A 57508-nucleotide genomic window follows, 5' to 3' on the forward strand; every position below is an offset into this window, starting at 1 on the left:
TCGGGGATCCGCTCGTGATCGAAGTGGGTGATCTTTTCCCGTAAGTGGTGGTCCTGGAGCAGAGTTGGGCCGCGTTCTCCGGCTTTGAGAGAGTGGTCTGTGTCGTAAAGGCGGGCGCCCTGTGCGGTGGTCAGATATTCGCCCTGCTGCGAGCGCGCCGACGGTGGTCCTTCGACAGCTGCGGCTGTTGCAGTGCGAAGTTGTGGGGCGCGTTGATCGTCTTTCGGGGGCAACGGAGCGCTGGGCTCGGCCGGTTCCTCCAGCGGCGGTGTTACTGGGCCTGGTACCCCGGGGATCTGGGGGTTCTTTGTGGGCTTCTTCTTGGGCACTGTGCCTCCTCGATTTCTTTTCCGAAAGTTGACTTCGAGTCAGAAGGTGGTGGGAAGTGTGGGCTGAACTTCGATGTGGCGCAAAGGTGTTATGTCATTGGACGGGTAAGTGGTGCCGATCGGGCCAGGCCTATCGCCAATCCGCCATGTGATGCGCGTGCAGTCGTCCATCCTCGGAGGATTCGGTTCGTACATGTGAGTCCGAATCGAAGGCCACTGGCGGGGGACTGTAGTTTGTCGGCGACGGTATTTCCGTGCTGGTGGGCCCCATCTCTGCCTGTGCTCGGCGGGCCAGGGTGCGGTCACCGAGAATGGTCCCCGCTGTACCGTCGATCGATTCGAGCATCTGTTGGTACGTGAGCCGACATGGCGCATCGGTGTCGAATGCGCGTACGACCAGGCGCCCCAGAAGTGTCAGCGGAAACCGAATTACCGTGTATTGCAAGCGCAATACGTCCCATGGCAGGGAAACCCACTTGCCCATTGGTTATCCTCACTCGCCGGCGTAGAACTGGATAAAGAGATTCAGGTGTGGCTGCCCCGGGAGCTCAACGAGGCCTTCCTGAGCTTCGTTGAGTGAGTTCGGCGGCGCGCAGTCGAGCTGCCAGCGCGTGTCGTGCCGCTCTCAGCGGGTGTAATGCCGATCATCGTCATTGTCCAGCTCCCGAGGTGTTGGGGTGCCAGGAGAATTTTCCCGACGTCATGCTCCGCGCCGGGCAGCACCTGATCTGATTTTTGCCCATCGGTATGTGCATCTCTTGCTACCTCAAATCTATACCATCTGATATAGATAATCGGCAACAGTGAGAATGGGTTGCTGTGCAATAAGGACATCGCAGTTAGCTGTCCCTCCCGTAGGGGTAGCTAGCGGAGTGAAGGGAGCAACGATGCAGGATTCGAGTGAGAACCTTCAGTCGCCGGACAGCGGTGCCTTCGAGCGGATCGTGGGGGCACTGAATTATCCGATGTTCGTCGTGACCACTCAGGTGGGAGACCAGCGGGCGGGGTGCCTCGTCGGTTTCGCCTCGCAGATCAGTATTTCGCCTCCGCGTTTCCTCATCGGTCTGTCGAACAAGAACCACACCTACCGACTCGCTGCCGCCGCCGAGCATCTGGCCGTACACCTCATCCCCCGCAGAAACGACACGATAGCGAAGCTGTTCGGGGAGTCGACGGGCGACGATATCGACAAGTTCACACGCTGCGAGTGGAGTCATGGGCCTTTCGGGCTTCCAATTCTCGAAGAAGCCGAGGCCTGGTTCGCTGGGCGCATCCTCGAACAGGTGGACACGGGCGACCATGTTGCTTTCCTACTCGAACCCGAAACCGGTTACGCACCTGAAGAACTCGACGAGTACATCACGTTCGCGGACGTTCGAGCGCTCGAACCCGGACACGACGCATGACAGTGCATCGGTGGCGATCGTTATTTCCCATAGACGCCCAAGGCCGCACCCTTCACGACTTCTACGCCGACGCCCCCGAAGGGGTTCGAGTGAACATGGTTTCGAGCCTCGACGGGGCCGCTGCATTCGACGGTCGAGTACGCCCAATCTCCAACACTGCTGATCATCAGTTGCTGAGGTCCCTGCGCGCCTACTGCGATGTGCTCCTAGTCGGCGCCGGAACGATACGCGCGGAACGGTACGGACCTGTAACGCTCGATGCGGAACTCCGTCGATACCGCCGCGACGCGTGCGGGCAAGTGTCGTTGCCGCCCGTTGCGGTTGTCACGCACAGCGGTGACCTTCCCTGGAAATCCGCGCTGTTCACCGCAGAAGGGCCACGCCCAATCGTCGTCACCAGTGCACAGGTGGCCGCCACATTCGGTCCCGATGTGCGGTCCCGTGTCGAGATCATGGTGGCTGGGGACGACTATGTTGATCCGGTCGCGATGATCGCGGGCCTACGGGATCGCGGGTTGATGCGTGTGCTCTGCGAAGGAGGCCCAGCCCTTCTGTCTACCCTCGTGGCCCACGATCTCGTTGACGACATGTGCTTTACTCTCTCCCCGAAACTGGCGGGACCCCAACCAGTCTCCGGGCCGATCGCTGCCCCGCCACTCGAGGTTCCCCAGGCGTTGCAGCTCCGGCACGTATTGCTCGAAGCCGAATACTTGTACATGCGCTACCAGCGCCCTCGCTCTGCGTGTTGATCACTTTGAGGTTCCTCGGGCGGCCTTTTGGCGCGCGTACGCCGGGTGACGGTGCCTGCGACGTCGTGCCCGAGAGTCTGCGGCAGCGTGTAGGGCAGGATCTGTTTGAACTCACCGTCGGCGACATCGCGAAGTTCGAGTGGACCATGATTTGACGGTTACGCAGGTTTCAGGGAACGAAGAAGGTGCCGAAGCCAGGTGTTCCGATCGCCTGGGGGTCGACGTATGCGACGACCTGACCCGAGCCCGGACGGATGGTGACGGGTTGAGCATCCAGCGTCGGAAACGATGCGGATCCATATGCTCCGGTTCCGAGACTTAGCCAGTGGACGACTGCGGCGTGCGGGTTTCCGTCCCCGGGTGCGCGGCGCACGTGCAACACGGCGGCGCCCGGTTCTTCGCCGACGCTCGCGGCAAGGCGGGGCGTGGGTAGATCGACGAGCGGGATGAAGGGGTCGACCTGGAACGGAACCGTGCTCGGCGCCGCTGCCGCGGTCCCCGACATCAGGAAGCCGGAGATCGCGAGCGTCGCAAGGGCAGTGGCGCCGATACGTCCGATAGCGTTGAGTGCAGTCATACGGGTCGACTCTAGTCATGTGACCGGCGACGCGGTGTCGGTTCGCGTTTCAGGCCTTCACCGAGACGGGTCTGCAGATGCCGTACCAACGTGGCGACCTCGTGTGGGAGGAGTCCTCTTTCCGAAGTCGGTATCGAGAGTCTCTTGGCCGATCTGAAGAACAACCGGATGGCGATGCACCGCGGCTTTTTTCGTGAGTTGGGAATCCGCCGCTACACACTCCCGATCGGATTAACGAGCGCCAAGGACGATCAACGGCCACAGCCCCCGACCGATAGCTACCCTGCATCGGCAGCGAAATCCACGGATTCCGCCTTCGTCTCTGCCGAGGTTAAGAGAACCCGCAGCACTCGTCGAAGATCCGTCGAAACCGGCCTCACGACGCTTGGCCAAGCAGAATTCGTAAATGGGAAGGATCTGCGGATCGAAGCGGCACCGAGGCTCCGCTCCGGCCGTGGCGCGTTATCGATAGCATCCCGCCGATATCGTATCCGGGATTGCATTGCCTGATCTCGGCCGCGCATCGTCATCGATGTCCAGGGCACCGGCGTCAGCCAGAATGTGGGATCGGGATCCCATCCACCCAGAAGCGTCGCACATTTGTTGCCGGACAGAGAGATTGCTATTCCGGCGTGGTGAGGTATCCGTGAAGGCTCAGGTGTGCTGCGTCGTAGTCCTCGGCGACCGCAGCCCAATCGGGGATCAACCAGTTGCAGTGCGTTCCGGTGGTGTCGAACCAGACGGAACGCCTCGACTCGGGCACGGGAGACCCTCGAGACAGGATTCTTCGCGCGGGAGATCACCCGGTCACCCTGCCTGACGGCACCGTTGTTTCCACCGACGACTACCCTGCCGGTGTTCCGTCCGGAAGGCACTGTCACCGCCGGCAACGCGTGCCCCCTTTAATGACGGCGCCGCCGCTCTGGTCATCATGTCCGATAGCGAGTGTAAACGGGAGTTCCATCTCGCGTTTGTGATGCGATGTATCGCAGGGCCAGCCGGCCGCGCCGACCCGTCGGAAACGGACCCTCCTGCGGCTCCTACTCCTGTCCCGAGTCCTTTGCTAGGCAGATGAGTTCAATCGTCGTCTCGGGTAATTCGTTGTGGCAGCGCGCGAATCGGAACGCCATTGTGCCTTCGTTGTGCCCGAGCGTCTCTATCCAGGTCGCGCCAGGAATCTTGGGATCATCATGCGCCAGAACTAATTCGATCTGCCCGGTTTCGTCAGGTTCGGTATCGAAACTGGTGGCGAAGACGCGGTTGCCGAAGCGCCATTCGAGGGACTCCATCCAGTAGTTCATCGGGACGAAGCTCCAGTAGGCTCCCGTAGGTGGTGTGAAGGAGATACGTAGCGCATACCCCTGCGGCACCGCCCAGTAGCCGTTCATGTATTTGTGTCCGGCCGGGGTAAAGATGTCGCCCGAATCGTGCATGGGGCTGAGGGCGTTGAACTTCTCGGTCTTAGTTGTCCCCACCCACTGTGCCCAAGTTCGGGTGTTGAACCACGCGAACTGCGCGGCGCGCTCGAGTCCGGTGGCCAAGGCATCGGCGGTGAGGGGAGGTGGATTTACGGGCCCGCCGATTCTTCGAATGAACAATGGCCGCGGCCTGTCGACGCGAGGATCACGGAGATATCGCCTAACCGAAAGGACACTGGCGTCTGTATCGAGTTTTACCCCGTTGCGTCCTTCATGCCCGGCGGCAACTGTGAGCGTGAAGCTGCCGTCCGTCGTGGTGTCGATCTCGGCTTCTGTGATCGCATCGATGAGACGTCGCGGTGTTTTGTTGGCGCCACTCAAATCGCCTGAGTAGACGGTGAGTTCGATGAGTTCCGTCTCGGCCATGCTTCCCGTGACGATGTACTGGTACTTCGACGACACGGGGCTCGAGTCGTATAGCTGAGCAGGGCTGTCTCCCGCGAACTTTCGCACTCCTGCTCGGGTTTTCTGCTGGAAGTCCGGGTAGGCGGGGTCGGTGTACTCGATGAATTGCTCGATCCCGATCGTCAGGTATCGCAGAAACAGTCGGTTGCCCTCTGCGGCGTCGATCGCATTGTCGGGCATCGGCAGTTGTGCGAATTTTTCGGGGAAGTCCCTGATCATGTCGGCGAGGTAGGTGAATGCTGCTGCAGGAACGCTAGCCCGCCCAGGCAGCGTCATGACGCAGTCCGGTATGGGGCGCGCGGCGAGGCGCAATTACCGAACATTGAAGCCGGCATTGTGCTGTTGGCCTCCAACCGGATCACTCCTTCCATGCTTCGTCGAAGAACATGATTCCGTCGATGCTCTGCTGGAGGCCGTGCACGTTCTTGTTCCACACGTCCAGCGTGGGGACATTGCCCCAAATCTGCCAGGGGACAGTGTCTGTGGCGCGTTGCTGGATCTCGGCGAGGACGGTTTTCTTGTCCTCGTCGGTGGTAGCGACTCCGAGTTGATCGAGTAGGACATCCATTTGGGGATCCGAGTAACCGGTGGAGTTGTTGCGGCCACCTGTCTTGAGATTGGCATACAGGCGTTCAAAAGGATCAGCCTCGGACAGGCTGAGCGCGCCGGTTCCCATGTCGTAGTCGTGATCCACCAAGACGCGTTTAGTGACGTCGCTTGCGCTGGTGACGTATTCGATTTGTACATCGAATCCGACTGCGTTGAGCATTGCCTGCACAGCAAGGGCTGTTGCCTGTGAGGACGGCTCCTGGATGGAGAGGAAGGTGACCTTGCCGTCGTAGCCGTCTGCCTTGGCCTGATCGAGCAGTTCCTTGGCCTTGGCCGGATCCACACCGGTCGGGGCGACGTCGTTGTGCCAGCGGGAGGTGTCCTGGAAGATTTCCTGGCCGGGCAGGCCGTTGCCGTTGTTGACGCGGGTGTTGAGCGTTTCGGGGTCGATGGCCAGTGCCATTGCCTGGCGCACACGAAGGTCCGAGCCGGGGCGACCTTCGGCCATGTTGACGTTTGCGATGTAGCCGAGCGACGGGATGTCGATGAATCCCGGGTAGCCGGACTCGATCAGATCGAGGATCGGGGTGAGTGTGCGCATGTATGCCGCGTCGATGCCACCGGTCTTGAGGGCCTCGGCGGTGGGCTGAGCTCCGACGATGCTGATGAGCTTGAGCTTGTCGATATTCGGTGCGCCGCCGTGGTAGTCAGGACGCGCTGCGAGCAGCAGTTCCTCGTTGGGAGTGAACTTTTCGAGGGTGAATGCGCCGGCGCCGATCGGGGTGAACTGATCACCCTGTTGCGCGGTCGGGGCGACGATCATTCCGGGGCCGGTGGAGAGCAACGACTGAATGCCGGTCCACGGATCGACGAGGTTGAAGATGACCGTCGTTGCGTCGGGGGTGTCCATGGAGGCGACCTTGGCTGCCCAGAGGCTGGACTGCGGTCCCTTGTTGTTGACGTAACGGTTGATGCTGTCGACAACTGCCTTGGAATCGAGTGTCGTTCCGTCGCTGAACTTGACGCCGTCACGAAGCGTCAGCGTCCAGGTCTTGCTGTCGCTGCTGGGCTCGAGGGACTGTGCCAACTGCGGAACGAATGTCTTCTCGATAGGGTCATAGCGCATCAGCGAGTCGTAGATCGCTCCGAGTTCACTGCCACCGACGGCTCCGGCAACCTGAGACTTCGCCGGATCAAGTGTCGTCACCGAGGAGAAGCCGCTGAACGTCAAGGTTCCACCCTTGTTGGGCGTGCCGGGCTCTGTTTGTTCGTTGACCATGCCGATCTCGAGCGCGGAACCTGAATCTGCGGATTCCCCTGCACCGCCGTTTGATTCGCTGTTTGCGCACGAAGCGAGCAACATGCTTGCGGTGATCGCCAGGGTAGCCGCCGTCAATCTGCGCGGACGACGAAGGGAGCTACGAGTCATTGGGACGCCTCCAAGTGGAAGGATGAGTGAAATCTTCAGCGAAGATTCCCTATTGTGTGATGTGCACCATGGTGGCGGTTGAGTTGTCCCGCTGACCGGAACCTGGCGGACAGCCGGGTTCTGTTGCGAGCACGCAAATTTCGGGCTGCACTCGTGTATCGCCTGTGAGACAAGTTCTGTTGCCCGCTGCAGTTGTCGATCGTGAGATCTATGTGACGATCAAGGAATGTGTTTGTGGAAGTGATCGGCCAATCATACGCAGTTCCCAAGGCGGGGAACGACAATAGCTCAACGGTCCACTTCGACCGACACATCGATGTCGGACGTGCCGCTCATAGTGAGGAACGTTCCATCGAAATCGATATCGCTCGATCTTGGGCTATTTTCCTTAGCCTGCAAGTGCGTTAGTCGGTGTATCGACGCAAGAAGTTGCTGGCTCTGAAGGTCTGCTGGTGTTCACGCTGCTGCGCGGTGATGAAGGAAGTACCTGCCGGTAGACGCTCTCTGAGTTGATCCAGTTTGACAACTTCGGAGCGCCGGATGGCCAACTCGACGGGGGCGTTGACTGGCAGGGATTGCCAGCGGACTGCAACCATTCCCGAGTTGTGCCCTTCGGGGTCGAGCCAATTGTAGGCGCCGGGATCCTCACGGGAAATGACAAACGAGTACGTACCATTCGGATTGGGCTCTGCCTGAACGGTATTCAAGCTACTTGTTCGATCGATGTACTCGTACGCCACTCCCCACGGGTCGGAGAGTTGAATGCCGAGGGACGCAGCACCCAGTGGATCGACGGTGACGACCAACGCTTCTCCATCGTTCACGTCGAACCATCCCCCCGTCGAGAGTCCGCGACCTGCGGGACGCTGACGCGCCGGGCGCACGTAATTTGTTGCCTCGCTATAGAAATACTTGTTGAAGTAGTCGAGCCAGAACGGCGCCATCTGCGTCAGCAACTCTACCGAACGTGTAGTGAGTTGTTCCAAGCTTCGCGGTTCGCGAGCCGCAGGACCTGCAGTCCGAACCAGATCGAGGCGGACAACATTCTCCCTTGACCAGTCGTCGAGGAGGTCCCGAATAATCAAGAACGAATCTTGCTTTGCAGGGATCCGGACGTGGTTGGTCCGCCCGTTGGCGGGCTGGGCGTCCAGAGTGATGACAAAAGACCCGTCCGCTTCGACCGCGATGTCGTCGCTGTGCAACCCTGCGAGTTGTGTGCCGCCTTCGGCGGTGAGGGAGGTGGTCCCAGGAATGGCGTCGCGCAGCTCGAAGTGTTGCTCGGTGGGTCTCGGGTAGTTGATCTTCCCGCGGATCTCATATGTCGAGGACCCTGATACCGCTGTGTGCCGGTAAACGTTGTCCGGGTTCTCGATTCCGAAACCGGACCTTGGGGAACTCAGTCCTTGAAACTCGTGTGGAGCGGTTACGCCCCACATGAGCATCGGAATTTCCGGGTCCGAGCAGATGGCATATTGGGTCGCTGCGGTGGCCAGGGAATGGGCAGCTCTGCCGATCGTCGCTTGTCCTGCCGGTGTCGAGCCCTGGGGGTCGGCCGCGTAGAGCATTTCGACGCTTCTTATCGCTGTGCGGAAGGTGTCTGTTTCCAAAATTCTTCGGGTCAGTTCTTCGCCGTCGCGTTGTACTGGTGTAGCGAGGGCGCCTACATAGTTGACGTCAATTGATGTTTCCATTCGTTCCATCTGGAATTCACCTCTTTCCGGCTGTTGTCTGGCAGCACATTTGGCTTAAATCTGTTGCAGCTCAAGGACGTCGACCTGTTCCCGACAGGCTCGTGACCGGTGGTTTACAAGTTCGGACGATATCTCGGGGCAAGGTGTACCGTGCATCTCGGCACGGTCCGACCTCGCGCCCGCAATTGAGACATTGTGCGGTGTCCGCCTGAAAGGGTGAATCGTTGTCAGGCGAAGGTTCCTTCAAACAAGGGTTCCGACGCTCCGTCAGGGCGGTAGAAGGGCCGCCCTCCTTCGACCGTGCAGCGGCGCATCAGCCGGTACTGAGGGTAGTGATCCGAAAGCGCGCGGTGATTCGTGCAGCGCTCATCCCAAATCGCGACGTCGCCCGCTCGCCAACGCCACCGAACCGCATAATTCGGATTATTGACGAGATTGCTCAGGTAACCGAGAAGTGCATCGCTCTCCGGCCTGTGCATGCCCACAAGGTGATCGATGAAGGAGCTCAGGAACAAGGCTTGACGCCCAGTCTCTTCGTGGGTACGGACGAACGGAAGAATCGCGCCCTGAAGATTCTGCCGGATCACCTGCTCGGATTCAGCTCCGTACATGGCCACATTTGCCTGAATAAAGTGGTCGGAGGGCTTATGCAATGCGCGCAAGTCCTGGCACACTCGCTTCATTTCGTCAGACAGACTGTCGTAGACGGCGTACAGACTGGCCCAGAGGGTATCGCCCCCCACTGTGGGGATATCGAGCGCGTAGAGGATGGCCAGGTTAGGTGGCTCCGGCCAGTAGGTGAGATCGGTATGGAATCCGTCTGCAAGCGGCGGCTTTTTCGCGTTGTTTTCGACGGAATGTAGGACTGTTTCGTCGCCGTGGAGTTTCGCTACCGGGTTGGCCATCGGAGTGCCCCACCGATTTGCGAGGCCGATGTGATCCGCTTCCGACAAGTCTTGATCGCGGAGAAAGATCACGTGATGCTTCAGTAAGGTCTGGTGCAGTTCGTCGAACTCGTCTTCGCTGAGGGCGTTGAGGCTGACCCCTTCTACTAGTGCTCCGATGTTGGCACTTAGCGGTGTGATGCGCATGTGTCGGCTCTCGTGTACATCGGGGGCTTGAGAATCGACGGCAAGATTAGATGAACCCATTTCTTTACCTCTCTTGGGGATCGGCCGAATTCAGGTGCTGAGTTACAGCGTCCGCGTCTGGTGATACATGCGGTTGATCAGAGATTGGATCACTCTGGCGCGCATTCCTTTTCGTGGCGATGCGCATCGGTACATAGGTCATTGCCGGCGCTCACTCTGCGGCAAGCCAGGCAGTGACCAAGTCTGTAGTGTCGGCGCCCTTCAGGCACGTTGTGTCGTGTAGTCCTGTAGTGGTGGAGGCCTCGACTACGTGAAAATCATAAGTCAACTACCAAATGTTAGTCAACTACCACTTTTTTATTCACTCTCAAACCGCGCCACTGGTCCGCGAAATTGGCTGATGCTGTCTGTGACGCCGCGTGTGTGGCAGGTCCGGGGCAGTCCACCGTACGCTGAGGTCACTATGGGTTTACGAGAACGCAAGAAGCTTGCTACGCGGCATCGCCTTGTTGATGTCGCCTTAGAGCGGTTCGCTGAAAATGGTTACGACGTAACCACGGTCGAGGAAATCGCCAACGACGCCGAGGTGTCGGTAACCACCTTCTTTCGCTACTTTCGGTCGAAGGAGGAAGTCCTCTTCATCGACGCCGAATGGACGGTCCCTGACTTCTGTGCCGCGCTCGAGGCGCGCCCGACGCACGAGCCGGACCTCGAGGCGATCCACCAGGTGTTACGCATGTTTCGTGTGCGCGAGGTGCGCGGGGATGAGCGTCAGCGCCGCCTGCGTCAGCACCGCGTGGTTGCTGACACTCCCGTGTTGCGTGGGCGTGCCCACTTGGTCGCTCAACGATGGCAGCGCGAGGTCGCAGCTGTCCTGGCGAAACGACCAGGTACCTTCCCTGACAACCGGAACGTTCGACTCACTGCCGCAATTGCTTTCACCATCGTGAGCTTTGCCGACGACGAGTGGTGCGCGCACGAGGGAGCTGTCAACTGGCTCACCATCCTCGACGAAGCCTTCGACTCCCACGCGGCACTCACTCCGAGCGGCCTCGACCCTTGATCGCGCACATACTTCGACTCGCGCGGCGGCATACACCATCATCAGCCGCTGTGGCGTGCGGCGATCATCGCACATTGCCGCTGGCGTGGCGCCGCGTCGCAATGCGCATCGCCCGCGAAACGGGCCGTTGGCCTTTGCACACCGTCACCGATCCGTGGTTTTCACAGTTGGGCCAGTGCGCCAGCGTTATTGCGCGTTCTGCGCGTCGTTTGGCGAGATGGTTTCGCGGGCAGAGTGATTCAATCGAGCACGTGGCTATGTCGGCTACAGCAGCATAGGAATCGGTGCCCACACCTTCGAGGGTGACTCCTGAATTCAGTGGTGCGTCTGAAATACTGGCAGCGAAGCGGCGGGGTGGGTGCCACCGCCGTTACGGCACTGACTACGAGGGGGCCGCGAGAGTATGTCGGGGATTGACAGGAATTTGCATTTGATGCGGCGCAAAGAAACGTTCTCACGGCGCAGTCGATTCGTGACTCTTGCCGTCGGCGTCACCGCGGTGATCTCCGTCGGAGTCGCACCCACCGCCGCCGCGGAGCCGGCACCGAGTGGAGATCTTCGTTGGGAGTCCTGCCCAGCCGAATATCAGCTCGATCCGGCATCCGATCAGTGTGCTTCGGTCACCGTTCCCCGCAACTACGCAGAACCTGACGCCGGCACGATCGACGTGCTCGTCACCCGGCACCGCGCCGAAGATCCGGGCTCGCGCAAAGGCGTGCTGTTCACCAATCCCGGAGGACCTGGTGGAGACGCGATCGGCTCGAACAGAATGTTCGTCGACGTCCTGCCCGACGCGATTCGCGCACAGTGGGACGTGATCGGAGTTCAACCGCGCGGACTCCCGTACGCCGGCGCGCTTTCGTGCGCAGTGGGCCCTGAGCTGGCGACGGTGGCAGGCTTCGGTTTCGGTGGGGCTGCGGCACGAAATGCATGCGAGGCAGGTGCGCCGGGCGCCACTGCGCACCTGACTACCGAGAACACGGCGAGGGACTGGGAGCAGGTCCGCGTTGCGCTCGGCGAGGATGTCATCGACATTTACGGTCTGTCCTACGGCACAATTCTCGGATCTACGTACGCGACGCTTTTCCCGCAGCACACCGGTCGCATGGTTCTCGATTCCGCGGTCGACCAAAATTGGTTGTGGAACGACGTGTTGTGGCAGCAGAACGACGGCTACAAAGCTCGCTTCTACGACCTCATGGATTGGATCGCCGCCAACAACGACACCTACGGACTTGGCGAGACGCCGTTGAAGGTCTACCAGCGATGGTCAGACCGGATTGTCGCGGAGGCCGGTGGTAACCCGACGCTTGCGCCGCCGCCTTCGCAAATCGGTGACGTACCGCCCGGCCTCGAAGCACTCGCGAATGCCTACCGCAGCGGGGTCGATCTGACTGGGCCGGCGCGCGTTCAGTTCGAGGCATTCATTCGGGGACTCGCCGATCCGTCGCACACGCAAATGTCGTCGAGTATCTACGTGATGACGCGGCAGGTGCTTCCAGCTCGGAACAGTTGGCCGCTCATGGCCCGGGTAGTCCGCGACGGTGTCGACGCGATTCCCAGTGGTGCTGGGATGAACGACATATCGGAGCTGGAGTTGGAGCGAATTGCTCAGTCCCAGATGATGCAATCACTGATGTTGTGTAACGAGAACAGTGTCGCGGATCGGCCGGATCGTATCCCGGGTTGGCTCTTCTCGACCTTCATCACCGGAGATCTCTTCGAGCTCATCGGGTATGGCTACAGTGCCGGGACCTTCTGCGCCGGTGCGCCGCCCGTAACCGCGTTGCCCGAGCTGAGCAACCGGGGGCTGGCGACGGCGCCGCTCGTTCTGCAGGGGCTGCGCGACCCGCAGACGCCGTATCAGGGTGGGGTGCAGCTAGCCCGCGACATGGGGGCGAACCTGGTCACCGTGGAAGGCGGCGATCACGGCGCCGGCATCCAGGGCGGTAACGCCGTGATCGATCAGGCCGTCACCGAATACCTCGAGACCGGGCGTACCTCCGTCACGCATGCGCCTGAGGCCCCGATCACTGCACCGCTGTAGGTAGGTAGCCGGAAGAAGTGGCGCCTCCGACCGGCACCGAACATGTCCTCAGGTCAGGCCCTCGCTGGAAGGCGAGGGCCTGACCTGTCCAACGAGAAAATGACATGTCGACTGTTCCGGGTTCGTTGGACCTTGGGCCGCAACGCAACATCGCGAAGATCGGTGTCCGGAACGGACGCGGGGGGCATGTCGCCCCCGGAGACTGCCGTCGACTTGTTTGTTGCGTTCAGGACTCAGCTGTTGTTGCTGTTGCTACTGGTGCTGTTCGATGGCATTCGGGTGCGGAGCCAGTCGACGAGGTCTGTTGCGCTGCGGGTTTGCATCCAAATTCGGCCTGGCCCGGTGAATTCGGTGACGATGCCCTCGCCGCCGAGGATCATCGATTTCCAGCCGCCGGCTTTGCGGATGCGGTACTGGACGGATTCGTCGAATGCGACGACATGGCCGGAGTCGAGTGTCATGGTTTCCCCCGTAGTGAGGGTAATCGGGCGGATGGCGCCGTAGCTGGAGAGCAGGATCTCGCCTGTTCCGCTGCATCGCAGCAGGACAAGTCCGGCTCCGCTGAAGAATCCCTTGCTGCCGCCCCATTTGGAGTCGACGTCGACGGTTGGGTCTGATGCAAGCCAGCAGCCGGATTGGACGAGCAGCGGTGTCTCTTCGTTGATGGTGGTTTCGACTATGTCGCCTGGTAGTGCGCCGGCGACGCCGACGACACCTCCTTGGTCGCTGCCGAAATCGTTGACGAAGAAGCTCGACCCACCCAGAGATCGGCGGAGTCCCTTCATGAAGCCGCCTCGGGTCGAGGTGGTGATCGAGATGTCGCCCCGCATCATCGCCATTGCTCCTGCTTCGACACGGACGGATCCGCCGGCGGGGACGCTGATTTCGGCCAGCGCGAATGCGGGCCCGCAACTGATTTCTGTCTTCATGGGTTCCTTTCGATGACAATCTTTTTCGTGGTCGATGATGAGCATCATGTTTGGCTGAAATCACTGTCCGGTACTGGTCCTCGAAACGAATTATTGCTTGTGGTGACGATTTGGTTCGGATCCTCGGGGGTTCGCTATCTGATCGTTGTAGTGCCTTGGATGGATGCCGGTGATGCGCTCGGCGCGTGAGGCGCCGTAAATGGGGTGCCGGATGGTCGGGCCCGCGGAATGCTCGAGTTCGGTGGGGAGGGGATTGGCGCACGCCAAGTCCAGGGCGATATTCAGGTCCGGAAGCAGAGGCCTCTGCGGGCGCTAGTTCCAGAATTATTCCCACATCCTTTGTCTAACAAGGACTTCGGATTAAGTGTCACCCATCGATCTGAGAACGCACTGAGCACCTGAGCTCGTGAGGGCGCTGGGTAGGTCATCATTGTGCCCTCGACCGGACGGAGCTGACCAGACTCGACCGAGGCTGTGACAGTTGCTGCGTCAAGCCTGGGTTGGGGTGCTCTACCGCCGGAGGATACCCAGCATTTCCAGGCTTCGGCCACCTCTTGTGATCGACGCCAGATCGGTACCGAGTTCGGTCGTGTTCCGAAAACCCGGAACCGCGCCACATGTTGTGCGCAGTCCGTTGCGCCCCGTCCGACTAGGGCGACATCAGGGCCCGCCACTGCGTTTTTGCAGCGGCCCAGTCCGTGGATCGCGTATTCGTGCACGGTTGGATAAGAGCTGTTGTTTTCCAACATGTTTGGGTATGTGTTGCTCGCGGTGTTATAAACGAAAGACCTTTCGACGCACGGTAGATGCAAGTTTTGAAAGTGCGCACGTGTGTGTTGCGCCGCATCTGCTGTCGTCGCGGTTCGAGCAACGAGTAGGAGAATTCACACTGATGGTTGTCACTGTTGATCGTTACGCCACACGGATCTCGACCGTCCCGACCGAGTTGGACCGTGTCGACCCGATTGTGTGGAGCGAGCAGATGCGAGTGAAGCATCGCGATGTCGAGGAGAACGGGTTCACGGTTCGTCGTGGTGTCCTTGATGCGAGCTCAGTGCAACGGTGCCTGAGTGAAGTCCAACGTTTGGGAACCGCACCCGAACTTGTCGGCGACGAGCGGATCGTGCGGGAAAAAACTTCCTCGGCGGTCAGATCGATCTTCGATATCGTGAATTTGAGTCCGGTGGTGCGCGCGGCAGTAGACGAGTCCGGGGCAGCAGCCCTCGCACGCGAGATCCTCGGTTCGGAGGTCTACGTTCATCAGAGCAGGTTGAATTACAAGCCCGGTTTCCGCGGCGGAGCGTTCTACTGGCATGCCGATTTCGAGACGTGGCACGCAGAGGACGGGATGCCGGCTCCCCGGGCGGTGAGCGCGTCAATTGCGTTGACCGATAATCATTTTTTCAATGGGCCTTTGATGGTGATGCCCGGATCGCATCGAACTTTCCTGCAGTGCGCGGGGGCGACGCCGGACCGCTACTTCGAGGAGTCCTTGGTCGAGGAAGTGCCTCGGGTCGGTGTTCCTTCCGAGCAGATGATCACCACGCTCTACGCCCGCCACGGAATAGAGGTGTTGACGGGGGATGCGGGTTCGATGACTGTGTTCGACAGCAACCTTCTACATGCATCGTCAGGAAACATCTCCCCGGTGCCGAGAGCGAACATCTTCGTGGTTTTCAACAGTGTCGAGAATTCGCTCGGGAAGCCGTTCTCGGGAACGGCGCCGCGGCCGGAGTTCCTAGCATTTCGGCCGTGACGGTTAAAGCGGACGAATGTGCTTTCGCTGTCGAATTATTTGGGGAAGACAAAGGCCTCCCATGCTCGGCAGGTCTTGGAGATGATGGAATATCGGGCTCCACCCCCCCGCGACGTCGTGACACCAACTGAGGTAGTCGTTTCTAACGGAGGAACAGCGTGCGGCCGTGCGATATTTCGCATTCCCGGGTTTTCCGCCCGATCGTCAACGGCATTTGATCAGGGACACCTTCGCTTCCTCTCTCACGCGTTCGGTGTTCGCCGATGCCGACGATATCGACGAGTCCGACGACGAATTGCTCGTTCGATATCCGAATTCTTCAACGGGGACCCGGACGAGGAGTCGGCGGACTCAGCGCGTGTGGATCTAGATTGGCTGGCCCGTGGCGGCCCGGAGTCGGAAGGCTTACAGTCGACACAAAGTCTTTCCGGTATTACGGCCGTTGAGCATTCCGACGAGTGCGGCGGGGGCTTGTTCGAGTCCCTCGAATACCGTCTCCTGGTACGTCATCATACCCGCGGTGAGGTACCCGCCGACTTCTGAACGAAAGTCCGCGTAAAGCCCGTCATACGCTCCTGCGCGAAAACCTCTCATTTGCAAGCTCTTTGCGGTGATTTGAAAGAGATTGGTAGGCCCGGGGGCGGGGGAGTCCGTGTCGTAGGTCGAGACGGCTCCACACATCGCGACGCGCCCGCCGGGCCGGAGATGATTCAGGGCCGCCCCCAGGTGATCTCCGCCGACGTTGTCGAAGTAGGCGTCGATACCGTCGGGGACAGCTTCGGCCAGTTGCTTTTTCAGGTCGCCGGCCCGATAGTCGATCGCGTGCGAGGCGCCGAGCGCATTCCTGAGGTACTCGACTTTCTCCGGGCCTCCTGCAGAAGCGACAACCGTGTTGCCCCGCAATGTCGCCAATTGCACCGCAATACTCCCGACGGCGCCGGCTGCTGCCGAAACCCACAGCACGTCTTTGGGTTTGAGCTCGAGAATCTCGAAAAGACCTACGTAGGCGGTCAGCCCCGCACTGCCCAACGGACCGAGGTACCATTCCGGGGCAAACTCGCCTGGGTCGATCCTCGTCAACCCCCCGGCACCACCGAGAGTTTCACCGCCCGCGGCGACCACCGCGTAGGTGCGGTAACCGAACATGTGCGAGACCAGCTCACCGGCAGCGAATTCCGGACTCCGAGATTCGACGACGGTACCGAGCGCCAGACCGACCAAAGGATCTCCGGGAACCAGCGGCGGTAAGTATCCCGAAGGCGTTGCCGCATTGAGCCGCAGTCGAATCGACGGGTCTATCGACAGCCACGTGTTTCGGATCAAAACCTCGCCTGGTGCCAACGGGGGCACTTCGGCATCGACGATCGCGAGATTATCCGGCACCAGACGACCAGCCGGACGCGAGGCGAGGCACACAACTCGATTGTGAATGGTGATGACTGAGGCCTTTCGAACAGATGGGAACTACCGCGCACCGCACGTAAAACCAGTGCGACGTGATCATGCCGAAACTAGCACGAATTCAACCCTAACTGAATTAAGTTTAGGTTATTGTTCGTTGATCGAGAGGGACATCATGGATAGCGATCGGACAGTGAGCATCTTTGCGCCACTGCGCATCAGGCGACTACGTATGATGCTGGGATTTCAACTGTGCGCAAGTGTCGGAGTATGGATTTTGGTACTTGCAGTGCAGTGGACGTTCACCGAAACCGGCGAGTCTGCGACGACGGTATCGATGGTGCAGTTCGCCGCCAGCTTGCCGTTCTTCCTGTTGGCGTTGCCGATCGGCGCGATGGCCGAGTTCGTCAGCCATCGACTACTGTTCGTCGGAACCGCAATGGCGTTGACTGCGTCGACGATCCTGCTGGCGGTACTGCAGCAGTTGGGCTTGGCGAAAACTCCGATTTTGATGCTCGCGGTCTTCGTCGCCGGCGCAGGTCTGGCGTCCGTCGCTATCGTCTGGCAGGCGTTGCTGCCCAACATAGTCAGCCGCGAGATGATGGCGGTGGTTCCTGCGATCGACGGCGCCGTCTTCAATGGCGCTCGCGCGGTCGGGCCGGTTATCGGCGGTGCCGTTCTCGCCGGCTGGGGATCGACTTCGGCTTTCGCCTTGACTGCCGCTCTGTTCGCCGTCTGCGTCTTCGTCGCGGCGCGGACGGTACCCGCATCGACCGGGCGGGTCGAAGCACACAATTCGATAGGCCAGGCGGTGGCAGGAAGCGTGCGCTTCATTCGCCATTCCCGCTGGACCAGGCGATTGCTGCTGCGACTGACCATGTTCGGGATCCCGGCGAGTTGTCTGTGGGGGCTTCTGCCGCTGGTCGCGCATGATCGGTTGCAGGTGAGCACGTTCGGGTTCGGAATCCTCTCCGGCGCAATCGGAATCGGCGCCGTGCTCGGTACGATCCTGCTGATGCCGCTGCGCGCGCGGATGAGTTGGAATCACTTCGTGGCGCTAGGCTCGGGTGCATATGCGCTCGTTCTGGTCGGTTTGGTCGTGATCCCGTGGGTCAGCGCGATGTTTGCCGTTCTTGTAGTGGTTGGCGCCGCGTGGGTTGGGGTTCAGAGCACCTGGATGATCGCCGCTCATGCCGTGGTTCCCCGATGGATCAAGGCGCGTGTTATCGCCTTCGTCATGTTGATGTTTCAGGGGAGCCAGGCGATCGGCGCCCTGTTGTGGGGCGTCCTTGCCGACTCGCTCGGCCTCGTTCCCGCCGTGCTACTGGCCGCACTGTTGATGTTCGTCTCGGTGTTCGAGACACTTCGCCGCGGGATCATGCCGAGTGAGGCGATTGCCCCCGAACTGACCGGGGCACCGGATCCCTTGGCCGCTAATGCCGAATACTCCGGTCTGCGCGTGATCGTCGAGACCACCTATCACGTGCTCCCTGGCCGTACGGAAGAATTTCTCGACAACGTGCACGAACTCAAACTCTCCCGGCGACGTCTTGGTGCACTGCGCTGGAGCGTGTCGCGATCGGCAAACGAGCCCGACATCTACGTTGAACACTGTACGTTCCGTGATTGGTCTGAGTACCTCGCTCAGGAGACCGAGCGACTGACCGTTCCCGAGAACCGGGTGCGGACGAAATTGGCCGAATATCTTGTCTTAGCGCCGCAAACCCGAGTACTTGTCGAGCCGAAGCTATTCTGACAAAGCACGATGCCCGGTTTTGCACGTCTTCGGAAGACGTGCAAAACCGGGCATTTCTACGGAACTGACCCCGATCAGACGGTGAATCTACCACCGTTGCTCAGTAGTACGGCCCCGACGACGTTGGCGGCACCCGGCGACGCCAGGTACAGGATGTTATCTGCCAATTCCTCGGCGGTTGCGTAACCGCGGAATCCGTCCTGTGTCATCGCAGCGCGAAGGTTGGCCGGAGTGCGACTGGCCATTCCCGTGTCGACCGGTCCCGGAGCGATCGTGTTAACCCGGATGCCAAAGGGCGCAACCTCTTTAGCTACAGCCTGGCTTACCGCATGAACTCCGGCCTTCGAAGCTGAGTAGTGTGGGTAGCCGACAAGCGTGTCGAACGCCGAGGACGAGCCGACCGTCACGATGGCGCCGCTGCGGGCTGGTTTCATCGCCCGGACTGCTTCGCGGAGTATGAAGAACGTACCGTCGAGGTTGATCGACATGACGCGTCGCCAATCTTCGTCCTCGAGGTGAGTGAGAACGTCAACCGGTTCATTACGCTCAGCTGCCTCGTAGATGCGCTGTTTACTCTTCGGGTCGTCGACGCCGGCGGCATGGACGACGACGTCAACCCGACCCTGCTCGGCGATCACTCTCGTGAAAGCCTGGGTCACCTGCGCCGAATTGCCGACATCCAAACCGATGGCCTGGCCACCGACCACAGACGCTGCTACCTCGGTTACCGCAGCTTCGTTGACGTCGCACAGATACACCGCCACGGCGCCCCGGTCAGCGAGCAGACGCGCTGTGGCAGCGCCGATTCCGGAACCTGCGCCGGTTACCACTGCGACCTGGCCCTCGAACTGCCGATCAGACATCGAATACACCTTTCAGTCCCGTCGATCCGCTTGGCGGCCGCGGGTATTACGAGTAGAACACGTGCACATGGAACGGTTGTCAAGCAGTTCAGTTGAACAGGGCTTCGAGCTCGTCGCGGTAACGCGCGGCGCCGTCACCCGTGGTCACCTCAGTGTTCTGATCGGGAACCTCTTGAGCATTCGCGATCGAACCTTCGATGTCGGGCAACACCGAGCTGTAACCGACCGACGTGGCCTCCTGGCCGGGCCGGGTGACCATGAAGTCGGCCAATACCTGCGCGGCATTCGGATGCGGCGACGAGCCGAGAGTCAGACCGTACCAACGCGCTCCCCAGATATGTTCTCCGGCAGACCATTCAACCGGTGCCCCGGACTCCTTGGATGCCAACATCGGATCGGCCATTAAACCGGCGGCGATCTCACCGGAAGCGAGTGCCTGAGCGAGCGGCTGATTGCTCGGATAGATGCGCGGGTTCTGGTCGGCTAGCTTCTCCAGATACTCCCTGCCGCCGTAGTACTTCTCGATGTGGGAGTAGAAGTCCAGGTATGTCGGTGACGTTGACGGACTGACGATTCCGACCTTGCCCTTAAGCTCAGGAGCGAGAAGATCTGCCGGGGAAGAGACACCGCCGGGCAGCAGGTCGGTGTTCCAGCCGAATCCCAGGATCACTGCCCCTTCGAGGAAGTACTTGTCCGAGACGATGCTTGTATCCCGGCGATAGTCCGGGGTGTCGAAACTCGGCCCGATCGGCTTGGTCGCCTTGTCTGTATCCTTAACAGTATTCATCCACGACACGTCGGTGATCACCGCGAGGTCTCCGATTCCCTTGCCGGACTTGCTTTCGGCATCGATCTTGGAAAGCAGATCCGAATCGACTCCGCGGACGACCTCGAGATCGATTGCGGGGTAGGCCTTTTCGAAGGCAGTTTCCAGGGCCGCGAGTCGGGGCGCCGCCTGGGTCGAGTAAATCGTGACCTTTCCCTCGTTGTTGGCCGCAGCAACGACGTCGTCCCACGAACCTGAAACCGGCTCTGACGGGGCAGCGGGAGCGTTGCTACACGCCGTCAACGCGAGCGCCACCGCGGCGAGTGCCACGGTTGTTCTGAAAACCTGAGGGATCATGCGAGCTGCTCCGTTTCTGGTACTTGCCGACACAAAATCAAACCTAATTCAGTTCACATTAGAGTGACTCAGCCCACAACGCAAGCGTCATGTCGGCAGTGACACCGATTGACTCACTCCTCGCTACGCTTCTACTGTAATCAAATTGAGGTCAGTTCAATTAGAACGGAAGGCGCTCACCGGCGCCGGACAATTGGAGTCAAGTTGAGTAGCAATGAATACGATCTGCTGGTAATCGGTGCGGGAATGGCCGGATTGACCGCTGGGGCAAAAGCTTCCGCAGCAGGCAGGCGAGTGTGCTTGATCGAGATCAGCGCCGACGTCGGAGGTTCGGCGCGATTCGCTGGATACGCCTGGAGTGCACCGAATCACGACGTCATGGCCGAACAGAACCCGAGGGGCGACGAAGCTCTCAAGCGCCACCTCGTCGACAGCTTTGATGTCGGTGTCGAGTGGATCCGCTCGATTGGCATTGACGTCGACCCGGCGCAGCCCATTCTGAGCTTCGGCCGCGGGCACAGATTCGACACCAACCACTACGTCGACACCTGCAAGCGAATCGTCCTCGACGCCGGCGGATCGGTAGTGTTCGATACCGCGACCGAAGCGCTCCTGTTCGAGGACGGTGCCGTCCGCGGCGCCGTGGTACGTACGGGTACCGAACCCGCGCGCGAGATTCGGGCCGGCCAGATCCTCCTGGCAACCGGCGGATTCCAAGGCAACAAGGAATTGCTCGCTCAGCACGTCCACCCGGACGCAGGCCGGATGGCCTTGCGCTCGAACCCACACAGTTGCGGCGAAGGTTACCGCCTCGCGATCGAGGTCGGCGCGTCGACCGGCGTCGAGAATGCCGGCTTCTACGGGCATTTGATTCCGAGCGGTGTGGAACTTGCCGATCCCGCAGACTTCGTCGACATGTCGCTGTACTACAGCGAGCATGCTCTTCTCTTCAGTCTTGACAACGAACGATTCGTCGACGAAACGCTCGGCGATCACCTCACCACGATGGCTCTTCTCGAACAGCCGCAGGGCCGAGGCCTGCTGATTGCCGACGCGCGCGTGCACCGTGACTGGATGGTCGCGTCGTATGTCGAAGGTGCTGTGGCCGTTGACAAATTCGAACTTGCCAGCAAGCGTGGCGGCAGGGTCGGCCTGGCTGAGGACCTCGAGGAACTCGAGTATTTGCCGGAGGAATGGGGATACGACGGAGCGGCGATCGCTGCGGCGATCACGAAGTTCAACGAGGCGGCCTCCCAGGGTGCAGAACTGGTTCCGGGCCGTAAACTCGATCGCGCTCCCTTACTCGAGGGGCCCTACTACGTGATCGAAACGGTTCCCGCGGTCACCTTCCCGTTTCATGGGATTCGGATCGACACGCAAGCCCGCGTTCTGGACGCTGCCGGACTGCCCATCCCTGGACTGTTTGCGGCTGGCTCCGACACCGGCGGATTGTGGAACCGGGCGTACGCCGGTGGCCTCGCCTCAGCCCTGGTATTCGGTCTGTCTGCCGCCACCGCCGTCGTCTGAACCGTTCAGCTTGACGGTGTCGGGCAATTACCAGCTTTGTTCGAAACATTTTCCTGCTCTGACATGTTCGTGATTGACATCACAAGCGCCGGGCACTACGTTCGAACTGACATCAGTTCAGTTTGTAGGCGGGGCGGCTCCCGATTCGGCAGCCGTCCCGCCCGGGACCAAGACGCGATGACATACCGCGCGCAGGGTCAGCTTCAGAACTGTCGACGCGAGAACATCTCTCACTGGAGTGCCAACGACATGTCGATCCGTCGACGCCCGACGGCATGCCCGAAAGGAAGCCATGAAGTCATTCGTCCGCACCCTGGTGGCGCTGAGCGCCGCCGCAGCCATGGTCGGCATCTCGGGATGTAGCGGTAGCGAACCCGCGTCCGCTGCCGTCGACGGCAGTTGGGAAGATGTGGTCGCTGCGGCGAACGAAGAGGGCAAGGTGATGCTCTACTCGAGCCAGAAGCCGGCCAACCTCGACGCGCTCAAGGCCGCATTCCACGCGGAGTATCCGCAAATCGAACTGGAATACGTCCGCGGCACCGATCCGGACATCAATCCCCGGGTCGAGACCGAACACAAGATCGGCAAGGGCACCGCCGACGTCCACATGCTCACCGACTCGGCATGGATTCAGAATGCCGCCAAGTCCGGTACCTATTCCGCCGAACTGGTCGGGCCCGCACTCGACGCCCCCGAATTCGATCCAGCGGCAAGCGTGCTCGACAACCGGTTCTTCCTCACCAGCGCGGCGGTCTTCTCGCTCGGCTGGAATACCGATGCGGTACCGAACGGCTTGACGACACCGCAGGACATCCTCAATCCGGCGTACCGGGGCAAGATCGGCATCGTCAACCCGGTGGGCATCGCCTCGTACGTCGACATGTACCGGCACTTCGCGAACACGTACGGCGAGGATTACTGGAACAAGCTTGCCGAGCTGCAGCCCCGCATCTACCCAAGCGCGCTCGGTGTGGCCCAGGCCCTGACGTCCGGCGAGATCGTCGTCAGCCCCTCGGTGCAGCCGTTGGTGACCGAAGTGAACTCCGGCGCGCCCGTCGACTGGGCGCTGCCGCAGCAGCCGTGGGGAACTCCGTGGTACGCCCACGTATTGAATACCGCGCCGCATCCGAATGCCGCTCAGGTGCTGGCCAACTTCCTGGTAACCGTCGGAGGTCAGACCGCCCTCAACGACGGATACGCTGCCGCACTGCCGAATATCCCCGGGGCTGTCGCCCGGGCACAGGACATCGCGCTGCCCAATCCCGAAAATTTGACGCCGGACAAGGTCGAGCAGTACTCCCAGCAGTGGCAGAAGCTCTTCCAGTAACACCGAAACATGGCTCCGCGGAACATAAGTGCCAATCAAAAAGTGGAAGGGCTGAACTTGAATTACCTCACAGATTCGATGCGGGGAACGAACGTTCTCGTCACGGGAGCATCCGGAGGCATTGGCGGAGCCTGCGCCGAACTGTTCGCCGCGCACGGCGCGACCGTGTACCTCACCGATGTCAACGACGACGCCGGTCGCGCATTCACTGCGACGTTGGGCGCAAACGCGTACTACCGTCATCTCGACGTGACGAGCGAAACTGACTGGGCCGAAGCAACAGCCGCGATGGCGGCGGCCGGCCACGACATCACGGTACTGGTCAACAGCGCCGGAGCTGCGATGAAGGCGACTCTGGCAGATACGACGCTCGACCAGTTTCGCCGGATGATCGACCTGAATCTCGTCGGTACTTTCCTCGGGCTGAAGGCCGCGGCCGCATCGATGGCGGATGGCGGGTCCGTCATCAATCTCGCGTCATTGCGTGGCGTGCTGGCAACCGCCGAGTTGGGTGCATACGGCGCAGCGAAATTCGGTGTCCGTGCCCTGACCAAGGTGGCAGCACTCGAGCTTGCCGACCGCGGTATCCGAGTCAACTCCGTCTGCCCCGGCAGCATCGAAACCGAAATCACGTCGGTATCGGACTTCGCCAACGACGACGTCGAGGCGTACGTACGGAGTATCCCGATGCAACGCCGTGGCGCGCCGGAAGAGGTTGCCAAGGTCATTCGCTTCCTCGCGGCCGACGACAGCAGCTACGTAACCGGAACGGATCTCCTCGTGGACGGCGGCCAGGCAGCCGGCGTCCGCACCCCCAAAATTTCGAACGAGAAAGTATAGAGATGGCATCACAATTCGCAGTTACAGGTCTCACGAAGACCTACGGATCGAACGTGGTGGTCGATCAACTCGATCTCGAAATCGAGCATGGCGAGTTCCTTGTCCTGCTCGGTCCGAGTGGTTGCGGCAAGACCACAACGCTGCGGTGCCTGGCAGGATTGGAAACCCCTCAGGGCGGCTCGATCTCGTTCGGCGGAAGGCAGGTATTCGACGCCTCCACCAAAGCCGATGTCCCCGCACACAAGCGGAACATCGGCATGGTGTTCCAGTCGTATGCGCTCTGGCCGCACATGACGGTCCGGGACAACATCCGATACCCGCTCAAGGTCCGCAAGCTCAAACAGGCCATCGCCGACGGTGCGGTGGAGAAGGCTGCCGAGATGGTCGATTGCGGCGCGCTGCTCGATCGGTACCCGTCGCAGCTCAGTGGTGGGCAGCAACAGCGAGTTGCTGTGGCCCGTGGCCTCGTTGCGCAACCGGATCTGGTCTTGTTCGACGAACCCCTGAGCAACTTGGACGCACGCCTTCGTGACCAGGTGCGCTCCCAGATCCATCAGCTGCATCAACGCCTCGGTTTCACCGCCGTTTTCGTCACGCACGATCAGACCGAGGCCTTCGCTCTTGCCGATCGGATCGCAATCATGAAGTCCGGCAAGATCGAACAGTACGACGCGCCGGAACACGTGTTCGAGAATCCGGTGTCCGAGTACGTCGCCGCTTTCATCGGCATGGGCAATCGACTGGAGCTCCGCCGCGGCCATGACGGCTGGATCACCAGCGCCCACGACATCATCGATCTCAGCAACGCCGTCATACGCGATCGGGCAGACGAAGGCAACGCCGCAGTGGCGCGCTTCCGCCCGGACGACGTGCAGATGCATGCCTCGATGGACGATGTTCCGACCGGAAACGTTGCATTGCATGCCGAACTGGTGACGTACGAGTACGCCGGCCGCTACTTCGACGTGTTGGTCAAGACCGGAACGGAAGAGCTGGCATTGCGTGCCAGTGCCGCCGAACACAGTGCCACACTGCGTGCCAGTGATCCGGGTACCCCCATGGTGATCAGCTTCTCTCCGTCCAGTCTTCGGGTATACGCCCATCCGGACGCCACCGCGGTGACTGTTCCCGAGCTGGTTGCACCAGGTGTAGGAGACCGATCCTGATGGCCACCGCAACCGCAACCGCAACCGCAACCGCCGGCGGATCCGTCAAGTCGTTCTCCATTTCACGGCAGTGGCAGGCACGCATCGGCTACGCGATTCTGATCGCCGTTCTTGCGTATCTCGTAGTGCTGCCGATGATTCGACTGCAGATGCTGGCATTCGAGGACGGCGGCGCGGGTTACCGTACGCAGTACGGACGCTACGATGTGGCCGAGGCCATTTGGACGACGATAGCGCTGGCATTCGGTTCGCTCGTGATTGCGATGGTCCTGGGTACCGTACTCGCCTTCGCGGCCAGTCGACTCCCGGAGAAGCTGGGTTGGCTTCGTATCGTCCCCATTCTCCCGATCGTCATGCCTGCTGTCGCGAACATCGTCGGCTGGGCTTTCCTGCTGTCGCCCGGTCCCGGTTACTTCAACGTGATTTTGCGAAAGCTTCCGTGGTGGAGTGGATCCGACACCGGACCCATCGACGTGTACACCGTTCCGTGGATCGTAATTCTCACAGGATTCGGCCTCACGTCGTTCGTCTACCTGTTCGTCAGCTCCGGCATGCAGAACATCAGTTCGGAACATCTCGAAGCCGCTCAGGTGAGCGGATCGTCGACGGTCGGAATCTTCTTCAAGATTGTTCTGCCGTTGCTGCGGCCTTCGCTGATCTACGGCGGCGGAATTGCGCTGCTGCTCGGTTTGGGGCAGTTCACGGGTCCGCTGCTGCTCGGACAGAATTCGGGGGTCAAGGTCCTGACCACGGAAATGTACCGCCGGGTGTCCGAGTCTCCTTCGGATTTCGCAGCCGCAGCAGCGGCCGGTTCACCACTGGTGATCTTCGGTTTGGTGCTCGTCCTGGTTCAGAAGGTCCTGTTGGGCAACCAAACTCGGTTTGTCACGCACGGAGGGAAGGCTTTTGCCTCGTCCACAGGTCGGGCCACCTGGGCGACGGCCACCGTGGTGATCTTCTCGATGTTCGCACTGGTCATTCCGCTGATCGGGCTGATCATCGTCTCGTTGACCCCGTACTGGTCCGGATCTCTGTCCTGGGGCCTACTGACCCTGGACAACTTCCGGGAACTGTGGTCGACCAATGCGATCACCGAATCGGTTGTCACCAGCGTACTTACATCGTTGGGTGCGGTTATCATCTGCATTCCGATCGGGTATGCGCTGGCCAACCTTCTGGTGCGAGGGCGACGCTTCAAGTTTCTGGCGCTGCTGGCCGATCTGATGACCGCCCTGCCCCTCGGCATCCCCGCAGTGATCTTCGGCGTCGGCTTCCTGCTGACGTACACCGAACCGCCGTTCATCCTGTACGGCACCCGCACGGTCATCATCCTGGTCTACATCGTTCTGATGTTGCCGTTCGCCACACGGATGCAGATGACAGCTATGCTCGCGCTCGGAAACACATACAACGAGGCTTCGGCCACCAGTGGCGCGTCCCCCTTCGTCACTACGCTGCGAATCATGTTGCCGCTCATGCGCCCGACGATTCTCAGTGCCGTCGCGTTGATGTTCATTCTCCTGACGCACGAGTTCGCTGCTTCGCTGCTGGTGCGCGCTTCCACCACTCAGGTTATGGGAACACTGCTGTTCGACATGTGGCAGAACGGTTCGTATCCGATGGTGGCGGCTATGGCGTTGCTGATGACCGCGGTGACCACGATCGGCGTTGCCATCGCCATGCTTGTCGGCGGTCGTAACGTCTTGAGCAAGCTGTGACAGAAAGAGAAGCTGAAACGATGTCGGTAGGCAATACGCGTTTGCACGAGAAGGTAGTACTGGTAACCGGAGCCACAGGCGGTATCGGCGTCGATATCGTCGGTCGACTCGCGGCCGAAGGTGCTTCGGTGATCGTCACCGACATCAGTGGTGACGCGTGCGCCGAACTGGTCGCGAAGCAGGATCAGCCCGATGGACATCAGGCGCTCGCTCTCGACATCGCTCGAGAAGAGCAATGGCAGAGCGTCATCGAGGCCGTCGCCGAGCGGTATTCGCGACTCGACGCCGTGGTGAACAACGGTGCAATCGGTAGTCTGGCTTCCGTTGTCGACGAAGACCTCGATCGGTACAACAAAGTCATCGAGGTCAGTCAGACCGGAACCTGGCTCGGCATGAAATATGCCGGGGCCTACATCGAAAGCACCGGTGGCGGTTCGGTCGTCAACATCTGCTCGATCCTCGGCACGGTCGGCGGGCTGGGTAACAGCTTCGCCTACGCGGCCGCCAAGGGGGCGGTCCGCACGATGACAAAGAACGCCGCATTGCATTGGGCTACAAAAGGTGTGCGCGTGAATTCGGTGCATCCTGGATTTATCGAGACCCAGCAACTGCTGCAGCGCTACGAGGGTAGTGAGCGGCATCAGGCAATGATTGCGAATACGCCGATGGGCCGACTCGGCACGGCCTCAGAAGTTGCTGCCGCCGTTGCTTTCCTGGCGGGCGACGACTCGACGTTCATCACCGGCACCGAGCTTTATGTCGACGGCGGTTGGACCTGCGCCTGAGACCCGCGACAAAGGGGGTGGATCTCTTCAGTTCGAACTGAAGAGATCCACCCCGTTCTTGTTCTGCACGGACAACTGCCCACGGTCGACGAGCACGTCGAGGTGGGCAAGCGTCTCGCACGTGGCTACCATCTGGTTGAACGTGTCGAGAGAATCGAAGCCGCGTTCGCGCCGGGTCCAGGTCAGCACCTGCGCCACTTGCAGACCTGAGGCCTCACCTAATTCGACTACCGCAGAAGCGGTCTGACCTAGCCGATGATCGTGGTGCGCCAACAACTCCCGGCACCGCGCGTGCAGACTGGCACCTGTGTCGCCGTGCGCCGGCATCATGATCCGGTCCCGGTCGTCGAGCATCATCTCCAGCGAGCGGAGGTACGCTCCGAGTGGCAGTTCCCAATCGCCGAGCTCGAATCCGATCGACGGCGTGATCGTCGGCAATACGTGGTCTCCGGTGAAAGAGACGTCGCGTTCGAGGTCATGAAAAACCATGTGCCCCTTGGTATGTCCGGGAGTGTGTACCGCGAAGAAACGATGGCCCGGAATATCGAGGGCGCCGGGGGAGAGCCAGTGATCGGGAGCCTCCCAGTCCGAGGGCTCGAACGGTTCGTCGACCGAGTCCCGGTAGACCTGCTCGGCGATTGTCACCGCGCCGGATCGGTGCAGCTGAAGAATTGAGCTCTCCGGAACATTGTTGCCCAGCTTGGTGATTGCGGCAATCCCGGGAGATTCGGCTGCGCCGAGGTGGATTCGCGAACCATGCCGTCGACGCAGCTCAACGGCAAACGTGTAGTGGTCACGGTGGACATGCGTGACATAGATATCGTGAATCTCCGCCGGGCTACGACCGATCAGCGCCAGGGCGTCGGACAGCTCGGCGTGCGTGCTGTTCCGATGCCAACCGCCGTCGACCAGCGCCAGTCCGTGCGTGGTCTCGAGCGCGTAGACGTTGATTGCACGCAGGCCGTCCTGCGGCATCTGCAATGGGATCCGGAAAACGCCGTCGGCGACGCGATAGCAACCGGGCCGGTCCCAAGAATCGGTCATTCTCCGCTGTCGACGAGCGGCACCATGGTCTTTTCGTCGCCGTACCACATCATCCGGCGGCCACCCATGGTGCCGACGTGATCAACGGCGGCCTGCCATTGTGGACTCGCCAGCGCGGCTTCGAGTGCCTCCCGCGATTCGAAACTCAAGACGGACAAGCCATCCCACCCCTCCGACTTGCTGCCGAAGGCTTCGAGCAATTCGGTGTGCTGCCATCGCAGCAGACCGGGAAGGGGATAGGTGACGTCCGCGTGTTCGCCGCGCCACCATGTGATGAACTGCTCATGGGTCCAGTCGGCGGGCCGGGATGCGACGAGAACGAGATTGTACATGTCAACTCCTAATTGAATTCACTTTGGTTTCGATGGGCAGGCCGAACGGCTACTCACCGCGCTCGGAGCGACCTACGCGCGCACCATCCGCAGAGCCGCATCGGTGACTCGCTCGGCGATCTCGGTCAGGCTGAGTTTGCCGTCCGGCCGGTACCAACGCCAAACACTGATCACGAGGGCCAAGACGAGTCGGCCCATCAAGCGAGGATCGGAATCGGCGAAGACGCCTTCCTTGATTCCGCTCGCGATCAGATCCGTCCACTGCTGCTCAATTTCTTGGACGAGTTCGCGTGACTTGAGACGCTCGGCTTCTTCGTTCGCGGACTGGCGCTCAGTGGCCAGGAGATCCATATGATTTTGCAGGATCCGACGCTGCAGCGCGTCGCGCGGCGAGGCTGCGAGCGAGGCCATCACGGCGGTACGCAACGCTTCCTCCGGCGGAGATACACCCTCGGTAGCGTCGACGAACCGCTCGAGCGAGTCGGCAAGCTCCAGCCGCATGATAGTGAGCAAGCAGTGTGCCTTGGACTCGAAATAGTGATAGAGCGCAGTCTGGCCGATACCGACCTCGTCTGCTATCGACGCCCATTTGGTGTGCTCGTATCCAACCTTGCCGAATTGATCGACGGCGACAGAAAGGATGAGCGTCCGCTTCGACCGCGGGCCTTCGCGGCGCGCCTGGGCATCTGTAGTCATAAAGGTCCTCTATGGTACGAAAACTGTTAGTTCGTCAAACCTTACCCGGCTTGAGGTGAATTCGGATCAGTTTGCGTGGCCAAACCGGACGCGATCCGCACCGCATCGAGCCGCGACAACTTTCCTACACGATTTTGTGGAAGGTCGTCGACGGAGAAGAGATACTCGGGCCACTTGAACTTCGGGAAGCCTTTTTCGCCGAGTTGAGCAGTCGCCTCCGCCAGCGTCAGCGGCGCACCACCCGTGACGACGAGGGCTGCCGCCCGCTCGCCCAGAAGGTCGTCCGGCACCGGCACCACGCAAACCTGAACCACTGCGGGCAACGACGCGATCGCAGATTCCATTTCGTTGATGTCGATATTGCGGCCGCCGCGGATGATGATTTGCTTCTGGCGTCCCATGACGCAGATCGATCCGTCTTCACCGACTTCGACCAGATCGCCCGTCGGCAGGAAGCCGTCCGCGGTGAGCTCGGGCAGTACCGGAGCACCGCCGCGCGCATAACCGACGAACAGTGACGGTCCCTTCACCTGGGCGTCACCGATCTGGCCTGGGGTGAGCAGCGCCCCGGCGGTGTCGACCGCCCGAACGACGGTGCCGGGGAACGGACGTCCGTCCCGCCCCAGTCGGACGTCCGGCGGATCGTCCAGACGTGGGGTCGTGTGGCCCAGGCATTCGGACATGCCGAATACTCGAAGGAAGGTGGTGCCCAGGACGGTTTCGGCGTTCCCGAGTGTGCGCTCGTTCATCGGACCGCCACCAACCGTCAGGGCGCGCATCGCCGAGAGCTTACCGTCAGCCCTTTCGGTAACCGAGAGCTGCAGGGCCATGGTCGGTACCAGCATCGTCCAGGCGACCCGGTGCTGCGCCATTGCCTCCAGTGCTACCGCAGGCGACCACTTGGCGATCGAAACCATCTGTCCACCAAGGAAAGCAGGCAGATACATCCCGAAACAGAAAGCTGCGACGGACGACAGCGGCACAAAAGCGCCGACCGCCTCACCCTGTTGCAATCCGACAGTATCGATGGTGCTCCGGCACGCGTAGCGGATTGCCTCCTCGGACTGGACGACACACTTCGGGCGACCGGTCGAACCGGAGGTCATCGCGATCGCGGTGCCGCCGCGCCAGCGCTCGACCGAGGCGAAAGCCTCCTGCCGAGACCGGAGCACTCGCGTTCCGAAAGCGGCTACCGAACCGGCAAACTGGTCGTCCTTGATGCCCCAGCGGGTCAGCGCGTCGGCATCGGCCACCACGAGATCCGGGTCGATGTCGTCGATCGCCATCTCGAACTCGGATTCGGTGGCGTGTGGACTGAAGACCGCCACTACGCCGCCGCGAAGTCCGATCGCGAGGGCGGTAGCCACCGTCTGCCACGTATTGTCGGCCTGAATGAGCGCAGTCGGCGCCCCGCCGTCGAGCGAAGCGATGGTATCGGCCAGCGAGCGAGCCGCCTCCACGATCGAACCGATTGTGTGAGAACCTAACTCGTCGATCACCGCAATCTCGGCCGGATTGCCTTCCGCCCGGGCGAGCATCTCCTGTGCCAGCAACTTCACTGCGGCGTCCCTCTTCCGTCTTCGAGTTCGATTGTGTGTTGGATGTTTACAGCGATGAAGGGGCTGTGGGAACCAGTACGGCGCGGCCGGACAGATCGCCTGAACGCAGGCGATCGTATGCCTCCAGTGCGCTGTCGAACGTGAACGTGGTCACCTCGGCATGCAGCTTTCCTGCACTGGCGAGTTCGACCACCTGACGCAGGTCCTCGATGGTGCCCCAGAACGGCGCCCGAACTTGCCAGCCGTTGACCAAACCAAGACTTTTGCCGACGGTCAGTTGCCCGCCTGCACTTCCCACGACGACGACCCGGCCGCCGGGAGCGAGAAGCGCCGGAGCGGGTTCGACCGTCGCCTGAGCCCCGACAAAGTCGAAGACCACGTCGGCACCGCCGAGGCTCGCCACAGCCTCTGTCGCTTCCGCGAGCGTCGCAAAACACGCGCGTGCTCCCGATTCGAGCGCGAGAGCGTGTGTCTGGGTTCTTGTCTCGACGGCGATGATGTCTGTGACGCCGAGAGAGCGCAGGATCTGCACCGCCAGATGGCCGAGACCACCGATTCCTATCACCAAAGCCACAGTGTCCGAGTCGATGAGGTCGCTGTTGGTCCGGATCGCATGATATGCGGTCAGGCCGGCGTCGGCGAGCGGAGCGGCCTGCTCGGGGCTCAGTGAACCGACGCGAACGAGAACCGCTTCCGAGGGCACCAGCAGGTATTCCGCCAGCCCGCCCGGATGGCCCAACCCGTTTCCGATCGGGCTGAGTCGGCCGTCCCCACGCGGGACTTTCTCCAAGCAGTAGTTCTCGCGCTCGCGCCGGCAATTGCGGCACCGGCCACATGGCCAAACACCATGAATGACAACATTTTCACCGATCCACGCGTGATCGGCCAGCGGTCCCGCACCGACGACGGTACCGGCAACCTCATGGCCGAGTGTGAGCGGCAACGGGTAATCGAAACGTCCGGCGGGCGAATCCATGACGTGCAGATCCGAGCGGCACAGACCAGCGGCGCCGACTTTGATCAACAGTTGCCCCTCAGCGGGCTCGGGTACGGGGATCTCACGCACCTGCGGAGGCTGACCCCACGCCGTCAGCTGGACTGCCAACATCAGCGCGCCGTCCAACCACCGTCGACAACCAGCGCCTGGCCGGTCATGTACGAGGAGGCATCCGAGGCCAGGAACAGCACTGCGCCGTTTATCTCACCTTCGACCCCGCCGCGGCCGAGCATGGTGTTCTTACGCACCCACCCCGCCGATTTGTCATTGCTGAACAGTCCGTCGGTCATCTCCGTATCGAACCACCCAGGCACGACGGAGTTCACGCGGATCCCCCTGCGTCCCCACTGACCGGCCAATTCCCGGGTCAAGCCGAGTGCTCCGGCCTTGGAGGCCGCATAGCTCGCGCCACCGATCGGGGCCGTGGACACCAGCCCGATCACCGAGGAGATGTTGATGTACGACGCGCGTTCGTTCTCCGGAAGTCGGGTCGAGGCGTAGGTCGCCAGGTGAAATCCGGATACCAGATTGAGCTCGAGTACCGAATTGAATCCCGCGATGGTTTCGTCCTCGGCGTTCGGCGGTCCCGGCATGCCGGCATTGTTGACGAGTACGTCCAGCCGTCCGGACTGTTCGTAACACCCGTCGATCAGGGCGCGCCGATCAGCGTCGTCAGTGATGTCGCAACGAACCGGAACAATTCCCGGTACCTCGGCTGCCAAGTCCTGCAGGCGGTCGAGCCGGCGGGCCGCGGCGTACACCGTGGCCCCGGCACTGGCCAGTGTGCGCGCAAACCCCATTCCGAGACCAGACGACGCACCCGTCACGATCGCTACCCGTCCGGCCAGTCCGAACATCTCGGTCAGCATCTGTCCACCTTCGAATCCATTGTCTGTCATGGCTTTACTGCGATATCAGGACATCGCAGCGTCAGTACACGGCGGTTCGGCCGCCGTCGACCGGGATGAGCGCGCCGGTCGTGTAGCCGGCGGCATCCGAGGCCAGGTGCGTCACCAGACCGGCGATCTCCTCCGGCCGGCCCAGTCGCCCGGCAGGCAGACGGTCCACGATCTTTCCGATGAACTCGTCGTCCCAGTTCTCGGCCATGTCGGTGGCGAAACCACCTGGCATCACACAGTTGACCCGCACCGTCGGTGCATACTCCTGAGCAAACGCCCGGGTGAGCGCATTGAGGCCGTTCTTGGCCGCAGCGTACATCGCTTCCGGCGGGCTCGGGCGCTCCGCACCGATACTGGAGATGTTGATGATCGAGCCGCCGCCGGCCGCCCGCATCCGGTCTCCCGCCACGGCCATCAGCCGGAAAGGTCCCTTGACGTTGACCTCGATAGTCTTGTCCCACAGTCCTTCCGAGACGGAGAGTAAGTTGTCGGCCAGCGGTGCGATGCCGGCATTGTTGACCACGATGTCGAGGCTGCCGAATTCGGCAATGATCTGGTCGACCGCGGGCTCGATACTGTCCCAGTGCCCGACGTGCAGAGCGAACGGGTGAGCGGTTCCCGGGCCGGTGTCACCGAGCGACGCCACCGCTTCGCGGCAGGACTCGAGCTTTCGGCTGGACACGATCACGGTCGCGCCCGCGTCCCGGAGTCCGCGCGCGATGGCCAGTCCCAAACCGCGACTCGCGCCGGTCACGAGCGCGACCTTACCGGTCAATTCTGGTGTACTCATTTGTGCTTCTTCACCTCGAGGCGGGCAATGGTGCGCAGATGAACCTCGCTGGGTCCGTCTGCAATCTGCAGGGCGCGGGTAATCGCATACAGCCGAGCCAGGATCGTGTCGTTGCTGACTCCGGCGGCGCCGTAGGTCTGCACCGCGCGGTCGACAACCTTGTGCGCAACTTCCATTGCTGCCACCTTGATGGCGGCCACTTCCGAGCGCGCAGACGCGTTGCCCTGGGTATCCATCAACCAAGCCGACTTGAGTACGAGCAACCTGATTTGGTCGATCTCGATGCGGCTGCGGGCAATCCATTCACGCACTACGCCGCGGTCGGCAAGGGGGCCTCCGAACGCTTCCCTTTCGAGCGCGCGCTTACACATCATGTCCAGTGCCCGTTCTGCCATACCGACTGCGCGCATCGCGTAGTGCATCCGGCCGGGGCCCAGGCGTCCCTGTGCGATGGCGAATCCGTCGCCCTCGGCGCCGAGTATGTTTGCAGCCGGTACCCGAACATCGGTGAATTGAACTTCGCCGTGGCCGAGTCGGTCTTGGAAGCCGAACATCGGCAGGTCCCGAATGACCTCAACGCCGGGCGCGTCGGCCGGTACCAGGATCATGCTCTGCTGTCGGTAGGTCGGGCCTTCGGGATCCGACTTGCCCATGAAGATCATGAGCTTGCAGTCAGGATCGAGGATGCCGGAGGTGTACCACTTACGGCCGTTGAGCACGTATTCGTCACCGTCACGTTGGATAGTCGATCGAATGTTTGTCGCATCCGAACTTGCCACGGCCGGTTCGGTCATCGCAAAAGCCGAACGAATACTGCAGTCCAGCAACGGCTTCAACCACTGCGCCTTCTGTTCGTCGGTGCCGAACATGGCGAGGATCTCCATGTTTCCGGTATCGGGAGCCGAGCAGTTGATCGTCTCGTTACCGATGATGGAGCGGCCGACGATCTCAGCCAGCGGAGCGTATTCGAGATTGGTGAGCCCGGCACCGAGTCCGTCGTGCGTCATGAACAGATTCCACAGACCCAATTCGCGTGCCTTCGCCTGCAGATCGCGCATGATCTGGGGCTGTTCGTGCGGGTTGTCGTTGGCAGCGACCTGGGCGTCGTACACCGATTCCGCCGGATAGACGTAATCGGCCATGAAAGATTCGAGCTTGCCGAGCAGTTCCTCGGTCCGCGGGGAATAGGCGAAATCCACGGTAGGTCTCCTTAGGTGATTATCAGCGACGCAAAAGACCAGCGGCCTAGAAGATCTAGGGACGCAGGAGAGCGGTACCGGTCTCGATCAACCGGTTGATGGTGTCGGGCAGCTTCTCCTGGTCCGGATCATGATGGCGACCCTCGCGGTGCCGACGCAGGTTGTGGCCCATGATCGCCGCCATCTTCAACCGGCCGAGTGCGTCGAACCAGTTGAGTTCGGGGAGGGCGGGACCCGCTCCGGTGTACAGCGCGACCAACTCTTCGGCGCTCGGCAGTCCGGTGACTTCCCGACCGACACCGGGGAAGTTCGAACCGTCGGCGAATACCAGGAACCAGCCCAATTCGACTCGTGGATCTCCGGCAGACCAGATTTCCCAGTCGATGAGTGCAACTGGCTCCAGTCCGTCGGAGATGATGTTGCCGAGACGGTAATCACCGTGCACCAGTGTGGGTTCGATAGGTTCGGGAATGTCGGAGCGCAACAGTTCCAACAGACGATCGGCGCCGACAACCAATTCCGGTGGCACTGCGCCCAGCGTCTTGGCCCAGCGCTCGAGCTCGTCTGCCGGTGTCAGGGGATCTGCGAGCCCTGCAATGGTGGCCAGGTCCACCTCATGCAGTCGCGGTAGGACTGCAGCGGCACGACGCATTCGATTGGCAGCGAGCACCGGATCGACGGCCGGGTCGTCGAGCACGGGCTCGAGTGACTCGCCTGCAACAAATTCCATGGCAAACCACGCTGGCTCGATCTCGTCGACGACAACTACGCGCGGCACCGGAACTTCGGTGCCGGCCAGCGCCTGCAGAATATGCGCCTGTCGCAGCATGTCGTGCCTGCCGATGGATCGCTGGCCTTCCGGCACCGCCTTGATCACCACGTCACCGGTCGAGGTGGTGGCGCGGTACGTCAGTCCGGAGTGTCCACCGAGTAGCGGCTGGAAGTCGGTTAACGTCGCGCCGCAGTCCGCCAGTAGTTTGGCGGCGACCCGTTCTTGCAGAGACGAACTGGTCACGGTCGCGGCTCCCTTGGTAGACCGAGCACGCGCTCGGAGATGATGTTGTGCTGAATCTCGTCGGTGCCGCCCGCAATTCGGTATCCGGGGGCGCCGAGTGCGTGTTCGGACCACGCGAACGTTCCCCATCGACCGGAATCGGCGGTAAGTTCACGGCCGAGCAGCAAACGGGCAACTTCAGACGTTCTGGCCATGGTGTCGGTAGCCAACAACTTTCCGAGTGAGGCTTCAGGACCCGGTTCGTTGCCGGCAAGCATCGCCCCGGCCACCCGCATATTGCTCACGCGCTGTAGATAGCTCCTGGCGACCAGGTCGGCCACCTTGTCCTTCTCGATTTCGGTCAGCTCGCGTTCGAGGTTCTGTGCGAGTGCAATTGCCTGATCTGCGTTGGCCAGACCCAGATTTCCGCCGTCCAGACGTTCGGCCGCCAGCACGGTAAGAGCAACCTGCCAACCCTTGCCGACCGGACCGAGTCGATACGTGTCTTCGAGTTCGACGCCGTCGAGGTACACCTCGTTGAACGAGCTGCCGCCGGTCATCTGCCGGATCGGGCGTATGGTCACGCCAGGTGCGTTCATCGGGACCAGGAACATGGTGAGCCCGGCATGTTTCGCGACGGTGGCGTCGGTACGGCACACCGCAACTCCGTAGTCCGCCACCAGCGCGCCGGAGGTCCATACCTTGTGCCCGTCGAGAGTCCACGTGCCGGCTTCGCTGCGCACCGCCTTGGTGCGGACGGCAGCCAGGTCCGATCCGGCCTCGGTCTCGGAGAACAGTTGGCAGGCAATGATGTCCGTGCGAAGCATCGCGCGCACGTAGCGTTCCTTCTGCTCGTCGGTGCCCCACTGCTCGATGGTCGGCGCGATCAATTGCTGTGTAACCGAGAACATCTCGGTCCGCCGCGGCACGTCGAACGATTCCTCAGCCCGGCGGAAAGCTAACACGTATGACAGCGGCAGGCTGCGACCGCCGCGTTCGGGCGGCCAACTCAGTGCTCCCCAGCCGGCATCGAACTTCGCCTGTTCGTAGCGCGAGATTTCGTCGGTGTGCTCGCGCTCTTGCTCGGCGGTCCAATTCTCGAATACCGCCACCGAATCCGAACCAACGCCCCACACCGATTCGGTGCGAGGTGCGGCGACGCCACGCAACCAGGCGATGGCTTCCTCGGTGAACGCGTCGAGACCTGGAATCGTTTGTGGTGTCACTGATCTGCCCTCAGTCGTCTTCGCAAACTCATACGGACAATACGGTGCAGGCACTGATGCCCGGTGCGCCGTATACGTGGGTGAACCCGATCCGGGGAGTACCGGGAACCTGACGGGCACCCGCCTCACCACGAAGTTGGGTGACTATCTCGTGCACCTGCCGCAGGCCCGACGCACCGATCGGCTCACCGTTGGCGATGCATCCACCGTCGGTGTTGATCGGAATGCGGCCGCCAATCTCTGTCTCGCCGGCCGCAATCATCGATTCCTGTTCGCCGGGTTCACAGAAGCCGCACTCGGCCATGTGCATAATTTCGGCACCGCTCTCGGTGTCCTGCAGCTGAGCCACGTCGACTTCGCCGGGGGAGATGCCTGCCTGCTCGAAGGCTGCTCGCGCGGCGTCCGCACTGACACTGGTCGGTTCACCGTTACCTTGCACGGCCGGGCTGAAAACCTCGAAGGAGCCGAACCTTCGGGTGCGATGGGTGATTGCCCGAAGTGTGACCGCTCGCGCGGCAAGCGCTTTGGTTGCGCTCTCGCTGGCAACCACGATCGCGGCGGCGCCTTCTCCGGGTGAGCAGAACATGTAACGGGTGAGCGGGTCGTTGACCATGTCGGCTGTCGCGATGGTCTCGGCGGACATCGCCTCCCGGCGCCAGGCGTTCGGATTGAGAACGCCGTTTCGATAAGCCTTCTCGGCCACGCGGGCCAGGGTGTCGGCCGAGATGTTGTGCTGGCGCATATAGCGCGAGATCTTGGCTCCGAAGAATTGTGTGGTGACCATCAGACCGGCCTCGCCGTATCCGTCCGGCAGGCCCCATTCTTCCGGTCGAGGATCGAATGCCCCCCGTGGGTGCTTGTCGAAGCCGACCGCCAGTGCGATCTCGGCTGCACCCGAGCGAACTGCATTGACCGCCGAGAAGAGTGCGCTACCGCCGGTTGCGCAACCGTTCTTGACGTTGGTGAAAGGTATTCCGGTGAAACCGAGTTCGGCCACCAAGGTGTCGGCCAGCCCGGACCCGTCACTGCCGCCGAAGGCGACCTGGACGTCGGGCCATGAAAGTCCGGCATCATCGAGCGCAGCGCCGATCGCGGTGACGGCCATGGCACGCCCACTCACTCCCGGTTGCCGGCCGAACTTCGAGAGCCCGGCTCCGACGATCGAAATAGGCTGCGTCACTTGGTTTCTCCTCGCTTCGCGTCACGATCGACGGCGAACCGGGGCACCGGTGAGGTGGCGACCAACGTCACCGGTGCCTGATCCAGTCCGTCGAAGTCTTCACAGTCGATTATTGCCTCGACCTTGATTCCTTCAGGGAGTTCGATGTAACCGACCGCGAAAGGAGTGAACCCTCCGGCGGGCGGTACGTACGGCGGCGATTTCGGAGGAAAACGTTGAATCGTGTACGCCCACAGCACACCTCGGGTACTCAAATCGAGAGGTGCCGCCGTTGGCGTTGCGCACTTGCTGCACATGACGCCGGCCGGAAAGGCCACCGTGGCGCACACCGTGCACCGGCTGCCTTCGAGCACGATTGCTGTCTTCTCTGCCATGCCTATCCCTTCAGGTCTCGGGGTGAATCAGATCAGCGGCCGACCCACACCGGATCACGCTTCTCGAGGAATGCGGTGACGCCTTCCTTGCCGTCTTCCGACTGCAGTGCGTTGCCGACGGCCAAGTGCTCCATGACCATGAGCGACTGGATGTCGGCGTCGAGGCCCTTGTCGATGCACATCTTGGTGAGCTTCATCATGAACGGGCTCTTGTCGGTCAGAGTCGCGGCGAAGTCTGCCACGGTCTGATCGAGCTGATCGGCCGGTGCCGAAGCATTGATCAGGTCGAATGCAGCGGCCTCGGTGCCCGAGAGCAGCTTGCCGGTGAGCATGAGCTCCTTGGTCTTGCGAACCCCGATCATGCGGGGAAGGCGGTAGATCGGGCCGGCGCCACCGAAGAGTGCGCGACGGATGTGGAAGTCGCCGATCTTGGCGTCATCCGATGCGATCGCGAAGTCGCACGAAATCATCAGTTCGAAACCACCTGCGGTGACGTAGCCTTCGAGGACTGCGATCGAGGGTGTGTTCATCGAGTAGAGACGGTCGCAGACCTTGGCCGAGAGCACGGCGACGTCCATCGCTGTGGTGCTGCCGATGAAGTCGGAGAGCAGCTCGTCCAGGTCGAAACCTGAGCAGAACGTGTTGTTGACGCCACGTAGCACCAGAACCTTGAGGTTCGGATCGTTGTCGACCTCGACAATGATCTCGTCGAGGCGGTGCAGCAGTTCAACAGTGACCGCGTTCTTCTTGTGCGGGCGGTTGAGCCAAACCCGCGCGATGTCTCCGTCTTTCTCCAACAGGATGTGGTCGGTCTCGATCATCATGAGCCTTTCGTGTGGATGTAAATTGAACTGGATTCACTTCAGTATGCAGATCGGGTGACGTCGCGTCAATACCCGGCGTCGGTGGCATTTTCCGAACAGTCAAATACCGATCAGTTCTGCGATGCGTGCGCGATGAGTGCGCGAATCGCCCTGTACTGCTTCGTTTCCCAATGCGCGGCGGAAATAGGAGTGTGCCGGGTGTTCCCACGTGAAGCCGACGCCGCCATGCAATTGCACGGCCTCGGCCGCGGCGTCGATGGCCGCGTCGGTGCAGACGGCGCCGGCCACCGCGATCGCCAATCGGGCAGTGTCCGGGGCCTCGTCGTATACGGCTGCGGCATATCTGCTTGCCGATCGAGCGCGCTCGAGCAGCACGAGTACGTCGGCCAGTCGGTGCTTGACGGCTTGAAACGAGCCGATCGGGCGCCCGAATTGATGTCGGGTCTTCACGTATTCGACGGTCATCTCGAGCAGGGCGTCGACGATTCCGGTGTTCTCGAAAGCGATTGCGAGCGTCCGTAAATCATGAATCCGAGTACAGGCCCGGGCATAATCGTCGGCACCGACGACGGGAACTGCCGGCACTTCCGCTACGGTCAGGTCGGCCTGTCTGCGGGTGGGGTCGACGACTTCGCGCTCGCGCCAGTGCACCTGACCGGCTGTCTTAATTGCGAATATCTGCCGTCCGGCGGCGGTGTCGGCGGAGACGATGACGAGGTCGGCAGCAGCACCACCTACGACGGCCGAGACCTCACCGCTGAGCAGCCAGGAGGATTCACTTTCGACACCGCTGAGTCGATCGGTCGCGGCAGTCAGTGGACTGACGCTTGCCACCGAGGATCCCTCGAGGACGTTGACCAGTAGTTCGTCGACGGGATACGTGGCCGCCAACAGTGCCTGGGCGCCCAGGACCGCCGAGGAAAACACGGGCTCACAGGCCAGACTCCGACCGCACTCTTCGAGAATGATGCCGAGTTCTACCATGCCGTAACCCAGCCCGCCGCGATCTTCTGGCGCAGCGAGCGAAGTGACCGACATATTCTCGATCAATTGCTGCCAGAGGTCCGGCGAGTATCCCTCGGCCGTGTGCGAAGCCGACCGAGCCTGCTCTACGCCGCCGTGTTTCCCGAGCAGCGCTCGAATCGCATCACGAAGCTCCAACTGTTCGGGGCCAGGATTGAGAGCAGCGGGCTCGGAGAGTGGCCAGGGGGGCTCTACCTGGGAAGTAGACGATTTCATATCACTCCACTTGACTTGAGTTCAGTTTGGTTATGGATCGAGACTAGCGCGTCAGGGCCTCGACAAGAAGGGGTGAACCGAACTAAGTTCATCTCATGAGCTCAGTGATCGAAACCTATTACGCGACCGTGGACAGCGGTCGACTCGAAGATGCTGTGGCCTTGTTGGCCGAGAACGTGGAGTTCGCCATGGTCTTGCCCACCGGGGCTAACTACGGGAGTGGTCGTGCGTCAATGCTCGACTACCTGTCGAGTCGCCCTCCGGTGGATCGCAAACACAAGGTCCTGCGCGTTGCAGCCGAAGGAGATCTGCATTTCCTGCATGGGTCGGTGACTGAGAACGGGACCAAGACCACGGGCTATTTCGTCGGTGTCATGCACGTCGATTCCGCCGGTCTCGTCGATCGCTATCAGGTGACCTTCGACGCTGAGTTCAGTTTGATTCCCCCCGATTCGTCCGCCGAAGGAGTTCGCTGATGAGCGAGACCAACCAGACGCCAGTGCTCATCCAGTGGTTCGAGTACATGGATTCCGACGATCCGGACCGCGTGCTGACGATGATCAGCAAAGACTTCGTGATGTCCGTTCAGTTCTCGAAGGGTGATGGTCAGTCTGCCGAGTTCGTCGGCGATCGCGACGGTCTCGTCGCCTACCTGGCGCAACGCGAGAAGAGTGTTCTGATCCACCACATCGACGCAGGGGCATTCGTCGACGGTGTCGAGTTGTCACTCGGGCGCACCACTCGAGGCGGCGATTTCGAGGCTTCGTTCAACGCCACTGCGCAGCTCGACAGCGAGGGCAAGGTGCGGCGCCTACTGATCGCCCGCACCCCCGAACTGTCCTTCTCCTGATTCCAGCTCCATCCAGGCCGACCTCGGGTACAGCGCAGCCTTGCCGCGCTACCCGGGGACGCCGTAATTCTCCCGTGCTCTCGCACTCCTCCGCGATCTCTATCGCAGGCGCGCGCCGCCAAATGCGGCCGGCGACTCTCACTCTTGTCCTGCCGAAACAACTGAGCCGTCATGACCAAAAGGAATCCCTGTGAGTGAACAAGCATTTATCTACGAGGCCATTCGCACGCCGAGAGGCAAGCTGCGAAAAGGCTCATTGAACAGTGTCAAGCCCGTCGACCTTGTAGTCGGGCTGATCCAGGAACTCGGAACCCGTTTTACCGCAATGGATCCCGCAGAAATCGACGACGTAGTACTGGGCGTCGTCTCCCCGGTGGGCGAGCAGGGTGCAGTCATCGCGCGCACCGCCGCCCTGCTCGCGGGATTGCCGGATTCGGTGCCAGGCACGCAGGTCAATCGCTTCTGTGCGTCAGGTCTCGAGGCCACAAACCTGGCGGCGCAGAAAGTTGCATCCGGCTGGGACGACCTGGTGATCGCCGGCGGCGTCGAGTCGATGTCGCGTGTCCCGATGGGTAGCGACGGCGGCGCCATCTTCACCGACCCGGCGACCGCATACGACCTGTACATCGCCCCGCAGGGAATCGGCGCCGACCTCATCGCCACGGTCGAAGGATTCACCCGCGAGGACATCGACGGTTACGCCGCACAGTCACAGGGGCGCGCGGAAAATGCTTGGAATGCAGGCTATTTCTCCAAATCCGTGGTTCCGGTGCGGGACTTCAACGGGGTCGTCCTGCTCGATCACGACGAGCATCGCCGTCCGGGAAGCACCGTCGAGAGTCTGGGCAAGCTCACACCGGCGTTCGAAAAACTTGCGGCTACAACCGGTTTCGACGAGGTTGCGCTGCAGAAGTACGTCAACATAGAAAAGATCAACCACATCCACACCGGCGGTAACTCTTCGGGCATCGTCGACGGTGCCGCACTGGTACTCGTCGGCAGCGAAGCCGCGGGTAAGCGCGGCGGCCTGACGCCGCGCGGCCGCGTCGTGGCCACCGCCCAAACCGGTAGTGAACCGACGATCATGCTGACCGGACCTACTTCCGCCACCGAACTCGCTCTGAAGCGGGCCGGACTGACCGTGGACGACATCGACGTCTTCGAACTCAACGAGGCCTTTGCCTCCGTGGTCATGAAGTGGATGAAGGATCTGAAGATCCCGCACGAGAAGACCAACGTCAACGGCGGGGCCATCGCGATGGGCCACCCACTCGGCGCTACCGGAGCCATGCTGGTCGGCACCGTGCTCGACGAACTCGAACGTACCGGCGGACGCTACGGCCTGATCACGCTGTGCATCGGCGGTGGCATGGGTATAGCCACCGTCATCGAACGCGTCTGAGTCTGCACCCCGGTCCGCTCCTCCCTCTGTTGAAGAGAAAGAACATACAGAATCAATGACTGACAACATGATCGGCTGGGCGCTCGATACCGATGGCGTCCTCGTGCTCACGATGGACGACCCGAATCAGGGCGCCAACACGATGAACGCCCTGTACACGTCGTCAATGGCCGCGACAGTCGACCGACTCGAAGCCGAGAAGGACAGTTTCGTCGGCGTCGTGCTCACCTCGGCAAAGCGAACATTCTTTGCCGGTGGTGACCTCAGGGACATGCAGGCTTGGGGACCGCAGGCGAAGAACCCGGTTTCTGCCACCGAGGTCACCACCCACCTCAACGAACTCAAGAAGGTGCTGCGGCGACTCGAGTTGCTGGGCAAGCCCGTAGTGTCCGCCATCAACGGCGTCGCACTCGGTGGCGGGCTGGAAATCGTGCTGCACACCCACCACCGCATCGCGGCCGACGTCAAGGGCAACCAACTCGGCTTACCCGAGGTCACCCTGGGTCTGTTGCCCGGCGGGGGCGGAATCTCCCGTGTCGTACGGCTGCTCGGCATCCAGGGGGCGCTGGCAAACGTACTGCTGCAGGGCCCGCGTTTGAGCCCGACACGCGCGCTGGAGTTGGGCCTGATCGACCAGGTCGTTGGTTCGGTGGCGGAATTGCTACCGGCGGCCAAGGCTTGGATTCACGACCACGCCGATGCCATACAGCCTTGGGACACCAAAGGATTCAAGATTCCCGGCGGCGGACCGGCTGACGTGAAGATGGCCCAGGTCCTGCCGGTTATCCCGAGTCTCCTGCGTAAGCAACTCAAGGGTGCACCGATGCCGGCACCACGCGCGATCATGGCTGCCGCGATCGAAGGCGCGTACGTCGACATCGACACTGCCGACGAGATCGAGACCCGCTACTTCGTCTCGCTCGTGACCGGCCAACTGGCCCAGAACATGATCAACGCCTTCTTCTTCGACCTGCAGGCGATCAACGGTGGAGCGTCAAGGCCAGACGGCTACGACAAGTTCACCGCTAAGAAGGTGGGTGTCATCGGAGCCGGAATGATGGGTGCCGCAATCGCATACGTCTCCGCCCAGGCCGGAATCGACGTGGTACTCAAGGACGTCTCGCTCGACGCAGCGGCGAAAGGCAAGCAGTACGCGGTAGCGCTGGAGGCCAAAGCGCTCGCCCGTGGCAAGACCACGGCGGAGAAGTCCGAACAACTCCTCGCCCGAATCACACCGACCACCTACGCCGCCGATTTCGCGGGCGTCGACCTGGTAATCGAAGCCGCATTCGAATCGGTCGAAGTCAAACACCAGGTGTTCCAGGAGATCGAGAACATCGTCGAACCCGACGCGGTGCTCGGCTCCAACACCTCCACCCTGCCGATCACCATCCTGGCCGAAGGTGTCGCGCGCTCGGAAGACTTCATCGGAATCCACTTTTTCTCCCCAGTGGACAAGATGCCCCTGGTCGAGATCATCAAAGGCGCCAAGACGTCGGATGCTGTGTTGGCCAAGGTCATCGACTACACCCAGCAGATCCGCAAGACCCCCATCGTGGTCAATGACAGTCGTGGCTTCTTCACCTCCCGCGTCATCGGCAAGTTCCTCGACGAGGCGATGGCCGCCGTCGGCGAGGGCGTAAACCCCACGTTCATCGAGCAAGCAGGCGCACAGGCCGGATACCCGGCACCGCCACTGCAGCTCATGGACGAACTGACACTCACACTGCCGCAGAAGATCCGCAAGGAAACCGAGCGGGCACTGCTCGCCGCAGGCGAGACCGTTCCATTCCACGGTTCCAACGCCGTCATGGATCGGATGGTCGGTGAACTCGAGCGCACCGGACGATCCGGCGGCGGCGGTTTCTACTCGTACGACGAGAGCGGCAAGCGCGTCGGCATCTGGCCAGGTCTGCGTGAAGCGTTCAAGTCCGGGTCCACGGAAATTCCGTTCGAGGACATGAAGGAACGAATGCTGTTCGCTGAAGCGCTCGAGACCGTGCGCTGCTTCGACGAGGGCGTGCTGGAATCGGTCGCGGACGCTAACATCGGCTCGATCTACGGTATCGGCTTTCCAGCCTGGACCGGCGGCGTGATCCAGTACATCAACCAGTACGACGGCGGGCTGCCAGGTTTCGTCGACCGCGCCCGAGATCTGGCGTCGAAGTACGGCAGTCATTTCGAACCACCGCAGTCGTTGGTCGAGAAGGCCGAGGTGGGTGAAAAGTACTGAAGTAGTAAAGCACTGAGGTGGCCCGCCTCGATCCGAGGCGGGCCAGATCGCACCACTAACGTTGAAAGCTCCGCTCCCATTCTTCTTGAAACTTGCCGGTCAGCTCGGGAGTGAGCGCAGCGGTGTCCGGTAGAGGGATATCCTGCGCACGTCCGACCGAACCCGAGATGTCCGGCAGAGCACTACCGTATCCGTACGAGAGTGCCTTCTGCCCTGCTTCTGTGACCATGAAGTTGGCCAGTACCTGCGCGGCATTCGGATGCGGCGCGGACGCAAGTACCAAGGAATACCACGGCGTTCCCCAAGCCGGCTCCGGCAGTACCCAGTCCACCGGGGCACCTGTCGCCATCTCCCGCACCAGCGGTTGCACCATCGGGGTTGCGGCAATCTCACCCGAGCTCAATGCTTGGGCGATACCCAGCGAACTCGGGTAGATTCGAGGATTCAGGGCCGCGAGCCGTTCGTTGAAATCGCCGTTGCCCCAATTTTTTTCGAAGAACTGGTACTCGTCGACCACGGCCGCGAATCCGCCGGGGTTCACAACCCCGATCTTCCCCTTCAGCGCGGGATCAAGCAGGTCGTCCGGTGATCGAAGCCCCTGGGGCAGAGCGTCGGTGTTCCAGCCGAGCGCGAATACAGCCGCGCTGGTCAGGAAGAACTGGTCGTCGATCACACTTCGAGCGCGATCGTATATCGGATTGTCGAAGGCTGGGCCGACAATCGCCGTCGAGAAGTCGCCGGTTGCGGCGGCATTTTTGATCCAGGACGGATCCGAGGACATGTGAACGTCGCCTACGCCCTTGCCAGTTCGATTCTCGGTTTCGATTCGAGGGTTCATCTCGACATCGGTGCCGCGCGTAACTTCCAAGGTGATCTGCGGATACTGCTGCGCAAATGCAACCCGCAGTGCCTCGAGGTTTGCCGGATGCTGGGTGGAGTAAAGCCGCACGGAACCTTCGGCTGTGGCCGCGGCGACGACGTCGTCCCAACTGCCGGAGGCCAGCGTTGCCATGGTCTCGTTACTGCTGCACGCGGCCGCCACCATCAGCGTGGCGGCCGCAGTCACCGCTATGACCGACCGGGGAAAGATCTTCATGTACGTGCCCTTCTGGCGCTCGTATGTCATAGGTATTTTCCGGAGATCTCGTTGTCGAACCGCGAAAGATATTCGAGAACAAGCAAATTCAGCATTCATTCGAGATGACCTGAACTCGGTTTAGCTGACGACGGCAGTATGCCATGATGTGGCTCACATCACAATAGTTGGGTGCGCGCAGGTTTTCGATGCCGCCATTCTTGGCTAAACTGAATTCAATACAGTTAGAGTAGGATCGCCATGTCAGTAGTTGCGAGCTGGGAGAGCACTCATGGGTAACGAATTCCCCCACCTATTTTCACCGTTCGCAGTCGGTGGCATGACCATCAAGAATCGATTGGTGGCCTTGCCTGCCGGTACGAGTATGGCCGAAAACGGTGTCCCCACACATGGGGACACCGAACATTTCCAGCGACTCGCGGCCGGTGGAGTAGGTCTGATCATCGGCGGTGCCACCGTGGTGCACCCGACCACGACGCTGCGCTCACGAAAGCTCGTCGAGGCGTACATCGACGAATTCGTTCCGGCCACAGCCGCGAAAGTCGAAGTGATACACCGTCACGGCGCGAAGTTCATCGGTCAGCTGTGTCACCTCGGCCGCGAATTCATCGGCGGCGAATCGGATGCGCCGCCGTCGGCCCCGTCCCCGATAAAGACACCGCGCGATGCCTACCCCCCTCACGAACTCACGATTACCGAGATCGAAGACATTATCGAAGGCTGGCGCATCTCGACCGCGAATCTTGTCAAGGCAGGCGCAGACGGCGCGGAAATCCATGCCGCGCACGGTTATCTGCCTGCTCAGTTCATGTCCCCCTTGACCAACCAGCGAACCGACAGCTTCGGTGGATCGTTCGAGAATCGAATGCGTTTCCCCCGCTTGGTGATCGAGGCAATGCGCTCCGTCATGCCGACCGGATTCGCCCTCGGCGTGCGACTGAGCGGTGAAGAGGAAATCCCCGGCGGAATGCGGATCGATGACTGCGTGCGCATCGCCGAGAATATGACCGAACTGGGGGTCGATTACTTCTCCATCACGCACGGCACCCGCGGCAAATACGTCAAGGACTCCACCAGTGAAGATGGGGTCGCAATTCCGTCCGCATCGAAAGTTCGGGCTGCCACCGGCATTCCTACCCTCGTCGGTCAGCGCATCCGCGACGCCGCTGCCGCCGATCACGCGATCAAGTCCGGTCACGTCGACATGGTGGGGATGGCTCGGGCGCTGATCGCCGATCCCGACCTGCCGATCAAGTCGCAGACCGGCCGCCTCGACGAGATCCGAGGCTGTCTTGGCATCAATCAGGATTGCCGCGCCTTCGACCCGCATCTACACTGCGCGGTCAATGCCGAAGTCGGACGCGGCCGACATCCGGGTGTCGGTGCCGTGCCCCCGCGCGTCAAGGAAGTTTTTGTCATCGGTGGCGGGCCGGCCGGACTCGAAGCCGCACGCGTCGCCGCCGGCCGCGGGCATCGTGTCACATTGTTCGAGCAGGACACCGTTCTCGGTGGCGCCGTCCGTGTGGCCGCAGCCGCCCCACATCGCGCCACCTTGATCGACATCGTCGATTACCTTGCACGAGAACTCAAGCGGCTCAAGGTCGACGTCAACCTCGCTGCCGGAATCGACGTGGACGACCTCGCAGACATCCGCTCATCGGCCGACCACGTCATCGTGGCCACCGGATCACGGCCGGCGGAGTTGCCGATCGGTTTGCGCGGGCGACCCGTCGCGACGATTGACGATGTTCTCCTTGGCCGGGTGCCCGAAGTCGAGAGTCGTCACGCGGTCGTTTACGACGAGGGCGACGGGTTCTGGCCGGCGTACAGCGCAGCCGAAGCGCTTGCCCAGCAGGGCTGGAGCGTTACGATTGCCACTGCATTGACTGCTCTGGCCTCCAGAGTGCCGGCTGAAAGCGTGGGTCCGTTGCTGGGTCGACTCGGCGACGCGGGGGTCGAATTCAAAGTCGGTCACTCGTTGGTGATTCCCGATAGTTCCTCGGCCCCGCTGTTCCTGCGCCCTGTCTTCGGAAGCGGTGACGTCACGTTTGACGATGTGCTGACCGTCTGGCATCAGCCGCGAGTTCCGGTGTCATCCCTGGGCTTGGAACCCAGCAGAGCAGTCAGCATTATCGGTGACTGCGTAACTCCCCGTCGATTGAGTCATGCCATCGCGGAGGGGTACCGCGCCGGTGCGGAATTGTAGGGGTACTTCCACGGAGGTCCATGACATCATCGCTCCGCTCTTACTGCGAGGCGAGCGTGATCGCGGGGCCGATTCGTCGGTGAGGCGGTATTACCGCTCGTGCCAACAGGATTCGCACTCACTGCAGTCAGTTTTGGGTAACGCCTCAACCCCGGCCGGCGCTGACGTGCGCAAGTAGAACTCAACAACCAGTCATTTTCGATCTATTGAGAAGAGAAGAGTGCATACGAAGTGGAAATCAAGGGAACCGCAGCACTGGTCACCGGAGCAGCTTCCGGACTGGGAGCAGCTACGGCCAAGCGCCTCGCCGACGCCGGCGCTACCGTCTTCGGCCTGGATCTGCCCGCGTCGATCGAACGCGCCGGCGACAATGTCCCCGCCGGTGTCACCCTCATCCCCACCGATGTGACCAGCGGCGAAGAGGTCGAAGCTGCCATCAACCAGATCGTCGAATCCGGCTCTCCGCTGCGTATCGTCGTCAACTGCGCCGGCGTCGGCTGGGCCGGACGCATCCTGTCCAAGAACGGCCCGCATGACCTCGAGCTTTTCCGCACGGTCATCACTGTGAACCTGCTCGGCACCTTCAACGTCATGCGCCTGGCGGCCGACGCCATTGCCAAGACAGATACCGTCGACGACTCGGGCCAGCGCGGGGTTGTCATCAACACCGCATCTGTTGCCGCATTCGAAGGCCAGATCGGACAGATCGCCTACTCCGCATCCAAGGGCGGCGTGCACGGCATGACGGTTCCGGCTGCCCGCGACCTGGCTCAGTTCGGCATCCGCGTCAACACGATCGCTCCCGGCATCATCGACACCCCGATGCTCGCGGGCGTCACCGACGAGTACCGCAAGGGCCTCGAAGCCGGCGTTCCGTTCCCGTCGCGTCTGGGCCAGCCGTCCGAGTACGCGCAACTCGCTCAGATGATCGTCGAGCACGACTACCTCAACGGCGAGACCATCCGCATGGACGGCGCTCTCCGTATGACACCGCGCTGACCCTAGGGCAGCTAGAGGTTACTGCCAGGGAAACGTGCAGTGGCCCTCATATTTTCAACATCGAGCCGTACGACGCTAAGACGACAGCGATGTGCTTCTCGGGCTGCCAGCAGTGTCGCGTGCATGGGTGCGCACAACACTGCTGGCGTAGTTTTTTGTTGCTGTGAGCTGTGGTGACAACACGACCCTCCCTTCGGGCGGGAGGTGGGAGTGTCTGGGCTTAGCACCTGCACCACTGATCACGATCAACAGGTGCATCAGTTCGCGCAGTGACTCGAGGTCCGTTCGCAGAGACGCAACCGAAAAACCTCTCACATCATTCCCGGCCCATTGCCATCTTCAAAGAAGCTCCCCAACAGGAAGTTCCGCAATTATTCGAGATAGGAAACCAGCACGTCCCGCTGGCGTCTGACGCCGTGGGTGCCGAATCAGGTCGCCTACTCCGGAACTGATTGATCCGTAGGCGTACATTTCGCGCGCTGGTCGCAGGTCTCGTTCGGTGGCTCGGCTGTCCCCGCAGATTGCGTCGACCAGGATCTCGCGAACCTCTTTCTCGTCTTGGGCGTGGGCGATCGCATCGGTGTAAGTGTGTCGGCGCTGGTGCGTACGTTTGTACGTACATTCAGGTGGGAGGGTAATGGTGCAGGGCATGGAACTTCAGGAGCGAGCTGCAGCCCGCACGACGGAACTGCCGGGCGCGGAGCTGACGTATCCGTTCGGTGAGGACTGGAAGGTGTGGAAGGTATGCGGGAAGGTGTTCATGTTGCAGACCGAGGTGACCGGGGAGCCGATCGTGATCGTCAAGGCAGCACCCGCGGACGGGGAAACACTCCGGCAGTCGCACACGGATATCACCGCGGGCTATCACATGAACAAGCAGCACTGGATCACCGTTCACCCGGGAGGTTCTGTCGATGCCGGGCTTGTCGACGATTTGGTCGTAGAGTCGTATCTGTTGGTTGTCGAGAAGTTACCCAAGCGGGAGCGGCCGGTCGATCCCGACACGTTTGGACGACACGGGTGAGTCTGACTGGGCCCCGGTTGCAGCGGCTCGCCTGCACTACCGCCCAGGGGCTTCCGGGGGTGACGGAGGGATACCCGTTCACCGAGCAACTGCTGGTTTTCAAAGTCGCCGGACGCGTGTTCCTTGTCGTCACGCAGGATCCGGGCGAGCCGATCATCACTGTGAAGGTCGATCCTGCTCATGGCGCGGCCCTGATCGGTGAGCACGACACTATCGAGCGAGGACGCTATTTCGACAAACGTCATTGGGTGTCCGTTGGGGCTGGAGAATCGGTGACTGCCTCGCTGGCCGAGAGACTCGTCCACAACTCCTACGAATTGGTGACCGAGCAGCTTCCAGCCTCCCAGCGAACGTTATTGCGCCAGAGCATCGAAGACCTGAAGCAAACCGGAATCAGATCGGCGGGCGCGGCCGACAGCCAGAGAAAAGAGGACAGCGATGACGAAAGATCCTGACGCGGCGTCGCTGTTCGAGGTCGATGACACCTCACGCCCGCTCGCAGATCGGCTCCGTCCCACGCAACTCGAGGATGTCGTCGGACAGGGGCATGTGCTTGGCCCGGACGCCCCGATCGGGCGAATGATCGAACAGGGAAAACTGTCTTCCACGATTTTGTGGGGGCCGCCCGGATGTGGGAAGACCACAATCGCAAGGCTTCTCGCCGAACGCACAGATCTGATGTTCGAGCCGTTGTCGGCGACGTTCTCCGGGGTTGCGGACCTTCGTAAGGTGTTCACAGCGGCCAGCAAGCGGCGAGAGATCGGGCAGGGCACCCTGCTGTTCGTCGACGAGATTCACCGCTTCAATCGCGCTCAGCAGGATTCGTTTCTTCCGTACGTCGAAGACGGGACGATTGTGTTGGTCGGAGCGACGACCGAAAATCCCAGCTTCGAGCTCAACGGCGCTTTGCTCTCTCGGTGCCAGGTTTTCGTCCTCAAGCGGCTCGACGAGTCGGCGTTGCGCACCCTCGTGGATCGCGCCGAGCAGCTCACCGGCCGCACGCTCCCGGTGGATACGGGGGCTGCGGAGGCCTTGATTGCTATGGCCGACGGTGATGGTCGTTACCTGCTGAACCTCGTCGAACAACTCCTCACCCTGCCACCGGAGAGCGCGCCGCTGGACACCGCCGGCCTGGCACAGGTGGTACACAAACGAGCGCCACTGTACGACAAGTCGCAAGAAGGGCACTACAACCTCATCTCCGCCCTCCACAAAGCCATGCGCGGATCAGACCCTGATGCTGCGTTGTATTGGCTGGCGCGCATGCTCGACGGCGGTGAGGACCCGCTCTACATCGCGCGGCGACTCGTGCGGTTCGCCAATGAAGACATCGCGATCGCCGATCCGCACGCAGTGCACCAGACGCTTGCGGCATGGGATGTCTATGAGAGGCTCGGCTCTCCCGAAGGGGAACTCGCCATCGCGCAAGCCGTCGTATACCTTGCGACCGCGCCGAAGTCGATCGCGGTATACCGGGGCCTGAGCCGGGCGATGCGAGCGGCGAAGGGGTCCGGATCCCTCCCGCCGCCCGCACATATCCTCAACGCCCCTACAGGTCTGATGAAGTCCCTCGGATACGGAGCGGGTTACGAGTACGACCCCGACACCGCAACAGGATTCTCGGGCCAAAACTATTTCCCTGACGGCATGGCGCGTCAACGGTTCTACGAACCCACCGACAACGGTTACGAACACATCATCGCCGACCGGCTCCGCCAGTGGGAACAACTCCGCGAAAACCCGGATCGTCAGGACCGTACTACATAGCGCGACAACAAGGTTCGTGGACCGATCTATCGCAGGAGATGTCGAGAGTATCGCCATGGCGAACATCGTTTAACCGCTCTGCGTCCCGGCCAACCCGATTCTTTGAAGCTTTTCTCCCGTCTGCGTTGTCTCGAACCGATCAGCATGTGGGCACATGTCACGTGCCGTCGAAGTTTTCGACGATCACCGGGATACATATCAATCGCTGTGCGCGACAACAGCTATGACCCCGTCTCGCTGAGCTACAGGTCTGGCCAGGAACGGTTCAGCGTCAAACATGTCGGAATTTGTGACGCGATTGCGTTCGAGCGCCACAAGGGTGAGTTCCATGTTCTTCCAGGGATGTCAGATTAAGAGCTCGACAATCAGCTGACGCAGTCATTCTGGTCGGTTGGGCATATGCTCCGTGGCACTTGTGATGCCGAGGTAGGGGAAGAATTCATGGCTAAGAGGTTTGTGTTCGCCGGTGTTGTGTCTTTTGCGCTGCTTACCGTTGGCTGCAGTGGAGAATCAACGCCGACTGCGGCCGAAGATCCGGTGGGCACACTGCAGTCTGCTGCTGAAGAGTGGGCTACCAGTTTCTACTCGGGCGATGCGTCGGCCGCTTACGCTCTCTTCATACGAGAATGTCAAGAGAAGTTCTCCGAGGAGGAGTTCAAAGCCTTTTCCGACGTCGCTCAGGCGACGCCCCGGACAGTGACCGATGTGACCGCCGAAGTGGACAGCGGTAAGGGAACTGTCGGCATCTCGTTCGCTGAGGAAACCGACTTCGATACGAACATGCCCTGGGTTTTGGTGGACGGGGACTGGAAAACCTCGGACTGCGCTATGCGGGAATAGCTGTAGTACCGATAGAGCGTCGAGTTGTTGTCAATCACGCGAGTGCCGACTCGGCACGCCGTGTAGTTGCCGTCGTACCGTCATTTGTGGGACGCGGATTACCCACGACGCCACCTGAATCTTAATCTGGGATTGCGTTGCCTGATATCGGACGCACACAAAGGATTGGGCGCCGGCCGGCCGGAGTATCGAATTCGTTTTGCGGCGTCGGAACCACGTCCGGTTCTACTTGGGCATGTTCGACCGCCTACCGGTCATCTACTCCCAAGAACGCCGTCAACCACTCTGATCATGTTCTCTCCAAAGGCCTTCCGTGAGAAGCCTTCGGCCCATGCGCGAATTACCTTTGCATCGAAATCATTTGGATCGAATGCCTCCATTGCTTCTGCGAGACCGCTGACCACCTTGGCATCGTCGCCAGGGGACACGAGAACACCGGACTTGCCTGGGATAACTGTGTCGAGCGCGCCGCCTTCGCCCAAAGCGATCACGGGGGTTCCGGTGGCCATCGCCTCGACCGGGACGATGCCGAAGTCCTCGACACCGGGCATCAGCAGGGCTCGGGCCCGCCGGTAAAGATCCAGTAGTTGATCGTGGGGGACTCGCCCGACAAAGACGGTGTCGTCGGCTGCCAACTCCTTGCAGACGTCCATCCATCGGCCATCGCCCACAACGACGAGTTTCTTGCCCGCCTGCCGTGCGGCTCTAATTGCAAGGTCTGGCCGTTTGTAAGGCACCAAGCGGCCGGCAAGAAGGAAGAAGTCTTCCCGGTCGATCGAGAAATCGGGGGTGAATCCATGGGTGTCCACGGGTGGGTGCACCACCACTGCTTCTCTGCCCCACCAGCGTTGAATCCTGTCGGCAACCTCGGTCGAGTTCGCGACTACCTGGTCGAGCCGACTCACAGCTTTCAACTCGCCCCGACGCGCCACTTGCGCCAGTGCTGCGAGCACGGCTGCGCCAGCTGCGCCACCCGACTCCTGCGCGCGAAAGGCGGGATCCCAGGCCCAGCGCGCCGGGCTGTGTACGTATGCGATCACCGGGGCGTCGGTGGAGAAGGCCGCTTGTGTGGCGAATGCGTGATGGCTCACCACCACCGCATCGACCTCTCCCAGCTTCATGCCGCGAAAAGCGCTGGGCAGCAGCGGCATCAGCGGTGCGTAAGAAGACCTTCCCAGCATCCGGTAGGCACCGTCGACCCATGTCGTGACAGGAGGGGACGAAAGTCCTGCAGGTATGCCTGCAGGCCGGGCAAGAGGCACGTGGACGGCGGCGTGCGGCCAGGTCAAGGACAGTTGCTCGACCACATGTTCGGAACCCGCGATCTCAGTGAATCGCTCGTGCACTATCGCTAATTTGGGTTCGTTCATGTTTGCTTCGAGACTCCCGCAACGTGTGACAGTTATTTGGTGTGTGCCCTTTTATCTGACGATCCGGCTGATCGAGCTTTGTTGATACCCAGCCGAAGTCGCCATTTGCTGCCGTGAATGCACCTGAAACTACCGGTGATCCGACAAGATCAGTTCCTTCGTGCCGAAGGTACCATTTCATATGCGAAGTCGGACATTTGACAGGGCATCATTATCTCCATCAAATTGACGGACCTGCAACAATTCACTTATGGATACTCCCCGTGCCGGTCAGGCGAGCCGAGATGGCGAGTCGGTTGATCTGTTGTTCGATGCCCGACATATTCGTCAGAGTGGTATCGGCACCTACATCAGGACCCAAATTCCTGTGCTCGAGCAGGTGCTGAAAGAACGTGGATTCCGGCTGGCCATCCTCGCCGACCGAAATGCGGCACCTGACACCAGCGAAGAAACTCGTGTGATTCTTGCGGATCCCGCCGAGGCCCGAATGTATTCAATGGGTGAACAACGTGTGTGGCGTCGCGCATTGTCGGCAACCCGTCCGCAGGCACTGTGGGTTCCGCACTACCCCTTTCCTTTTGCACTAACGTCTCCTCGTAATCGGGACGTTCGATACTTCTCCACGGTGCATGACACCCTCCATATCGAAGACAAAAAGCTGAGCGACCAGAATCGCGCAAAGAACGCGTACGCGTGGACGATGCTGAAACTCAGCGCACGACGGGCCGCAACGATTTTCACCCCGTCCCAGGCCACCGCCCGTTCAATGGCTGCAATCGCACCCTCATCCGAGGTGCTGGTGACGCCGATCCCAGTAGACGACGTGTGGTTCTCTGAAGCCGACCCGGCGTCGTCGCCAATTCAACGCCCCTACATTTTGTATGTCGGCAATATCAAGCGGCACAAGAACTTGCCGGTACTTCTGGACGCATTTGCGACGATCTCGGATTCCATCCCACACACACTGGTGATAGCTGGTGGCGATGAGTCACTCAGGACACTCGACGACCGAATCAACCAGCTTGTGGCAGGCCTGGGTGAACGTGTGCAGTTAACGGGCAGACTTCCGTTCGACAGTCTGCGTGCTCTGGTGGCTCAGGCGGACTTATTGGTTATGCCTTCACTTTTCGAAGGTGCCGGTCTTCCGCCGCTGGAGGCAATGGCGTCCGGTACCGCGGTTCTGGCGTCCGACATCGCGGTGTTGAGGGAAACGTGCGGCGACGGAGCAGAGTATTTTGATCCGCACGATTCCGAAGCCTTGGCCGAACTCGTGAAGAAGTACTGTGACAACGAAGACGCCAGGGCGTCGTTGAGTCATCGCGGAGAGTTGCATGTCAAGCGGCGCCAGTCCGAGATCGTGTCAACAGCTACTGCCGAGAAGATATGTTCCTTCCTGAGTGAGGTGCCCATTGGCTAACTGGTCGTCGGCGCTGTCGCGCCGCAAATTTCTCGGAATGTTCCCGGCAGCGTTGGCTCTGCCTGCCGCTCTGCCTGAATCCTTCAACGCCGTTCGCCGCGTCGAGGGCGGCGGTGACGTCATCGATGTTCGCGATTTCGGTGCGGTTGGTGATGGGACACAGGATGACTCGATTGCCATTCGCAATGCCGTCGCCGAACTGAAATCTGGAGACGTCTTACTTTTTCCGTCCGGCCGGTACCGCTTTACTCAGCGTCATCCAGCAGGCGGCGCTGCTATCTCGATAGTGGGGATCTCTGACGTTTCGATCGACTTCGACACCGGTGCCGAACTTCTGATGGACAACCTGGACGACAACGGAGCCGGCACGAGCCACGGCATCGTGCTGCGTGGTCCGCTGGAGCGTGTGTCTCTTCACAACGTGGCAGTGCGGTGGGCAAGCCAGCCGGCGCTGCGGTCGATGGGCGACGGAATCCGAGTTGTGGGATATGCATCGGACACGTCGGCAGTGCCCGATGGTTGGACCGGACCCGGCAGGCCGGTTAGTTGGGTGACGTTGAGCGACTGCAGAGTCGAGTCGAGCCCGCAGGCAGGTGTGATCATGATGGGCGTTTCCGACATCACTGTTGACGGACTTCACGTCGAGAACACCATGGCCGACGGACTCCATTTCAACGCGTGCCGACGTGGAACCGTCGAAAGGTATTCAGCAACAAACACTGGTGACGACGGTTTGGCGCTGGTGACCTACTACTCTCCAGAAGCCCAGTTCGACAGCGCTTCCGAGACCTTTTCCTTCCCGGCCTTGACCGAGTGGTCGAACACCGACTTCGATGTCACCGACGTCCAAGTGTCGGGCGGTGCGGCAAACGGAGTGCGTCTGGCGGGGGTCAATCGATCAACGGTAGCTGCCGTAGTGGTCGACGGAGTATCGAACGGAGCAGGT

The 57508-nt window shown here is 61.2% G+C and carries 53 protein-coding genes and 1 pseudogene (1 of these 54 cut by a window edge); 26 read left to right on the forward strand and 28 right to left on the reverse strand.

Annotation, left to right across the window (positions count from 1 at the left end; all coding sequences use genetic code 11):
* Window positions 1-329: catalase (locus tag R4P64_RS23640; RefSeq protein ID WP_317822905.1), on the reverse strand; the 329-nt coding region annotated here is incomplete at its 3' end.
* 130 nt (window positions 330-459) lie between these two features.
* A complete protein-coding gene (locus tag R4P64_RS23645) occupies window positions 460-813 on the reverse strand; it encodes a hypothetical protein (RefSeq protein ID WP_317822906.1) in 354 nt (117 codons plus the stop codon).
* A gap of 403 nt (window positions 814-1216) precedes the next feature.
* Between R4P64_RS23645 and R4P64_RS23650 the strand changes: the two genes are divergently transcribed.
* Both R4P64_RS23650 and R4P64_RS23655 read left to right on the forward strand, forming a co-directional pair.
* Window positions 1217-1735 (forward strand): flavin reductase family protein, encoded by a 519-nt coding sequence (locus R4P64_RS23650; RefSeq protein WP_317822907.1) that lies wholly within the window; start codon window positions 1217-1219, stop codon window positions 1733-1735.
* Window positions 1732-2484: a pyrimidine reductase family protein gene (locus tag R4P64_RS23655; protein WP_317822908.1), complete on the forward strand. Its 753-nt coding sequence runs from the start codon at window positions 1732-1734 to the stop codon at window positions 2482-2484. Before R4P64_RS23650 ends, R4P64_RS23655 begins: the two co-directional genes overlap by 4 nt.
* A gap of 169 nt (window positions 2485-2653) precedes the next feature.
* On the opposite strand, the gene R4P64_RS23660 is transcribed toward R4P64_RS23655, so the two are convergent.
* Together R4P64_RS23660 and R4P64_RS23665 are read right to left on the reverse strand one after the other, a co-directional pair.
* Window positions 2654-3061, reverse strand: coding sequence for a hypothetical protein (locus tag R4P64_RS23660; protein WP_095886917.1), 408 nt, complete (start codon window positions 3059-3061; stop codon window positions 2654-2656).
* Window positions 3062-3683: 622 nt separating this feature from the next.
* A complete protein-coding gene (locus tag R4P64_RS23665) occupies window positions 3684-3824 on the reverse strand; it encodes a hypothetical protein (RefSeq protein ID WP_162487716.1) in 141 nt (46 codons plus the stop codon).
* On the opposite strand from R4P64_RS23665, the pseudogene R4P64_RS23670 reads away from it, so the two are divergent.
* Window positions 3785-4013 (forward strand): annotated as a pseudogene (locus tag R4P64_RS23670) (acetyl-CoA C-acyltransferase); the annotation flags it as partial. The gene R4P64_RS23665 and the pseudogene R4P64_RS23670 overlap by 40 nt on opposite strands.
* Window positions 4014-4101: 88 nt before the next feature.
* On the opposite strand, the gene R4P64_RS23675 reads toward R4P64_RS23670, so the two are convergent.
* The 4 genes from R4P64_RS23675 to R4P64_RS23690 all read right to left on the reverse strand — a co-directional run bounded on the left by R4P64_RS23675 (window position 4102) and on the right by R4P64_RS23690 (window position 9704).
* Window positions 4102-5220, reverse strand: a complete 1119-nt coding sequence (locus tag R4P64_RS23675) for a hypothetical protein (protein WP_317822909.1) — start codon at window positions 5218-5220, stop codon at window positions 4102-4104.
* 82 nt (window positions 5221-5302) lie between these two features.
* Window positions 5303-6922 (reverse strand): ABC transporter substrate-binding protein, encoded by a 1620-nt coding sequence (locus R4P64_RS23680; protein ID WP_317822910.1) that lies wholly within the window; start codon window positions 6920-6922, stop codon window positions 5303-5305.
* Window positions 6923-7326: 404 nt separating this feature from the next.
* Window positions 7327-8622: a DUF1214 domain-containing protein gene (locus tag R4P64_RS23685; protein WP_317822911.1), complete on the reverse strand. Its 1296-nt coding sequence runs from the start codon at window positions 8620-8622 to the stop codon at window positions 7327-7329.
* Window positions 8623-8840: 218 nt separating this feature from the next.
* Window positions 8841-9704, reverse strand: a complete 864-nt coding sequence (locus R4P64_RS23690; RefSeq protein ID WP_317541010.1) for a TauD/TfdA dioxygenase family protein — start codon at window positions 9702-9704, stop codon at window positions 8841-8843.
* Window positions 9705-10167: 463 nt separating this feature from the next.
* Here R4P64_RS23690 and R4P64_RS23695 point away from each other — a divergent pair, with 463 nt between their 5' ends.
* Together R4P64_RS23695 and R4P64_RS23700 are read left to right on the forward strand one after the other, a co-directional pair.
* Complete coding sequence (locus R4P64_RS23695; protein ID WP_317822912.1) at window positions 10168-10767, forward strand: TetR family transcriptional regulator; 600 nt, start codon at window positions 10168-10170, stop codon at window positions 10765-10767.
* Window positions 10768-11170: 403 nt separating this feature from the next.
* Window positions 11171-12814 (forward strand): alpha/beta fold hydrolase, encoded by a 1644-nt coding sequence (locus R4P64_RS23700; protein WP_317822913.1) that lies wholly within the window; start codon window positions 11171-11173, stop codon window positions 12812-12814.
* Between the two features lie 233 nt (window positions 12815-13047).
* Here R4P64_RS23700 and R4P64_RS23705 read toward each other — a convergent pair whose 3' ends face one another.
* Window positions 13048-13743 (reverse strand): TIGR00266 family protein, encoded by a 696-nt coding sequence (locus R4P64_RS23705; RefSeq protein ID WP_033235854.1) that lies wholly within the window; start codon window positions 13741-13743, stop codon window positions 13048-13050.
* Window positions 13744-13770: 27 nt separating this feature from the next.
* Here R4P64_RS23705 and R4P64_RS23710 point away from each other — a divergent pair, with 27 nt between their 5' ends.
* Entirely contained in the window at window positions 13771-13932 is a 162-nt protein-coding gene (locus R4P64_RS23710; RefSeq protein ID WP_317822915.1) for a hypothetical protein, read from the forward strand.
* 703 nt (window positions 13933-14635) lie between these two features.
* Window positions 14636-15499 carry a phytanoyl-CoA dioxygenase family protein gene (locus tag R4P64_RS23715; protein ID WP_095887967.1) on the forward strand — a complete coding sequence of 288 codons (864 nt, stop codon included), beginning with the start codon at window positions 14636-14638 and terminating at the stop codon, window positions 15497-15499.
* A gap of 405 nt (window positions 15500-15904) precedes the next feature.
* Here R4P64_RS23715 and R4P64_RS23720 read toward each other — a convergent pair whose 3' ends face one another.
* The gene (locus R4P64_RS23720) at window positions 15905-16930 is read right to left on the reverse strand and encodes an NADP-dependent oxidoreductase (RefSeq protein WP_317823238.1); all 1026 of its coding nucleotides are present in this window, start codon (window positions 16928-16930) and stop codon (window positions 15905-15907) included.
* A gap of 163 nt (window positions 16931-17093) precedes the next feature.
* On the opposite strand from R4P64_RS23720, the gene R4P64_RS23725 reads away from it, so the two are divergent.
* Window positions 17094-18656 carry an MFS transporter gene (locus tag R4P64_RS23725; protein ID WP_317822916.1) on the forward strand — a complete coding sequence of 521 codons (1563 nt, stop codon included), beginning with the start codon at window positions 17094-17096 and terminating at the stop codon, window positions 18654-18656.
* A 74-nt stretch (window positions 18657-18730) separates the two neighbouring features.
* On the opposite strand, the gene R4P64_RS23730 is transcribed toward R4P64_RS23725, so the two are convergent.
* Together R4P64_RS23730 and R4P64_RS23735 are read right to left on the reverse strand one after the other, a co-directional pair.
* Complete coding sequence (locus tag R4P64_RS23730; RefSeq protein ID WP_045064320.1) at window positions 18731-19519, reverse strand: SDR family NAD(P)-dependent oxidoreductase; 789 nt, start codon at window positions 19517-19519, stop codon at window positions 18731-18733.
* An 88-nt stretch (window positions 19520-19607) separates the two neighbouring features.
* Entirely contained in the window at window positions 19608-20642 is a 1035-nt protein-coding gene (locus R4P64_RS23735; protein WP_317822917.1) for an ABC transporter substrate-binding protein, read from the reverse strand.
* A 204-nt stretch (window positions 20643-20846) separates the two neighbouring features.
* Here R4P64_RS23735 and R4P64_RS23740 point away from each other — a divergent pair, with 204 nt between their 5' ends.
* From R4P64_RS23740 to R4P64_RS23765, 6 genes are all read left to right on the forward strand, one after another.
* Complete coding sequence (locus R4P64_RS23740; protein ID WP_172936472.1) at window positions 20847-22169, forward strand: FAD-binding protein; 1323 nt, start codon at window positions 20847-20849, stop codon at window positions 22167-22169.
* A 292-nt stretch (window positions 22170-22461) separates the two neighbouring features.
* Window positions 22462-23496, forward strand: a complete 1035-nt coding sequence (locus R4P64_RS23745; RefSeq protein ID WP_045064315.1) for an ABC transporter substrate-binding protein — start codon at window positions 22462-22464, stop codon at window positions 23494-23496.
* Window positions 23497-23574: 78 nt separating this feature from the next.
* Window positions 23575-24336 carry an SDR family NAD(P)-dependent oxidoreductase gene (locus tag R4P64_RS23750; RefSeq protein WP_317822919.1) on the forward strand — a complete coding sequence of 254 codons (762 nt, stop codon included), beginning with the start codon at window positions 23575-23577 and terminating at the stop codon, window positions 24334-24336.
* 2 nt (window positions 24337-24338) lie between these two features.
* Entirely contained in the window at window positions 24339-25502 is a 1164-nt protein-coding gene (locus tag R4P64_RS23755) for an ABC transporter ATP-binding protein (protein WP_317822920.1), read from the forward strand.
* The gene (locus R4P64_RS23760) at window positions 25502-27220 is read left to right on the forward strand and encodes an ABC transporter permease (RefSeq protein WP_317822921.1); all 1719 of its coding nucleotides are present in this window, start codon (window positions 25502-25504) and stop codon (window positions 27218-27220) included. The genes R4P64_RS23755 and R4P64_RS23760 overlap by 1 nt, the downstream gene beginning before the upstream one ends.
* A 20-nt stretch (window positions 27221-27240) precedes the next feature.
* The gene (locus tag R4P64_RS23765; protein WP_317822922.1) at window positions 27241-28005 is read left to right on the forward strand and encodes an SDR family NAD(P)-dependent oxidoreductase; all 765 of its coding nucleotides are present in this window, start codon (window positions 27241-27243) and stop codon (window positions 28003-28005) included.
* Between the two features lie 27 nt (window positions 28006-28032).
* On the opposite strand, the gene R4P64_RS23770 is transcribed toward R4P64_RS23765, so the two are convergent.
* The 14 genes from R4P64_RS23770 to R4P64_RS23835 all read right to left on the reverse strand — a co-directional run bounded on the left by R4P64_RS23770 (window position 28033) and on the right by R4P64_RS23835 (window position 41358).
* Window positions 28033-29049 carry an MBL fold metallo-hydrolase gene (locus R4P64_RS23770; protein WP_317822923.1) on the reverse strand — a complete coding sequence of 339 codons (1017 nt, stop codon included), beginning with the start codon at window positions 29047-29049 and terminating at the stop codon, window positions 28033-28035.
* A complete protein-coding gene (locus R4P64_RS23775; protein ID WP_045064307.1) occupies window positions 29046-29381 on the reverse strand; it encodes an EthD family reductase in 336 nt (111 codons plus the stop codon). The genes R4P64_RS23770 and R4P64_RS23775 overlap by 4 nt, the downstream gene beginning before the upstream one ends.
* 72 nt (window positions 29382-29453) lie before the next feature.
* Entirely contained in the window at window positions 29454-30077 is a 624-nt protein-coding gene (locus R4P64_RS23780) for a TetR/AcrR family transcriptional regulator (protein WP_045064306.1), read from the reverse strand.
* A 41-nt stretch (window positions 30078-30118) separates the two neighbouring features.
* Window positions 30119-31615 (reverse strand): class I adenylate-forming enzyme family protein, encoded by a 1497-nt coding sequence (locus R4P64_RS23785; protein ID WP_411742706.1) that lies wholly within the window; start codon window positions 31613-31615, stop codon window positions 30119-30121.
* A 67-nt stretch (window positions 31616-31682) separates the two neighbouring features.
* Window positions 31683-32744, reverse strand: a complete 1062-nt coding sequence (locus R4P64_RS23790) for an NAD(P)-dependent alcohol dehydrogenase (protein ID WP_315872786.1) — start codon at window positions 32742-32744, stop codon at window positions 31683-31685.
* Window positions 32744-33532, reverse strand: coding sequence for an SDR family NAD(P)-dependent oxidoreductase (locus R4P64_RS23795; RefSeq protein WP_021333770.1), 789 nt, complete (start codon window positions 33530-33532; stop codon window positions 32744-32746). Before R4P64_RS23795 ends, R4P64_RS23790 begins: the two co-directional genes overlap by 1 nt.
* Window positions 33533-33563: 31 nt before the next feature.
* Window positions 33564-34322 carry an SDR family NAD(P)-dependent oxidoreductase gene (locus tag R4P64_RS23800; protein WP_070387101.1) on the reverse strand — a complete coding sequence of 253 codons (759 nt, stop codon included), beginning with the start codon at window positions 34320-34322 and terminating at the stop codon, window positions 33564-33566.
* Window positions 34319-35521, reverse strand: coding sequence for an acyl-CoA dehydrogenase family protein (locus R4P64_RS23805; protein ID WP_317822927.1), 1203 nt, complete (start codon window positions 35519-35521; stop codon window positions 34319-34321). Before R4P64_RS23805 ends, R4P64_RS23800 begins: the two co-directional genes overlap by 4 nt.
* A gap of 55 nt (window positions 35522-35576) precedes the next feature.
* The gene (locus tag R4P64_RS23810; protein ID WP_045064298.1) at window positions 35577-36536 is read right to left on the reverse strand and encodes a phosphotransferase family protein; all 960 of its coding nucleotides are present in this window, start codon (window positions 36534-36536) and stop codon (window positions 35577-35579) included.
* On the reverse strand, window positions 36533-37726 hold the full coding sequence (locus tag R4P64_RS23815) for an acyl-CoA dehydrogenase family protein (protein WP_031331688.1): 1194 nt from the start codon (window positions 37724-37726) through the stop codon (window positions 36533-36535). Before R4P64_RS23815 ends, R4P64_RS23810 begins: the two co-directional genes overlap by 4 nt.
* 43 nt (window positions 37727-37769) lie before the next feature.
* Entirely contained in the window at window positions 37770-38921 is a 1152-nt protein-coding gene (locus R4P64_RS23820; RefSeq protein ID WP_045064296.1) for a thiolase family protein, read from the reverse strand.
* A complete protein-coding gene (locus R4P64_RS23825; protein ID WP_317822928.1) occupies window positions 38918-39295 on the reverse strand; it encodes a Zn-ribbon domain-containing OB-fold protein in 378 nt (125 codons plus the stop codon). Before R4P64_RS23825 ends, R4P64_RS23820 begins: the two co-directional genes overlap by 4 nt.
* Window positions 39296-39327: 32 nt before the next feature.
* Window positions 39328-40116: an enoyl-CoA hydratase/isomerase family protein gene (locus R4P64_RS23830; protein WP_031331690.1), complete on the reverse strand. Its 789-nt coding sequence runs from the start codon at window positions 40114-40116 to the stop codon at window positions 39328-39330.
* Window positions 40117-40218: 102 nt separating this feature from the next.
* On the reverse strand, window positions 40219-41358 hold the full coding sequence (locus R4P64_RS23835; protein WP_317822929.1) for an acyl-CoA dehydrogenase family protein: 1140 nt from the start codon (window positions 41356-41358) through the stop codon (window positions 40219-40221).
* Window positions 41359-41453: 95 nt separating this feature from the next.
* Here R4P64_RS23835 and R4P64_RS23840 point away from each other — a divergent pair, with 95 nt between their 5' ends.
* From R4P64_RS23840 to R4P64_RS23855, 4 genes are all read left to right on the forward strand, one after another.
* Window positions 41454-41834, forward strand: coding sequence for a nuclear transport factor 2 family protein (locus R4P64_RS23840; RefSeq protein ID WP_317822930.1), 381 nt, complete (start codon window positions 41454-41456; stop codon window positions 41832-41834).
* A complete protein-coding gene (locus tag R4P64_RS23845; RefSeq protein ID WP_021333780.1) occupies window positions 41834-42208 on the forward strand; it encodes a hypothetical protein in 375 nt (124 codons plus the stop codon). The genes R4P64_RS23840 and R4P64_RS23845 overlap by 1 nt, the downstream gene beginning before the upstream one ends.
* 190 nt (window positions 42209-42398) lie before the next feature.
* Window positions 42399-43610 (forward strand): acetyl-CoA C-acetyltransferase, encoded by a 1212-nt coding sequence (locus R4P64_RS23850; protein WP_116104743.1) that lies wholly within the window; start codon window positions 42399-42401, stop codon window positions 43608-43610.
* Between the two features lie 55 nt (window positions 43611-43665).
* A complete protein-coding gene (locus tag R4P64_RS23855) occupies window positions 43666-45843 on the forward strand; it encodes a 3-hydroxyacyl-CoA dehydrogenase NAD-binding domain-containing protein (RefSeq protein WP_317822931.1) in 2178 nt (725 codons plus the stop codon).
* Between the two features lie 55 nt (window positions 45844-45898).
* Here the strand turns inward: R4P64_RS23855 and R4P64_RS23860 are convergent, their stop codons facing one another.
* Window positions 45899-46939 (reverse strand): ABC transporter substrate-binding protein, encoded by a 1041-nt coding sequence (locus R4P64_RS23860; protein WP_317823240.1) that lies wholly within the window; start codon window positions 46937-46939, stop codon window positions 45899-45901.
* A gap of 271 nt (window positions 46940-47210) precedes the next feature.
* Between R4P64_RS23860 and R4P64_RS23865 the strand changes: the two genes are divergently transcribed.
* The 6 genes from R4P64_RS23865 to R4P64_RS23890 all read left to right on the forward strand — a co-directional run bounded on the left by R4P64_RS23865 (window position 47211) and on the right by R4P64_RS23890 (window position 53775).
* Window positions 47211-49145 carry an FAD-dependent oxidoreductase gene (locus R4P64_RS23865; protein WP_317822932.1) on the forward strand — a complete coding sequence of 645 codons (1935 nt, stop codon included), beginning with the start codon at window positions 47211-47213 and terminating at the stop codon, window positions 49143-49145.
* 231 nt (window positions 49146-49376) lie between these two features.
* On the forward strand, window positions 49377-50144 hold the full coding sequence (locus R4P64_RS23870; protein ID WP_033235406.1) for an SDR family NAD(P)-dependent oxidoreductase: 768 nt from the start codon (window positions 49377-49379) through the stop codon (window positions 50142-50144).
* A gap of 649 nt (window positions 50145-50793) precedes the next feature.
* Complete coding sequence (locus tag R4P64_RS23875) at window positions 50794-51168, forward strand: MmcQ/YjbR family DNA-binding protein (RefSeq protein ID WP_230590280.1); 375 nt, start codon at window positions 50794-50796, stop codon at window positions 51166-51168.
* A gap of 59 nt (window positions 51169-51227) precedes the next feature.
* Complete coding sequence (locus R4P64_RS23880) at window positions 51228-51623, forward strand: MmcQ/YjbR family DNA-binding protein (protein WP_317822933.1); 396 nt, start codon at window positions 51228-51230, stop codon at window positions 51621-51623.
* A complete protein-coding gene (locus tag R4P64_RS23885) occupies window positions 51607-52935 on the forward strand; it encodes a replication-associated recombination protein A (RefSeq protein ID WP_317822934.1) in 1329 nt (442 codons plus the stop codon). Before R4P64_RS23880 ends, R4P64_RS23885 begins: the two co-directional genes overlap by 17 nt.
* A 441-nt stretch (window positions 52936-53376) precedes the next feature.
* Window positions 53377-53775, forward strand: a complete 399-nt coding sequence (locus R4P64_RS23890) for a hypothetical protein (protein ID WP_219112376.1) — start codon at window positions 53377-53379, stop codon at window positions 53773-53775.
* Between the two features lie 254 nt (window positions 53776-54029).
* Here the strand turns inward: R4P64_RS23890 and R4P64_RS23895 are convergent, their stop codons facing one another.
* Window positions 54030-55145 carry a glycosyltransferase gene (locus R4P64_RS23895; protein ID WP_317822936.1) on the reverse strand — a complete coding sequence of 372 codons (1116 nt, stop codon included), beginning with the start codon at window positions 55143-55145 and terminating at the stop codon, window positions 54030-54032.
* 250 nt (window positions 55146-55395) lie between these two features.
* Between R4P64_RS23895 and R4P64_RS23900 the strand changes: the two genes are divergently transcribed.
* Both R4P64_RS23900 and R4P64_RS23905 read left to right on the forward strand, forming a co-directional pair.
* Window positions 55396-56562, forward strand: a complete 1167-nt coding sequence (locus R4P64_RS23900) for a glycosyltransferase family 1 protein (RefSeq protein ID WP_317541001.1) — start codon at window positions 55396-55398, stop codon at window positions 56560-56562.
* A protein-coding gene (locus R4P64_RS23905; RefSeq protein ID WP_317822937.1) for a glycosyl hydrolase family 28-related protein crosses the window boundary here: on the forward strand, window positions 56555-57508 show its 5' portion. Its footprint extends 663 nt past the window's final position; 954 of the gene's 1617 nt are visible here — the first part of the coding sequence; the start codon lies at window positions 56555-56557; its stop codon lies beyond the right edge, outside the window. The genes R4P64_RS23900 and R4P64_RS23905 overlap by 8 nt, the downstream gene beginning before the upstream one ends.

The organism is Rhodococcus sp. IEGM 1366, assembly GCF_033142425.1.
Lineage (GTDB): Bacteria > Actinomycetota > Actinomycetes > Mycobacteriales > Mycobacteriaceae > Rhodococcus_F > Rhodococcus_F globerula.

What these genes read in the sequence shown, in the direction of transcription:
- R4P64_RS23645 (WP_317822906.1), bottom strand. Translation starts at nt 813, where the DNA reads ATGGGCAAGTGGGTTTCCCTGCCATGGGACGTATTGCGCTTGCAATAC.
- R4P64_RS23855 (WP_317822931.1), top strand. Translation starts at nt 43,666, where the DNA reads ATGACTGACAACATGATCGGCTGGGCGCTCGATACCGATGGCGTCCTC.
- R4P64_RS23690 (WP_317541010.1), bottom strand. Translation starts at nt 9,704, where the DNA reads ATGCGCATCACACCGCTAAGTGCCAACATCGGAGCACTAGTAGAAGGG.
- R4P64_RS23730 (WP_045064320.1), bottom strand. Translation starts at nt 19,519, where the DNA reads ATGTCTGATCGGCAGTTCGAGGGCCAGGTCGCAGTGGTAACCGGCGCA.
- R4P64_RS23765 (WP_317822922.1), top strand. Translation starts at nt 27,241, where the DNA reads ATGTCGGTAGGCAATACGCGTTTGCACGAGAAGGTAGTACTGGTAACC.
- R4P64_RS23885 (WP_317822934.1), top strand. Translation starts at nt 51,607, where the DNA reads ATGACGAAAGATCCTGACGCGGCGTCGCTGTTCGAGGTCGATGACACC.
- R4P64_RS23840 (WP_317822930.1), top strand. Translation starts at nt 41,454, where the DNA reads ATGAGCTCAGTGATCGAAACCTATTACGCGACCGTGGACAGCGGTCGA.
- R4P64_RS23650 (WP_317822907.1), top strand. Translation starts at nt 1,217, where the DNA reads ATGCAGGATTCGAGTGAGAACCTTCAGTCGCCGGACAGCGGTGCCTTC.
- R4P64_RS23705 (WP_033235854.1), bottom strand. Translation starts at nt 13,743, where the DNA reads ATGAAGACAGAAATCAGTTGCGGGCCCGCATTCGCGCTGGCCGAAATC.
- R4P64_RS23675 (WP_317822909.1), bottom strand. Translation starts at nt 5,220, where the DNA reads ATGACGCTGCCTGGGCGGGCTAGCGTTCCTGCAGCAGCATTCACCTAC.
- R4P64_RS23770 (WP_317822923.1), bottom strand. Translation starts at nt 29,049, where the DNA reads ATGACCGATTCTTGGGACCGGCCCGGTTGCTATCGCGTCGCCGACGGC.
- R4P64_RS23895 (WP_317822936.1), bottom strand. Translation starts at nt 55,145, where the DNA reads ATGAACGAACCCAAATTAGCGATAGTGCACGAGCGATTCACTGAGATC.
- R4P64_RS23775 (WP_045064307.1), bottom strand. Translation starts at nt 29,381, where the DNA reads ATGTACAATCTCGTTCTCGTCGCATCCCGGCCCGCCGACTGGACCCAT.
- R4P64_RS23800 (WP_070387101.1), bottom strand. Translation starts at nt 34,322, where the DNA reads ATGAGTACACCAGAATTGACCGGTAAGGTCGCGCTCGTGACCGGCGCG.
- R4P64_RS23890 (WP_219112376.1), top strand. Translation starts at nt 53,377, where the DNA reads ATGGCTAAGAGGTTTGTGTTCGCCGGTGTTGTGTCTTTTGCGCTGCTT.
- R4P64_RS23845 (WP_021333780.1), top strand. Translation starts at nt 41,834, where the DNA reads ATGAGCGAGACCAACCAGACGCCAGTGCTCATCCAGTGGTTCGAGTAC.
- R4P64_RS23900 (WP_317541001.1), top strand. Translation starts at nt 55,396, where the DNA reads ATGGATACTCCCCGTGCCGGTCAGGCGAGCCGAGATGGCGAGTCGGTT.
- R4P64_RS23875 (WP_230590280.1), top strand. Translation starts at nt 50,794, where the DNA reads ATGGAACTTCAGGAGCGAGCTGCAGCCCGCACGACGGAACTGCCGGGC.
- R4P64_RS23785 (WP_411742706.1), bottom strand. Translation starts at nt 31,615, where the DNA reads ATGCTCGCCCGGGCGGAAGGCAATCCGGCCGAGATTGCGGTGATCGAC.
- R4P64_RS23750 (WP_317822919.1), top strand. Translation starts at nt 23,575, where the DNA reads ATGCGGGGAACGAACGTTCTCGTCACGGGAGCATCCGGAGGCATTGGC.
- R4P64_RS23835 (WP_317822929.1), bottom strand. Translation starts at nt 41,358, where the DNA reads ATGAAATCGTCTACTTCCCAGGTAGAGCCCCCCTGGCCACTCTCCGAG.
- R4P64_RS23865 (WP_317822932.1), top strand. Translation starts at nt 47,211, where the DNA reads ATGGGTAACGAATTCCCCCACCTATTTTCACCGTTCGCAGTCGGTGGC.
- R4P64_RS23745 (WP_045064315.1), top strand. Translation starts at nt 22,462, where the DNA reads ATGAAGTCATTCGTCCGCACCCTGGTGGCGCTGAGCGCCGCCGCAGCC.
- R4P64_RS23715 (WP_095887967.1), top strand. Translation starts at nt 14,636, where the DNA reads ATGGTTGTCACTGTTGATCGTTACGCCACACGGATCTCGACCGTCCCG.
- R4P64_RS23695 (WP_317822912.1), top strand. Translation starts at nt 10,168, where the DNA reads ATGGGTTTACGAGAACGCAAGAAGCTTGCTACGCGGCATCGCCTTGTT.
- R4P64_RS23685 (WP_317822911.1), bottom strand. Translation starts at nt 8,622, where the DNA reads ATGGAACGAATGGAAACATCAATTGACGTCAACTATGTAGGCGCCCTC.
- R4P64_RS23680 (WP_317822910.1), bottom strand. Translation starts at nt 6,922, where the DNA reads ATGACTCGTAGCTCCCTTCGTCGTCCGCGCAGATTGACGGCGGCTACC.
- R4P64_RS23755 (WP_317822920.1), top strand. Translation starts at nt 24,339, where the DNA reads ATGGCATCACAATTCGCAGTTACAGGTCTCACGAAGACCTACGGATCG.
- R4P64_RS23830 (WP_031331690.1), bottom strand. Translation starts at nt 40,116, where the DNA reads ATGATCGAGACCGACCACATCCTGTTGGAGAAAGACGGAGACATCGCG.
- R4P64_RS23780 (WP_045064306.1), bottom strand. Translation starts at nt 30,077, where the DNA reads ATGACTACAGATGCCCAGGCGCGCCGCGAAGGCCCGCGGTCGAAGCGG.
- R4P64_RS23700 (WP_317822913.1), top strand. Translation starts at nt 11,171, where the DNA reads ATGTCGGGGATTGACAGGAATTTGCATTTGATGCGGCGCAAAGAAACG.
- R4P64_RS23660 (WP_095886917.1), bottom strand. Translation starts at nt 3,061, where the DNA reads ATGACTGCACTCAACGCTATCGGACGTATCGGCGCCACTGCCCTTGCG.
- R4P64_RS23825 (WP_317822928.1), bottom strand. Translation starts at nt 39,295, where the DNA reads ATGGCAGAGAAGACAGCAATCGTGCTCGAAGGCAGCCGGTGCACGGTG.
- R4P64_RS23795 (WP_021333770.1), bottom strand. Translation starts at nt 33,532, where the DNA reads ATGACAGACAATGGATTCGAAGGTGGACAGATGCTGACCGAGATGTTC.
- R4P64_RS23735 (WP_317822917.1), bottom strand. Translation starts at nt 20,642, where the DNA reads ATGATCCCTCAGGTTTTCAGAACAACCGTGGCACTCGCCGCGGTGGCG.
- R4P64_RS23655 (WP_317822908.1), top strand. Translation starts at nt 1,732, where the DNA reads ATGACAGTGCATCGGTGGCGATCGTTATTTCCCATAGACGCCCAAGGC.
- R4P64_RS23760 (WP_317822921.1), top strand. Translation starts at nt 25,502, where the DNA reads ATGGCCACCGCAACCGCAACCGCAACCGCAACCGCCGGCGGATCCGTC.
- R4P64_RS23860 (WP_317823240.1), bottom strand. Translation starts at nt 46,939, where the DNA reads ATGAAGATCTTTCCCCGGTCGGTCATAGCGGTGACTGCGGCCGCCACG.
- R4P64_RS23790 (WP_315872786.1), bottom strand. Translation starts at nt 32,744, where the DNA reads ATGTTGGCAGTCCAGCTGACGGCGTGGGGTCAGCCTCCGCAGGTGCGT.